General features: G+C 62.0%; 39 protein-coding genes, 2 tRNA genes and 1 pseudogene (2 of these 42 running past the window's edge). 17 read left to right on the top strand and 25 right to left on the bottom strand.

The features are described 5' to 3' along the window. On the top strand, positions 1-546 hold the final stretch of the coding sequence (locus tag ACQ4WM_RS16850) for a maltoporin (RefSeq protein ID WP_436547823.1). Its footprint begins 732 nt before the window's first position; only the last 546 of its 1,278 coding nucleotides appear in the window; the start codon falls outside the window, past its left edge; it ends in the stop codon at positions 544-546. A 56-nt stretch (positions 547-602) separates the two neighbouring features. On the opposite strand, the gene ACQ4WM_RS16845 is transcribed toward ACQ4WM_RS16850, so the two are convergent. From ACQ4WM_RS16845 to ACQ4WM_RS16785, 13 genes and pseudogenes are all read right to left on the bottom strand, one after another. Further along, positions 603-1,433, bottom strand: a complete 831-nt coding sequence (locus ACQ4WM_RS16845; RefSeq protein ID WP_436547822.1) for a sulfotransferase family protein — start codon at positions 1,431-1,433, stop codon at positions 603-605. A 121-nt stretch (positions 1,434-1,554) separates the two neighbouring features. After that, positions 1,555-12,912, bottom strand: coding sequence for a YDG domain-containing protein (locus ACQ4WM_RS16840; RefSeq protein ID WP_436547821.1), 11,358 nt, complete (start codon positions 12,910-12,912; stop codon positions 1,555-1,557). Positions 12,913-12,960: 48 nt separating this feature from the next. Continuing rightward, the gene (locus ACQ4WM_RS16835; protein ID WP_436547820.1) at positions 12,961-14,619 is read right to left on the bottom strand and encodes a ShlB/FhaC/HecB family hemolysin secretion/activation protein; all 1,659 of its coding nucleotides are present in this window, start codon (positions 14,617-14,619) and stop codon (positions 12,961-12,963) included. A gap of 619 nt (positions 14,620-15,238) precedes the next feature. Beyond that, positions 15,239-15,946, bottom strand: a pseudogene (locus tag ACQ4WM_RS16830) (metal-dependent phosphohydrolase); the annotation flags it as partial. Positions 15,947-16,350: 404 nt separating this feature from the next. Further along, positions 16,351-17,220, bottom strand: a complete 870-nt coding sequence (locus tag ACQ4WM_RS16825) for an NAD(P)-dependent oxidoreductase (RefSeq protein ID WP_436547819.1) — start codon at positions 17,218-17,220, stop codon at positions 16,351-16,353. A gap of 79 nt (positions 17,221-17,299) precedes the next feature. Next, entirely contained in the window at positions 17,300-18,355 is a 1,056-nt protein-coding gene (gene hisC / locus ACQ4WM_RS16820) for a histidinol-phosphate transaminase (RefSeq protein ID WP_436547818.1), read from the bottom strand. A gap of 267 nt (positions 18,356-18,622) precedes the next feature. After that, positions 18,623-18,712 (bottom strand) — tRNA-Ser (locus ACQ4WM_RS16815). 290 nt (positions 18,713-19,002) lie between these two features. Next, a tRNA-Ser gene (locus tag ACQ4WM_RS16810) sits at positions 19,003-19,092 on the bottom strand. 87 nt (positions 19,093-19,179) lie between these two features. Continuing rightward, positions 19,180-20,469, bottom strand: coding sequence for a serine--tRNA ligase (gene serS, locus ACQ4WM_RS16805; protein ID WP_436547817.1), 1,290 nt, complete (start codon positions 20,467-20,469; stop codon positions 19,180-19,182). Between the two features lie 99 nt (positions 20,470-20,568). Continuing rightward, positions 20,569-20,772, bottom strand: a complete 204-nt coding sequence (locus tag ACQ4WM_RS16800) for a hypothetical protein (RefSeq protein ID WP_436547816.1) — start codon at positions 20,770-20,772, stop codon at positions 20,569-20,571. A gap of 152 nt (positions 20,773-20,924) precedes the next feature. Then, positions 20,925-22,232 carry a replication-associated recombination protein A gene (locus ACQ4WM_RS16795; RefSeq protein ID WP_436547815.1) on the bottom strand — a complete coding sequence of 436 codons (1,308 nt, stop codon included), beginning with the start codon at positions 22,230-22,232 and terminating at the stop codon, positions 20,925-20,927. Positions 22,233-22,313: 81 nt separating this feature from the next. After that, the gene (gene lolA, locus ACQ4WM_RS16790) at positions 22,314-22,970 is read right to left on the bottom strand and encodes an outer membrane lipoprotein chaperone LolA (protein ID WP_436547814.1); all 657 of its coding nucleotides are present in this window, start codon (positions 22,968-22,970) and stop codon (positions 22,314-22,316) included. 5 nt (positions 22,971-22,975) lie between these two features. Further along, a complete protein-coding gene (locus tag ACQ4WM_RS16785) occupies positions 22,976-25,342 on the bottom strand; it encodes a DNA translocase FtsK (protein WP_436547813.1) in 2,367 nt (788 codons plus the stop codon). Between the two features lie 228 nt (positions 25,343-25,570). Here ACQ4WM_RS16785 and trxB point away from each other — a divergent pair, with 228 nt between their 5' ends. The 3 genes from trxB (at position 25,571) to ACQ4WM_RS16770 (ending at position 27,953) form a co-directional block, all read left to right on the top strand. Further along, a complete protein-coding gene (trxB, locus tag ACQ4WM_RS16780) occupies positions 25,571-26,524 on the top strand; it encodes a thioredoxin-disulfide reductase (RefSeq protein WP_436547812.1) in 954 nt (317 codons plus the stop codon). Between the two features lie 13 nt (positions 26,525-26,537). After that, the gene (locus ACQ4WM_RS16775; protein WP_436547939.1) at positions 26,538-27,203 is read left to right on the top strand and encodes a Smr/MutS family protein; all 666 of its coding nucleotides are present in this window, start codon (positions 26,538-26,540) and stop codon (positions 27,201-27,203) included. Positions 27,204-27,323: 120 nt separating this feature from the next. Beyond that, positions 27,324-27,953, top strand: coding sequence for a trimeric intracellular cation channel family protein (locus tag ACQ4WM_RS16770; RefSeq protein WP_436547811.1), 630 nt, complete (start codon positions 27,324-27,326; stop codon positions 27,951-27,953). A gap of 25 nt (positions 27,954-27,978) precedes the next feature. On the opposite strand, the gene ACQ4WM_RS16765 is transcribed toward ACQ4WM_RS16770, so the two are convergent. Beyond that, complete coding sequence (locus ACQ4WM_RS16765; RefSeq protein ID WP_065307165.1) at positions 27,979-28,317, bottom strand: P-II family nitrogen regulator; 339 nt, start codon at positions 28,315-28,317, stop codon at positions 27,979-27,981. A gap of 155 nt (positions 28,318-28,472) precedes the next feature. Next, positions 28,473-30,092, bottom strand: a complete 1,620-nt coding sequence (locus ACQ4WM_RS16760) for an NAD+ synthase (protein ID WP_436547810.1) — start codon at positions 30,090-30,092, stop codon at positions 28,473-28,475. Between the two features lie 99 nt (positions 30,093-30,191). On the opposite strand from ACQ4WM_RS16760, the gene ACQ4WM_RS16755 reads away from it, so the two are divergent. Continuing rightward, on the top strand, positions 30,192-31,325 hold the full coding sequence (locus tag ACQ4WM_RS16755) for a GNAT family N-acetyltransferase (RefSeq protein ID WP_436547938.1): 1,134 nt from the start codon (positions 30,192-30,194) through the stop codon (positions 31,323-31,325). A gap of 181 nt (positions 31,326-31,506) precedes the next feature. After that, on the top strand, positions 31,507-32,355 hold the full coding sequence (locus ACQ4WM_RS16750; protein WP_436547809.1) for an undecaprenyl-diphosphate phosphatase: 849 nt from the start codon (positions 31,507-31,509) through the stop codon (positions 32,353-32,355). A 71-nt stretch (positions 32,356-32,426) separates the two neighbouring features. Here the strand turns inward: ACQ4WM_RS16750 and ppa are convergent, their stop codons facing one another. Then, positions 32,427-32,975, bottom strand: a complete 549-nt coding sequence (gene ppa, locus ACQ4WM_RS16745; RefSeq protein ID WP_436547808.1) for an inorganic diphosphatase — start codon at positions 32,973-32,975, stop codon at positions 32,427-32,429. Between the two features lie 179 nt (positions 32,976-33,154). Here ppa and ACQ4WM_RS16740 point away from each other — a divergent pair, with 179 nt between their 5' ends. From ACQ4WM_RS16740 to ACQ4WM_RS16730, 3 genes are all read left to right on the top strand, one after another. Then, on the top strand, positions 33,155-33,673 hold the full coding sequence (locus ACQ4WM_RS16740; RefSeq protein WP_436547807.1) for a sigma-70 family RNA polymerase sigma factor: 519 nt from the start codon (positions 33,155-33,157) through the stop codon (positions 33,671-33,673). Then, the gene (locus ACQ4WM_RS16735; RefSeq protein WP_436547806.1) at positions 33,670-34,689 is read left to right on the top strand and encodes a FecR domain-containing protein; all 1,020 of its coding nucleotides are present in this window, start codon (positions 33,670-33,672) and stop codon (positions 34,687-34,689) included. The genes ACQ4WM_RS16740 and ACQ4WM_RS16735 overlap by 4 nt, the downstream gene beginning before the upstream one ends. Positions 34,690-34,785: 96 nt before the next feature. Next, positions 34,786-37,215, top strand: coding sequence for a TonB-dependent siderophore receptor (locus ACQ4WM_RS16730; RefSeq protein WP_436547805.1), 2,430 nt, complete (start codon positions 34,786-34,788; stop codon positions 37,213-37,215). A gap of 60 nt (positions 37,216-37,275) precedes the next feature. Here ACQ4WM_RS16730 and ACQ4WM_RS16725 read toward each other — a convergent pair whose 3' ends face one another. From ACQ4WM_RS16725 to hemC, 4 genes are read right to left on the bottom strand one after another with little or no spacing between them, the layout of a single operon-like run. Further along, the gene (locus tag ACQ4WM_RS16725; protein WP_436547804.1) at positions 37,276-38,472 is read right to left on the bottom strand and encodes a heme biosynthesis protein HemY; all 1,197 of its coding nucleotides are present in this window, start codon (positions 38,470-38,472) and stop codon (positions 37,276-37,278) included. A 4-nt stretch (positions 38,473-38,476) separates the two neighbouring features. Then, the gene (locus tag ACQ4WM_RS16720; protein ID WP_436547803.1) at positions 38,477-39,643 is read right to left on the bottom strand and encodes a uroporphyrinogen-III C-methyltransferase; all 1,167 of its coding nucleotides are present in this window, start codon (positions 39,641-39,643) and stop codon (positions 38,477-38,479) included. After that, complete coding sequence (locus tag ACQ4WM_RS16715) at positions 39,640-40,440, bottom strand: uroporphyrinogen-III synthase (RefSeq protein ID WP_436547802.1); 801 nt, start codon at positions 40,438-40,440, stop codon at positions 39,640-39,642. The genes ACQ4WM_RS16720 and ACQ4WM_RS16715 overlap by 4 nt, the downstream gene beginning before the upstream one ends. Beyond that, positions 40,433-41,419, bottom strand: a complete 987-nt coding sequence (gene hemC, locus ACQ4WM_RS16710; RefSeq protein ID WP_436547801.1) for a hydroxymethylbilane synthase — start codon at positions 41,417-41,419, stop codon at positions 40,433-40,435. The genes ACQ4WM_RS16715 and hemC overlap by 8 nt, the downstream gene beginning before the upstream one ends. A gap of 242 nt (positions 41,420-41,661) precedes the next feature. Here hemC and ppc point away from each other — a divergent pair, with 242 nt between their 5' ends. Continuing rightward, a complete protein-coding gene (gene ppc, locus ACQ4WM_RS16705; protein ID WP_436547800.1) occupies positions 41,662-44,496 on the top strand; it encodes a phosphoenolpyruvate carboxylase in 2,835 nt (944 codons plus the stop codon). Here the strand turns inward: ppc and ACQ4WM_RS16700 are convergent. Continuing rightward, entirely contained in the window at positions 44,493-46,148 is a 1,656-nt protein-coding gene (locus ACQ4WM_RS16700) for a hypothetical protein (RefSeq protein ID WP_436547799.1), read from the bottom strand. The genes ppc and ACQ4WM_RS16700 overlap by 4 nt on opposite strands. A gap of 257 nt (positions 46,149-46,405) precedes the next feature. Between ACQ4WM_RS16700 and ACQ4WM_RS16695 the strand changes: the two genes are divergently transcribed. Together ACQ4WM_RS16695 and ACQ4WM_RS16690 are read left to right on the top strand one after the other, a co-directional pair. Then, positions 46,406-48,046, top strand: coding sequence for a PAS domain-containing sensor histidine kinase (locus ACQ4WM_RS16695; protein WP_436547798.1), 1,641 nt, complete (start codon positions 46,406-46,408; stop codon positions 48,044-48,046). A gap of 188 nt (positions 48,047-48,234) precedes the next feature. Next, on the top strand, positions 48,235-48,666 hold the full coding sequence (locus ACQ4WM_RS16690) for a chorismate mutase (protein WP_436547797.1): 432 nt from the start codon (positions 48,235-48,237) through the stop codon (positions 48,664-48,666). A 75-nt stretch (positions 48,667-48,741) separates the two neighbouring features. Here ACQ4WM_RS16690 and rpoD read toward each other — a convergent pair whose 3' ends face one another. After that, positions 48,742-51,288 carry an RNA polymerase sigma factor RpoD gene (gene rpoD / locus ACQ4WM_RS16685; protein WP_436547796.1) on the bottom strand — a complete coding sequence of 849 codons (2,547 nt, stop codon included), beginning with the start codon at positions 51,286-51,288 and terminating at the stop codon, positions 48,742-48,744. A gap of 576 nt (positions 51,289-51,864) precedes the next feature. Here rpoD and ACQ4WM_RS16680 point away from each other — a divergent pair. Beyond that, positions 51,865-52,383: a ProQ/FINO family protein gene (locus ACQ4WM_RS16680; protein WP_436547795.1), complete on the top strand. Its 519-nt coding sequence runs from the start codon at positions 51,865-51,867 to the stop codon at positions 52,381-52,383. Positions 52,384-52,392: 9 nt separating this feature from the next. After that, positions 52,393-53,052, top strand: coding sequence for a 3'-5' exonuclease (locus ACQ4WM_RS16675; protein WP_436547794.1), 660 nt, complete (start codon positions 52,393-52,395; stop codon positions 53,050-53,052). On the opposite strand, the gene ACQ4WM_RS16670 is transcribed toward ACQ4WM_RS16675, so the two are convergent. Beyond that, positions 53,045-53,392 carry a DUF4870 domain-containing protein gene (locus tag ACQ4WM_RS16670; RefSeq protein ID WP_436547793.1) on the bottom strand — a complete coding sequence of 116 codons (348 nt, stop codon included), beginning with the start codon at positions 53,390-53,392 and terminating at the stop codon, positions 53,045-53,047. The two genes, ACQ4WM_RS16675 and ACQ4WM_RS16670, sit on opposite strands and share 8 nt — an antisense overlap. A 250-nt stretch (positions 53,393-53,642) precedes the next feature. Here ACQ4WM_RS16670 and ACQ4WM_RS16665 point away from each other — a divergent pair, with 250 nt between their 5' ends. Further along, a complete protein-coding gene (locus tag ACQ4WM_RS16665; RefSeq protein WP_436547792.1) occupies positions 53,643-54,332 on the top strand; it encodes a c-type cytochrome in 690 nt (229 codons plus the stop codon). After that, on the top strand, positions 54,329-55,603 hold the full coding sequence (locus tag ACQ4WM_RS16660) for a c-type cytochrome (protein WP_436547791.1): 1,275 nt from the start codon (positions 54,329-54,331) through the stop codon (positions 55,601-55,603). Before ACQ4WM_RS16665 ends, ACQ4WM_RS16660 begins: the two co-directional genes overlap by 4 nt. Positions 55,604-55,656: 53 nt before the next feature. Here the strand turns inward: ACQ4WM_RS16660 and ACQ4WM_RS16655 are convergent, their stop codons facing one another. Next, positions 55,657-56,292, bottom strand: a complete 636-nt coding sequence (locus ACQ4WM_RS16655; RefSeq protein WP_436547790.1) for a class I SAM-dependent rRNA methyltransferase — start codon at positions 56,290-56,292, stop codon at positions 55,657-55,659. Positions 56,293-56,458: 166 nt separating this feature from the next. On the opposite strand from ACQ4WM_RS16655, the gene ACQ4WM_RS16650 reads away from it, so the two are divergent. After that, a complete protein-coding gene (locus ACQ4WM_RS16650; RefSeq protein ID WP_436547789.1) occupies positions 56,459-57,244 on the top strand; it encodes a head GIN domain-containing protein in 786 nt (261 codons plus the stop codon). Between the two features lie 4 nt (positions 57,245-57,248). Here ACQ4WM_RS16650 and ACQ4WM_RS16645 read toward each other — a convergent pair whose 3' ends face one another. Then, positions 57,249-57,671: the 3' portion of a YaeQ family protein gene (locus tag ACQ4WM_RS16645; RefSeq protein WP_436547788.1), read on the bottom strand. 120 nt of this gene lie beyond the right edge of the window; only the last 423 of its 543 coding nucleotides appear in the window; the start codon falls outside the window, past its right edge; its stop codon occupies positions 57,249-57,251.

The following is a 57,671-nucleotide window of genomic DNA, read 5'->3' as shown; positions in this document are numbered from 1 at the left end:
TTCCACCGTCAAGGTAAAGTCCTGGGCGGCGCCAATACCTTCGGCGTGCAGTACGGCGTCGGTCCTGGCGTTGGCAAGGGTGCCCAGTTCGGCGCCGCAGGCGACACCTCGTTCGGTTCGGACGTCAAGCGCACGCGCGTATTCAATGATCTGGCGATCCAGCCGATGACCAACTTCGGCATGGAATTCGTCGCCCTGTGGCAAAAAGACGAGTCGAACGCTGCCGGTTCGTCGACCTGGACTTCGGCCGGCGTACGCCCTGTGTACGCATTCACCAACAACTTCAAGCTGATTGGCGAACTGGGCACGGACCGCGTGACGCAATCGAATGGCCCGACCAAGCGCCTGACGAAAATCACCATCGCACCGGCGATTTCGGCAGGTCCTGGCCTGTGGTCGCGTCCGGAACTGCGCGCCTTTGTCAGCTACGGCAAATGGAACAATGCGGCCACGGCATCGGTCAACGCAGCCAACAATGGCGGCCCGATCTACAACAACAATACCAGCGGCACCTCGTACGGCTTCCAGGTTGAAGCCTGGTTCTAAGCTTTAATTGAGGGCACAAGGGCGGAACTTCGGTTCCGCCTTTTTTTTGCCTGATGTCAGCCTTTTGCGGTGGCGCGCGGATAATACATCTCGTAAAACCAGCCACAGGCGCTTTCGATATGCTGCTGGATACGCGGCGGTATCGCATGCTGCTGCGGCGCGCGGATGCTGGCAAACTGCCGGTGCGTATATTTCATGCGGTAATGACTGTCGCTTTCGCGCAGGCCCATGCGCAGATTGTCCGGATCGATCTTGAACGGCGCCAATCCCAGCCAGGCATACAGATGCGACATGCATTCGACTGGCCGCGCCATCAAATCCTCGAAGCGCACCACATACAGCTTTTGCTGCACCGCCAAAGGCAAATCCAGCACCGCCTGCAAGGCACTCAGGGGCGAACCGATGGTGCGGTCTTTGGCGAACAGTATGTCGGCGCGGCCCAGCCGGTCGTAATCGGCCAGGTGATCGATGAAGTCAAGCAGAATGGTACGCTGGTGCTGGGCTTCGACCGAACCATACACCTGCCCCAGTTCGCGCACGCAGACGATCAGCTTCGCTTCCGGCGCCAGTTGCAACAACATTTCCACCGCATGCAGCCAGGCGCGGTTCTTGTCGACCACGCCCAGCTTGCCGCAATCCTGGTACCAGCCACGCAAGAAGCCTTGCATCGCCGTCTTCAGATGGGCATAACTGGCGTCGAAACCGGTATCGAGCTGGGACAGGAAAAATGGATCATCGCTGATCTGGCGCCGCATATTCTGCAGCGCAGTGCAGACAGGGGAACTGTTGCCTTCGCTGTGCAAATCCGGATGCTGCGCCAGCAACTGGCACATCAAGGTGGAACCCGCGCGCGGCAAGCCGGTCACGCCGATAAAATTGGGGATCATTGCAGTCCTGCCGAGTGGGATGACCTGTCGATTATAGAGGAATGCAGCAGCGCAATGCAGCAAAAAAAGCCGCTTCGGCTGCAGCCCGAAGCGGCTTTACTACAGCCAGATTGCCTCGGGGTTACTGGCTTTCCAGGCTGGTGTCGCCGCCCTGCACTGGCAAGCGCAGGCCCGTATCGACCACGCTCAGGCGCAAACCTGGCAAGACGTTGGTGGTAACAGTTGACGTCACCTGCGCCACCGGCGTATTGACCACATCGCTGCCGGTGCTGGTGCCGGTGCCAGTGTTCTGCTCCGGCTCGCCTTTTGCCACAGCCACAGCCTCCACCTTGCTGTCCACCTTCTGCCCTGTCGCGACCATATCGGCCTGCACCATATTGCCCTGCGACGGCGCCACATTGACCGCCCCGATCACGCTGGCCACCGCGCTGGCAAGCGCTTCGGTCGGCTTGACCGTCAGCACACCGGGCGTATAGGTCAACACATAATTGGTCGAGGACTGGCCGTCGGCCGACACCAGATAGCTGCCCGATGGCGAACCGGTGGTGGCCGGCGTGCTGAACGCCAGGTTGCCGCTGACCTCGTTTGCCAGCGTATCGCTGCCGATAAAACCCGTATAGCTGGCGGTAAAGGCCGGATTGGCAAGACCCTGGTCTTTCTCGGCATTGTTCACTCTGACACCCAACGCCGCCTGCGTGATGCTGGCGGTAGTGGTCGCCGTGGTGTTGACCGTGTAGTTGCCTGCGTCCGTACCGCTGAGGGCAATACCGTTCACCGTCACCGTCTTGTTGGCGCCAGCGTTCTTGTCGGCAAAGCTGGCGCCGCTATTGCTGATGGTCAGCACGTCGCCGGCAATACGATTGTCGCCAAGGGTCACGCTGGCGTTGGTCGTGGTGTCATACACGCGCGATGCAGCGCCCGTGGCGCGCACCAGCAGGCTGGCAGGGGTAATGCTGGCCGTCAAGCCGGTCGGATTGCTGACCGTGTAGTTGCTGGCCAGTCCGGTGCTGGTATCGACCAGGGTCGTACCCGTCACCGTCACCGCCTTGGCAGTAGCCGCGTTCTTGTCGGCAAAGGTCGCCACCTGGCCGACCAGGCCGAGGCTTTCGCCCGCCACCAGGCCCACCAGCACGCCGCCCGACAACTGCGCCGCCGTATTGCCGTCGTAGACCTTGTTGCCAGCCAGTTGGCCGGCCACCGTCAGGGCTTTGGGCGTAATGCTGGCCGTCAGGCCGGTCGGATTGCTGACCGTGTAGTTGCTGGCCAGGCCAGTGCTGGTGTCGATCAGGGTGGTACCCGTAACCGTCACCGCTTTGGCGGTGGCCGCGTTCTTGTCGCTGAACACTGCCGTCTGGCCACCAAAGCCCAAGGTCTCGCTGCCGACCAGGCCACTCAGGGCGCCGCCGGACAGGCTGGCGACGGTATTGCCATCGTAGACCTTATTGCCCGCCAACTGGCCGGTGACCGTCAAGGCCTTGGCCGTGATGCTGGCCGTCAGGCCGGTCGGATTGCTGACCGTGTAGTTGCTGGCCAGGCCAGTGCTGGTATCGACCAAGGTGGTGCCGCTCACCGTCACGGTTTTGCCATTGGCAGCGTTCTTGTCGCTGAACACGGCGCTCTGGCCGCCAAAGCCCAGCGTTTCACCCGCCACCAGGCCACTCAAGGCGCCGCCTGACAGGCTGGCTGCCGTATTGCCGTCGTAGACCTTGTTACCAGCCAGCTGACCTGCCACGGTCAGGGCTTTTGGCGTAATGCTGGCCGTCAACCCGGTCGGATTGCTGACAGTGTAGTTGCTGGCCAGGCCAGTGCTGGTATCGATCAGGGTGGTACCGCTCACCGTCACGCTTTTGCCGTTGGCCGCGTTCTTGTCGCTGAACACGGCGCTCTGGCCGCCAAAGCCCAAGGTTTCACCAGCCACCAGGCCACTCAGGGCGCCACCGGACAGGCTGGCTTGTGCATTGCCGTCATAGACTTTATTGCCGGCAAGTTGCCCCGTGACTGTCAAGGCCTTGGCCGTGATGCTGGCCGTCACGCCGGTCGGATTGCTGACCGTATAGTTGCTGGCCAGGCCGCTGGCGGTGTCAACCAGGGTGGTACCCGTTACGGTCACCGCCTTGGCGGTGGCCGCGTTCTTGTCGCTGAACACGGCGCTCTGGCCGCCAAAGCCCAGCGTTTCACCCGCCACCAGGCCACTCAAGGCGCCGCCTGACAGGCTGGCTGCCGTATTGCCGTCATAGACCTTGTTACTGGCCAGCTGGCCTGCCACCGTCAGGGCTTTTGGCGTAATGCTGGCCGTCAACCCGGTCGGATTGCTGACAGTGTAGTTGCTGGCCAGGCCAGTGCTGGTATCGATCAGGGTGGTACCGCTCACCGTCACGCTTTTGCCGTTGGCCGCGTTCTTGTCGCTGAACACGGCGCTCTGGCCGCCAAAGCCCAGCGTTTCACCCGCCACCAGGCCACTCAAGGCGCCGCCTGACAGGCTGGCTGCCGTATTGCCGTCATAGACCTTGTTACTGGCCAGCTGGCCTGACACCGTCAGGGCCTTGGCCGTAATGCTGGCCGTCAAGCCGGTCGGGTTGCTGACCGTGTAGTTGCTGGCCAGGCCCGCCGTGGCGCCCGAGCCCGCATCGCCCAAAGTGGCGCCGCTGACCGTCACGTCCTTGTTGCTACCCGCATTCTTGTCGCTGAAGACGCCGCTCTGGCCCGACAGGCTCAAGGTTTCCGTGCCGACCAGGCCATTCAAGACACCACCGGTCAAGGTTGCCTTGTCGCTACCGTCATAGGTCTTGTTGCCTGCCGTGACACCCGTCACCGTCAGCGCTTTTTGATCGATATTTGCCGTCAGCCCGCTTGGATTGCCAAGTGCGTAATTGTTCGCCAGGCCACTGCCATCGTTGAGACTGACCGTCACGGCCTTACCAAACGCCGCGTCCTTGTCGACAAATGCCGCCGCCAAGGTCAGGCTTTCACCAATCACCAGGCCGTCCAGCGTGCCGCCCGACAAGGTCGCCTTGGTGTTGCCATCGTATTCCTTGTTGCCCGCCGTGGCGCCACTGACCGTCAATACTCTCTGCGCGATATTGGCCGTCACGCCGGTCGCATTGCTGGCCGTGTAGTTGCTGGCCAGGCCAGCAGTGCTACCCGAACCCGCATTGCCAAGGATTGCGCCACTGACCGTTACCGTCTTGCCATTGCCCGCGTTCTTGTCGCTGAACGTGCCGCTCTGGCCCGACAGGCTCAGGGTTTCATCGTTCACCAGGCCATTCAAGGTACCGCCAGACAAGATTGCCGTGGCGTCACCGTCATAGGTCTTGTTACCCGCCGTTACACCGGTCACCGTCAATGCTTTCGGCGTGATGCTGGCGGTGACATTGGGCGGGTTGGTCACGCTGTAATTGCTGGCTAGGCCAGTGCCATCAAGCAGGCCTACGCCATTAACCGTCACCACCTTGCCATTGCCCGCATTCTTGTCGGCGAACACGCCCGTGCCGCCGCTGACGACCAGCGTTTCACCGCTGACCAGGCCGCTCAGCGTGCCGCCAGCCAGGGTTGCCGTCGTATTGCCGTCATACACCTTGTTGCCAGCCGTCACGCCCGATACCGTCAACGCTTTCGGCGTGATATTGGCGACCAGGCCAGTCGGATTGCTGATCGTGTAGTTGGCCGCCAGGCCGCCGTTGCCGCCATTGACCAAGGTCGAACCGGTCGCCGTCACCGTCTTGCCGGTACCGGCGTTCTTGTCGTCAAAAGAGGCGCTCAAGCCAGTCACGCCCAGCGTTTCCGAACCGACCAGGCCGCTGATCGAGCCACCCGACAAGGTCGCCTTGGTATTGCCGTCGTAGACTTTATTGACGGCCGACATGCCGGTAATCGTCAGCGCCTTCGGCATGATAGCGCCGGTACCGGTGCCGCTGCTAGCGGTCAGGTTGTAGTTGCCGGCGTCCGTGCCGCCAAGGATCAGGCCGCTGGCAGTGACCGTCTTGCCGCTGCCGGCGTTCTTGTCGGCAAACGTGGCCGAGGTGGCGCTGACGCTCAAGGTGTCGCCACTGAACAGGCCGGCAAAGGTGGCGCCGGCGTTGGTGACGGTCGCCTTGGTGTTGGCGTCATACACCTTGCTGTCGGCCACGATATTGCTGACTGTATTGATGGTGGCCTGGTTGATATTGGCCGTCACGGTGGTCGGGTTGCTGACTGTGTAGTTGCTGGCCAGGCCAGTGCCGTCGGCCAGTTGTGCGCCGCTGACCGTCACGGCCTTGCCGGTGCCGGCGTTCTTGTCGCCGAAGACGCCCGACAGGCCGGACAGGCCCAGGGTTTCCGAGCCGACCAGGCCGTTCAGGGTGCCGCCGGTGACGGTTGCCTTGGTGGTACTGTCATAGACCTTGTTGGCGGCCGCCACGCCGATGATGCTCAAGGCTTTTTGCGTGATGCTGGCGGTCGTGCTACCGCCGACGCTGACCGAATAATTGCTGGCCAAGCCGCCATTGGTGCCGTTGGCCAGGGCGCCGCCGCTGACCGTTACGGTCTTGCCGCTACCGGCGTTCTTGTCCGAGAACGTCCCGGACAGGCCGGACAGGTCCACCGTTTCGGTGCCGACAAAGCCACTCAGTGTTCCGCCCGAGATGCTGGCGGTGGTGTTGCCGTCATAGGTTTTGTCCGATGCCAGCAGGGTGCCCGATACCGTCAGCGCTTTTTGCGTAATGCTGCCCGTCACGCCGGTCGGATTGCTGACCGTGTAATTGGACGCCAGGCCGTTCGTGCCGTCGGCCAGACCGATGCCGGAGACCGTCACCGCCTTGCCATTGCCGACGTTCTTGTCGCCGAACACGCCCGAGCCGCCCGCGACCACCAGCGCTTCGCCGCTGACCAGGCCGCTCAAGCTGCCACCGGCCAGGGTTGCTGCCGTGGTGCCGTCATAAACGCGTGTACCGGCCGTCACGCCCGATACCGTCAGCGCTTTCGGCGTGATATTGGCGACCAGGCCGGTCGGATTGCTGATCGTGTAGTTGGCCGCCAGGCCGCCGTTGCCGCCGTTGACCAGGGTCGAACCGGTCGCCGTCACCGTCTTGCCGGTGCCGGCGTTCTTGTCGTCAAAAGAGGCGCTCAAACCCGTCACGCCCAGGGTTTCCGAGCCCACCAGGCCGCTGATCGAGCCACCCGACAAGGTCGCCTTGGTGTTGCCGTCATAGACTTTATTCACGGCCGACATGCCGGTAATCGTCAGCGCTTTGGGCGTGATGGCGCCGGTGCCGCTGCCGGTGGTGCTGGTCAGGTTGTAGTTGGCCGCGTCAAGGCCGCCCAGAGAGATGCCGCTGACGGCCACCGTCTTGCCGGTGCCGGCATTCTTGTCGGCAAACGTGGCGCTGGTGGCGCTGATCGACAGGCTGTCGCCACCGACCATGCCGTTGAAGGTGGCGCCGGTGGCGCTGACGGTGGCCTTGGTGTTGCCATCATAGACCTTGCTGTCGGCCACGATATTGGTCACGCTGCTGATCGCCGCCTGGGTGATATCGGCCGTCACGCCAGTCGGATTGCTGACCGTATAGTTGCCGACCACGCCGCCATTGGCGCCGTTGCCGAGGGTCGCGCCGCTGATGGTGACGGCCTTGCCGGTACCGGCATTCTTGTCCGCAAAGACGCCGCTCATGCCCGTCACGTCAAAGGTTTCCGAACCAACCAGGCCGCCCAGCACGGCCGAGCCACCGAGGGTCGCATTGACGCCGCCGTTATAGACCCGGTTGCTGGCCGACACGCCGCTGATCGTCAGCGCCTTGGGCGTGATGTCTGCCGTGATGCCGGTCGGATTGCTGACGGAGTAATTGCTGGCCAGGTTGGCGCCATCTACCAGCGTGATGCCGCTGACGGTCACGCTCTTGCCGGTACCGGCATTCTTGTCGGCAAACGCGCCGGCCTGGCCCTGGAAGCCCACGGCTTCGCCGACCACCAGCCCGCTCAGGCTGCCGCCCGTCAGGTTGACCGTGGTATTGCCGTCATAGACCTTATTGCCGGCGGTCATGCCGGTCACTGTCAGCGCTTTGGGCGTGATGCTGGCGGTGCCCGCCGACGACACGCCGACCGTGTAATTACTGGCCAGGCCGCCGCCCGTGCCATCGCTGAGCGGGGCCGCCACGATCGTCACGGCCTTGCCACTACCCACATTCCTGCTGCCGAAGATGCCGGCCAGGCTGCCCAAACCCAGCGTTTCCCCGGTGACCAGCCCGGACAAGGCGCCGCCGCTGACGGTGGCTCCCGTGCTGCCATCGTAGACCTTGTCGCTTGTTGTCGCGCCGGTCACCGTCAGTGTCTTGCGCGTGATATTGCCGGTCGCGCCGGTGGCGTTGCTGACCGTGTAATTGCTGGCCAGGCCGGAGGCATCGCCCAGAGTGGCGCCGGTCACCGTCACGGCCTTGCCGTTGCCCGCGTTCTTGTCGTTGAAGGTACCGCTCTGGCCGGACAGGTTCAGGGTTTCGCCGGTCACCAGGCCATTCAGGGTACCGCCCGAAATGGTGGCTTTGGTGTTGCCGTCATAGCTTTTGCTGGCGACGCTGACGCCGCTGATCGTCAGGGCTTTTTGCGTAATGTTGGCGGAAAGTCCTGTCACGCTGCCCACCGTGTAATTGCTGGCCAGCCCATTGGCGCCGTCGGATAGAGCACCGCCGGTTACCGTCACGGCCTTGGCGTTGCCGGCGTTCTGGTCGGCAAAAGTGCCCGACAGCGCGCCCAGGTTGACGGATTCGCCGCTGATCAAGCCGCTTAACGTACCGCCGGTGACCGCCGCCGCAGTAGTCCCGTCATAGGTTTTATTGCCAGCCACGGCGCCGGACACTGTCAATGCCTTGGGCGTGATGGCGCCGCTGCCGCTGCCGCTGCCAGCGGTCAGGTTGTAGTTGGCCGCGTCTGTGCCGCCCAGCGTGAGGCCGCTGGCGGTGACGGTCTTGCCGTTGCCGACGTTCTTGTCGGCAAACGCGGCCGAAGTGGCGCTGACGCTCAAGACGTCGCCATTGACCATACCGGCAAAGGTGGCGCCGACGTTGCTGACGGTGGCGGAGGTTGAACCGTCATACACTTTGCTGTCGGCCACGATGTTGCTTACCGTATTGATGGTGGCCTGGGTGATATTGGCCGTTACGCCACTCGGGTTGCTGACCGTATAGTTGCTGGCCAGGCCGGTGCCGTCGGCCAGCGTGGCGCCGCTGACCGTGACCACCTTGCCGATAGCGGCGTTCTTGTCGGCGAACACGCCCGACAGGCCGGACAGCGCCAGGGTTTCCGAGCCGACCAAGCCGCTCAGTGCGCCGCCGCTGACCGTGGCCTTGGTGTTGCCGTCATAGACTTTGTCGCCAGCCGTCGCGCTCGTGACTGTCAGCGCCTTGGGCGTGATGTTGCCCGTGATGCCAGTCGGATTGCTTACCGAATAATTACTGGCCAGGTTAGCACCGTCGACCAGCGTGATGCCGCTGACGGTCACGCTCTTGCCGGTGCCAGCGTTCTGGTCGGCAAATGCGCCGGCCTGGCCGGAGAAGCTCACAGTTTCCCCGACCACCAGGCCATTCAAGGTACCGCCCGTCAAGCTGGCCGTGGTATTGCCGTCATAGATCTTGGCGCTGGCCATCATGCCGCTCACGGTCACCGTCCTCTTGTCGATGGTCACATTGCCTGCGCCGTAACTGATGATATAACCGCGCTGGCCCGAGTACAGGCCGCCAGCCGTGATGGCGTAGGTGCCGGCATTGACGGCGTTGCCCGCCGTACCGGCACTCAAGGTCCCCAACAGCGATGCATAGGCGCCAGGTCTGCTGGCGGTAACGCCAGAGGCCGTAAAGGTGCTCGTGCCATCATAGGTCTTGCTGTTGTTCGCGGCAAAGTTGACCTGCAGCGGCGTCATGAAGGCGCGCAGCAGTGGGTACGTATTGGTGTCGTAGACGATCCACGCGCCAGCCAGATCCCACGACGCCCCGCTGTAGGTCGCCAGCAGCTTCATTTGCGCGGTGTTCAAGCCGGTGCCGGTGGCGCTGGTGGCCTGGCCCGTCGTAGTGGTATCCCAGAAGTTGCCGGTGGCGGTGCCGCCACTATTTGCGCCCACCAGGCCGCCCGCGCTGGCGCTGCCGGAGACGGCGCCGGTGGCGTAATTATTGCTCAAGGTACCGGAGTTCAGGCCAACCAGGCCACCCACATCAGTCCCGCCGCTCACCGCGCCGGAGGCATAGCTGTTGCTGATAGTGCCGCTATTGCTGCCGACCAAGCCGCCGACGTCGGTCAAGCCGGTCACGCTCGCGGTGCTGTAATTGCCGCTGACAATGCCGGCATTGTTGCCGACCAGCGCGCCGGTAGCATCCTTGCCGGTGATGCTGCCGCCTTCCAGGCCGACATTGCGCACGATCGCGGTGCCTGACGTCGCGCCGAACAGGCCGCCGTAACTGTCGCTGGGACGGTTGATGACCAGGCCGGAAATGACATGGCCGGCGCCGTCCAGGGTACCGGTGAACGGCGCCGCCGTGCTGGTGCCGACCGGAATGAAGGTGCCGCCGTTCCACACATCGCTGCCGGTGCCGGTGCCGGCCGCGTTGACATCCATGCCCAGCGTGTAGTTGCCGGCCAGGTTCATCGCCATCAATTGCAATTGATGCGGCGTTTTGATCGTGAGGTTGTACTCGGCCGCCGCCATCGGCCCGGTGGCGCCCAGCACGTTACCCGCGTTGTTGAGCGTGCCATCGATATCGACCATGACCCAGTTATTGCCGGTTGCACCAGGCGTGGTCGTGAAATTGAAGCCGCCAAAACTCGATCCGGTTTGCATTTGCGTCGACGTCAGGCCCCCGCCCCCGTTGACCGTCCCGCCGATGGTATTGGTGCCGACAACATTTGCCACCGCCGGATTCAGGGTCGTATTGTAATACCCGTCGGTGACCGAACCGGTATTGACGCTGATCAGGCCGACCACGCCGCCCACGGTGCCGGTAGCGCCGGACTTCAGGCCCACCAAGCCGGACGAATACACCCTGGTGAGACTGCCGCCTGCGCCGATCACGCCCGCCACGCCACCCACCCCGCTGAGCGTTCCTGGCTGCGCCCCGTTGGCGCCGCTGACCGCGCCGGTCACGTAACTGTCAGCGATCTGGCCCTTGTTCATGCCGACCAGGCCACCGGTGCCGGTATTGGTCGAGGAAACAACGCCCAGGCCCAGGGCCGAGACTGTCCCCGTCGAATAACTGTTGGTGATCAGGGAAGCGGGTGTGGCGCCGCTAATGGTGTAAGTGATCGCCGCCAGGCCGCCCACGAATGCACCGCCCGACACGGCGCCGGTGTTGTAGCTGCTGCTGATGACACCGCCTGCGCGATTGTGGACGACCAGGCCGCCAACATCGTTTTTGCCTGATACCACGCCGGAATTGAAACTGTTGGTGATGCTGCCAAAGTTGTTGGCAACCAGCCCCGCCGCCAGCATCAGCCCGGTCACGCTGCCGCTGTTATAGCTGTTGATAATATTGCTGCTGGCATTGGTATAGCCCACCAGGCCGCCCAGCCAGCCACTGTAACTGTTCGTGTTCAGGTTCACCGAGCCGTTGTTGTAGCTGTCGGCAATGGTGCCTTGATTGAGTGCCACCAGGCCGCCGGCATGCGTCCTGCTTACGGCCGATACCGTACCGCTGCTGACAAAAACATTGCTGACGATGCCATTATTGGTGCCGACCAGTGCCGCTGCCTGGCCATAACTACCAGTGGCAACATTGCTGGTGATGGCACCATTCGACAAGCCCAGATTGCGCAAGCTTGCCGTCGTGCTGGTCGTGCCGAACAGTGCGGCAACGCCAGAACTTGCGGTGTTGGTGATGTTCAAGCCGTTGATGACATGGCCCAGGCCGTCGAACTGGCCTGAAAATTGTGACACGGCAGTGCCGATGGGCGTAAAGCCCAGGCCGCCATTCCAGGCCGAGGTAGCGCTGGCATCGATATTCGAACCGAGCACATAGTTGATCGTCCGGTCGCCATTAATGCCTTGCAAGTCAGTGGCGGTAATGCTGCCGGCCGCGCCCAGACTGTTGATCACCGTGTAGTTGGTCAGCGTGCCATCGCTGCCCAATTTGGTGCTGAAATTCTGTCCCGACGGCAGGTCGATCTCGGCCTTGACGTTGTACTTGCTCGTGTTGCCGGATGCCACGTTAGCCTGGCCATATTCCAGTGCCAGGCTGGCCGTGCCGGAGCCGCGCAGCGGCTGGTTGATGTTGATATTGTTTTGCGCCGTCATCTTCAGCTGGTTGGCCGACCATGAAATCGTGTCGTTGACGTTGATGTTGCCCAGTGTGCCGTTGCCGCCCGCGACGCTCTGAATCTGGACGCTGGTGCTCTTGAGCGCATTGGTATAAAACGCGCCAGTCTGGTCGCCGCCGGTGGCCGCGATGGTGTAGTCGGTCGGGTCGATCAGCCAGGTGCCGGTCAGGCCGTTGCTTGAGGCCGTCGTGACCTTCAACGCGTCATCGAGTTTCACATGCGCGGCCGAGGTGTCGACAAAGCCGCCGTTGCCGCCAACTGGCGCGCTGGCGTCCAGCGTGCCGGCGGCGTTCACGGTGCCGCTCTGCATGTCGCCCAGCAATTTGATGGTGCCGCTGCGCGTATCGATGGTGTGCGCTTCGATCACGCCAGTGTTGTTGACCACGGTTTTAAGCAGGTTGCCGGCGGCCTGGGCCGTCAACACCACGCTGCCGCCATCGGCCTGGATCAGCCCGCCGTTCTGCACCAGCGCGCCCACCGCACCGCGGTCCACCGCCACATTCAGCAAGCCGTCGCCGGCCACGTCCAAGGTAATCGCCTGGCCGGCCGCCAGGGCAACCGAACCCAGGCGCGCATTGATGGTGCCTTCGTTCGACACATTGGCACCCAGCAAGGCCACATAGCCGCCCGGCGCGCTGATCGAACCCTGGTTCAACACACGGCCGGAGCCGTTGCCGGCAAATTTGTAATTGCCGGCCATAAAGTCGGCGTTATTGATATCGAGCGTGGAGGCCACCAGGCCGGCCGTATTGACCGACGCGCCCTGGCCAAACAGGATGCCGTTCGGGTTGACGATAAACACCTTGCCATTGGCCGACAGATTGCCGAGGATGGTCGTGCCATCATTGCCCAGCACCCGGTTCAGTGCCACCGCGTTGCTGTTGGGCTGCACGAATTGCACCGATTCGCCCTTGCCGATATTGAACTGGGCCCAGTTAATCACCGCATTCTGGCTGCCCTGATTGATCACCGTCGCACCCGGCGCGCCGCCGATGTTCGCCTGGCCCGCCACCACCGTGCCGCCCGTGGGTCCGGCCAGCGCCAGGCTGCCGTAGCCCAGCATCAGCGCCGCCGCCATGCTCTTCAAGGCAAAATGCGCGCCGCCGCCGGCGCTGCCGGGCATCGAGCGCTTGCCGGCCGATTTGACGTTTTCGGAAACGGCTGCGTAGGCGCCGGTGGCCTGGTTCCAGATGGAGCGGTAGATGCGGTTCATGGCGGGTCCTGATGGGTGATCGTTCGGGTGATCGTTATTTGTTATTGCTTAGAAGTACTTTACGGCTTGCAACCAGAAGCGGCCGGCGGAATCGGGGGCCGACGTGGCCCTGGCATTGCCCAGCTTGTGCGCGTAATACGCCTTGATCAGCAAGGCGTTGGCGCCGGTCCAGGAGAGGCCAACGCCGGCGCCACTCAGGGTGCGGCGGTTCTCGCCGGCACTCCATTGATTGCGATTGAGCTTGACGGTACCCGTGTCGGCAAAACCGACCAGTTGCAGCTGGCCCGCCACGGCGGTGAAGGCCGGCAGGTTGTGCCGCAGTTCCAGGCTCAAGACATAGCCCTGGTCGCCATACGCCTCGCCGCCCGGATAGGCGCGCACGCCGCCGACGCCGCCCAGGCCCATTTTTTCCGATACATCGAGGTTTTTCGACGACGTCTGCGCGTTGACGATCGCGAAGAAACTAGTTTCCTCGCCCAGGCTTTGCAGGCGCGATGCAGTCAGGCCCAGCTTGTGAAAGCTGCCGTTCGATTGCACCGTCAGTGCATCAATCAGCCGCGCCACCGGCGTTTCGATATCGATCTTGCCGGTGGTATAAGTCAGCGAATAATTGTTGGCGCCGCCGCCACCCACGCTGTCTTTGCTGTCACCATTCAGATTGAGCATCCAGACCTTGGCAGTCTTGTCGTTGACGGTGCCGGTCGACTCGGTCTTGTCCTGGAAATCCTTGCTGTCGTAGTTCACTTGCGCATACAGGTTGCCGGCGCGTGTGCGTATCAAGGGATAGCTGCCGTACACACTGGTGATGTTTGCCGTACCCTTGGCCTCCAGCACGGCGAACTCCTTGCCCAGCTTGTAATCCATATAGGTATAGGCCGCGCCCAGGCGCAGCAGGCCGGCCTGGCCCTGGTAGGCTGCGCGAACATAGTTCAGGCCGTCAGTCGAGGTGAAGGCGCGCACGGTGGCGACGTCGCCGATGCCGGCCAGTTCATTGATGTTGAGCGTCCCGCCAATGCGGTTGCGGCCCGTGTAGCGGTTGCCCTGGTTGTCGATATCAACACTGCCGTTAAAGCGCGAGCCCGGCACCACGTCGACAATCAGGTCGGAAGCGCCCAGGGAGGCGCCCGGCGCCAGGGTCGAGCTGACCTGCACGCCCGGCAGGTCGGACAGCAGCAGCAAACGGCGCTCGAGCGGCGTGGTGGCGATCACTTCACCGTCCAGGCCAGCGAGGATGCTGCTGGCCAGGCGGTCGGACAGATTGCTCTTGTTACGCAGCTGTACTTTCCCGTACTGGCCCGGCAACACGCCAATCTGCACCACGCCATCCTTGATGTCCTGCGCCGGCAAAAACGCCTGCGCCAGGAAGTAGCCACGCGTCTGGTAATAGCTGGCAATCTTGTTGGCCATGCCGCGCAGTTCGGCCAGGGTCAGCTCGCTGCCCGGCACGAAGCCGCTGGCGGCGACCAGTTCGCGTTCCGCGAATACCGGCGGCGCGGCGATCTGCAAACGCTCTACCTTGATGCGGGTGCTGTCACCGACGCTGGCGGCCGGCACATCGCCGCGCTGCACGCGGATGGCGGGCGCCGCTTTCGGCAACTGCGGGGCGACCGGGATCTGCTGCAACTGACTGCCAGCGCTGGGCGGATCGACGGCGTACGCATTCTGGATCAACAGCAACAAGGTCAGGGGTAGAAGTTTGGAGCGCAAAAGAATCCTCTCGATCACATAATCACATAATCACTTAAACAACGGGGCAGCAATATTGCCATATAATAATTTTATAATTTATATAGCTTTAAATTTTCAATTTAAAAATGGACTATCCATATTTACTTCAAGCAAAGATTTTCATAAATGAATCATTTTCAAGTGCATGAGATCTGGTACAGTTAGCTTACACATTTTCCATAAAGAATTAATCTCAAATAATCACCATCCTGCTTCGCACAGGGTCACAGCATGGCAATCTGCCAGTTTCAGCATCAAAAAATCCGGTTTTGAAATATTTATAAATAAACCTTAAAACACCGTTTTATATTATCTATCGCGTATTGAATTTTTTTTCATCCTATTTAAAATATTAATCCGATCATTATTTAACAATTAATGGAAAAGACTGCGGGGAAAGATACAATTACATCGCCTTGCAGGCAATGCACCTGACAATCCGGCCATGGCATGCAAGATCGTTGCCGGCGCGCGCTGGAAGTCAATTGCCATTCAGGCCAGGTTTCACTGAAAAAAATTCACCGCAGAATGTTCCAGAAAATCCTGAAACCGTTGCTGCCTTACGACATCAACGCACGCAACACCGCCTCAAGCCACTTCATGGGCGGACCAGGTGTGCCTGCTGCGGCAGTGGAATTTCCCAGTTCCACAACATCGCTTGCAGCTTCTTGCTACTCAGGGACGTATCGCGCTGGCCATTGCGGCGCAGCAGTTCGCGCGCGCTCTTGGGCATAATCGCCCACTTGCCTTTCGTTCTTGCCGTGGCGCAGGCCCAGCGCCTGGCGCCCATCGTCGAACGACACCACCGGCAGTTGCGGATGGTGCTTCGCCACCCAGGTATTCTTGCCCGACGGCGGCAGGCCCGACATCACGATCACCCGCGAGCCCGGCTGCTGGAACAGCGGATAGTCCAGTGGGCCTGGGCGCCGCGAAAGTACTTCACGCGCGTATGGTCGTCGGCAAAGGCGCGCGGCCGGTCATAACAGCCCTCTTCGCGCGACAGCTCGCGAAACAGTTCGATCGCGTCCAGCACACGCTGCGGGTCGGGACAGATGCGGCCGCGGATATCGGCCCCGGCCAGCATCGCCAGCAAGCCGATATCGACCTGCCACGACAGTTCGCGCACGGTAAATTCGGGCGTCGCGCCACGGCGCGAGGTTTCCAGCGCGAAAAACGGTACCTGGTGCACCTGGATCAGGCGACAGATGGCTTCGCGCACGGCAAACGGCACCGCGTAATCCCACAGCGCGATGCGAGCGTCGAGCGCGCCCTTGCGCGAATGGCCGGGCTGGCCGTTGGCGCCATCGATTTTTTCTTCGATGACGACGTACTTGCCGGCCAGACGCTTCAACGGCATCTGGTCGGAAGCATCGTCGCCCGGCTGCGGGCGCGAGCCTTCCCGATGCGGCGTGCGCGGGTATTTCAATAACGGTAAGGATTGCAGGTACATGGCGTCACACGCCGTGTTCACGAGAGCGTGTCCTTTGCAGGGTCAGGGGTGCTGACGACGGGGGCGGGCGTGGAGTATGTTCAGCGCAAAAAGTGTCGCGGCAATCGGGAGCGTCAACGCGCCAACCGATGCTGCAAAGGGCAGTTCGTCAGCGTTAGCAGGTAAGGGCGAATTGGCGAGGCACTTTTGGCTCCAGCAAGGATGAGATTTGGGAAAGAAGCTGCAATATAACGGCAGCGCCGCCATATTGCTAGGAATGCCTACTTCCTGCCCAGGCGCGTGATCAGGCTGGACGTATCAAAGCGGTTGCCGCCAGCCTGCTGTACTTCTGCATAGAACTGGTCGGTGAGCGTGGTCACGGGCAGGTCGCTGCCGTTGCGCTTGGCTTCGGCCAGACAGATGCCCAGGTCCTTGCGCATCAGGTCAACGGCAAAGCCGAAGTCGAATTTGCGCTCGATCATGGTCTTGCCGCGGTTTTCCATCTGCCAGGACTGCGCTGCACCCTTGGAAATCACGTCCACCACCAGCGCCGCGTCGAGGCCCGCGTTCTCGGCAAAGGCAATGCCTTCGCTGAGCGCTTGCACCAGGCCGGCGATGCAGATCTGGTTGACCATCTTGGTCAACTGGCCCGAACCCGATGGCCCCATGTAAGTCACGGCACGCGAGAACAAGCCAATCACCGCTTCGGCACGCGCATACGCTTCCATATCGCCACCCGCCATCACCGTCAGCTTGCCGTTTTCAGCGCCCGCCTGGCCGCCCGAGACGGGGGCGTCGAGGAAGAACACGCCCTTCTCTTTTGCTGCCGCATGGAGGGTGCGCGCCGCTTCGGCAGACGCCGTCGTATGGTCGACCAGGATGCTTCCTGGCGCCATGCCGGACAGCAAGCCGCTCTCTTCCAGGATCACCTGGTACAGATCGTTGTCATTGCCGATGCAGGTGAAGACGAACTCGGCGCCTGCGGCCGCTTCGGCCGGCGTCGGTGCGCTGCTGCCCCGGTGCTGTTCCAGCCAGGCTTGCGCTCGCGCCGGGTTGCGGTTGTAGACAGTAACGTCATGCCCGCCCGCCGCCAGATGGCCAGCCATGGGAAAACCCATCACGCCCAGGCCGATGAATGCCACTTTTGCCATATTGTCCGTCCCCTTGTTATCGATTGTTATGGATGAAAGAATTCATCGATTGTGGCACAACTTCCATTCTTTGAACCTGTCACACCAGGCTGCGCAAGGCGCCCAGCAAGGCCGCGCACTCTTGCCGATTGCCGATGCTGATGCGCAGGTACTGGCTGATGCGCGGCGCATTGAAATGGCGCACGATCACCGAGCGCGCGCGCAGGCCGGCCGCCAGCTGCGCCGCATCGTGCTGCGGGTGGCGGGCAAACACGAAGTTGGCCACCGAAGGCAGCACCTCGAAGCCCAGTGCAGTCAACTCCTGGGTCAGCTGGGTACGGCTGTCGATCACGGCAGTGCGCGTCTGCTGGAAATACGCTTCGTCGCGGAACGAAGCGACGGCGCCAGCCAGCGCCAGCCGGTCCAGCGGATAGGAATTGAAGCTGTTCTTGACGCGCTCGAGCGCCTCGATCAGGTCCGGGTGGCCGATGGCGAAACCGACGCGCAGGCCGGCCAGCGAACGCGATTTCGACAGCGTCTGCACCACCAGCAGATTCGGGTAATGCTGCACCAGCTTGATGGCGCTCTCGCCGCCGAAATCCACATACGCTTCGTCGACCACCACCACCGCATCAGGATGCGCGAGCAGCATCGACTCGACGCCGGCCAGCGGCAGGTCAACGCCGGTAGGCGCATTCGGGTTCGGGAAGATAATGGCGCCGCACGGTCCGCTGTAATCTTCCGGGCGGATGCGCATGGTGTTGTCCAGCGGCACGGTGCGGTAGTCGATGCCGTACAGCTTGCAATACACGGGATAAAAACTGTAGCTGATGTCCGGAAACAGCAGCGGCGCGTCGTGTTTGAGCAGGGCCATGAAGGCCAGCGCCAGCACTTCGTCGGAGCCATTGCCGACGAACACTTCGGCGCTGGTCACGCCGTGGTAGCCGGCCAAAGTCTGCTTCAGTTCGCTGGCGGTAGGGTCGGGATACAGGCGCAGGCTGTCAGTGGCCGCTTCTTTCAAGGCGGCGATCACTTGTGGCGACGGACCGTAGGGGTTTTCGTTGGTGTTCAGTTTGATCAGGCCGGGGAGTTTGGGCTGCTCGCCGGGGACGTAAGGGGTCAGCTGGGTGACGATGGGGCTCCAGAATTGGCTCATTGCTTTTGCTTGTGGGTCGGGGATGGGAGAAGGAAACCGGGAGTAGATTACCATAGCGGGGGTGGCTTGGTTGCAGTGGATGCTGGAGTAGGAACCGCCTTGCGCTGCGCGCTTTGGGCGGTTTTTAAAACCTGAATGGGCGATTCGAAGGGCTGGGCGAGTACGCCCAGCCCTTCGAATCCCACGCGCACGCCCCGCCGGGGGCGTGCTCCTCTTCGCCAGAACAAATAAAAAAAGCTCCCTTGCGGGAGCTTCTTTTATTTGTTCTGGCGGAGAGGGTGGGATTCGAACCCACGGTACGATTTAACGTACGCTTGATTTCGAGTCAAGTACATTCGACCACTCTGCCACCTCTCCAGGTATTGCTTGCGCTGCGGTCTTTTCAAGCATTGCTGCGAGAAGGCAAGATTATATAGAGGGTGGGAGGGAAATGGAAGGGGGGAGTGGAGGATATTTGTTTTACTACTAAAAATCCCTTTACGCTGGCGCGCTTTGGGGATTTTTTAAACCTGAATGGACGATTCGGAGAGCCTTGCGCGAGTACGCGCAAGGCTTCGAATCCCACGCGCACGCCCCGCAGGGGGCGTGCTCCTCTGCGCCGGCACAAATAAAAAAAGCTCCCTTGCGGGAGCTTCTTTTATTTGTTCTGGCGGAGAGGGTGGGATTCGAACCCACGGTACGATTTAACGTACGCTTGATTTCGAGTCAAGTACATTCGACCACTCTGCCACCTCTCCAGGTACTGCGCATTGCTTGCGGTCTTTTCTTGCATTGCTGCGAGAAGGCAAGATTATAGCAGCCGGCACAGAAAAGGGAAGGACTTTTTAGGCCTTCAGGTGGGTCAGGCCGCCCATGTACGGGCGCAGCACCGGCGGGATCTCGACGCTGCCGTCGGCTTGCTGGTAGTTTTCCAGTATCGCGACCAGGGTGCGGCCGACTGCCAGGCCGGAGCCGTTCAGGGTGTGGGCCAGTTCGGGTTTGCCGGCTGCGTTGCGGAAACGCGCCTGCATGCGACGCGCCTGGAAGGCTTCGCAGTTCGACAGCGAGGAAATTTCGCGGTAGGTATTCTGCGCCGGCAGCCATACTTCCAGGTCGAAGGTCTTGGCGGCGGTAAAGCCCATGTCGCCGGTGCACAGCGACATCACGCGGTATGGCAGGCCCAGGCGCTGCAAGATGGTTTCGGCGTGGCCGACCATTTCGTCCAGCACGTCATACGAGGTATCGGGATGGACCACCTGCACCATTTCCACCTTGTCGAACTGGTGCTGGCGGATCATGCCGCGCGTGTCGCGGCCGTAGCTGCCCGCTTCCGAGCGGAAGCATGGCGTGTGCGCCGTCATTTTCAAGGGCAGCTGGTCCAGCGGCAAGATCTCGTCGCGGGCGATATTGGTCAAGGTCACTTCCGAAGTCGGGATCAGGTAGAAGGTCTCACCCTCGCCTTCCACGCCGCCTTTTTTCACCGAGAACAGATCGGCTTCGAATTTAGGCAACTGGCCGGTGCCGCGCAGCGAGTCGGCGTTGACCATGTACGGGGTATAGCATTCGGTGTAGCCATGCTCGTCGACGTGGGTATTGAGCATGAACTGCGCCAGCGCGCGGTGCAAACGGGCGATGCCGCCTTTCATGACGGAGAAGCGCGAGCCGGTCAACTTGGTCGCCACTTCGAAGTCGAGGCCCAGCGCGGCGCCGACGTCGACATGGTCTTTCACTTCAAAGTCGAACGTGCGTGGCGTGCCGAGCTTGCGCACTTCCACGTTGCCCGCTTCGTCTTCGCCGAGCGGCGCCGATTCGTGCGGCAGGTTAGGCACGGCCATAATGAATTCGCTCAGCCTGGCTTGCACCTGCGCCAGCGCCGTTTCATCGGCTTTCAATTCGTCGCCCAGGCCAGCCACTTGCGCCATCACGGCCGAGGTGTCTTCGCCCTTGCCCTTCAACATGCCGATCTGCTTGGACAGCGCATTGCGCTTGCCCTGCAACTCTTCGGTACGTGTCTGTATCGCCTTGCGCTCGGCTTCGAGGGCGGTAAAACCTGCCACGTCGAGCTGGAACTTGCGCGTCGCCAGGCGGGCGGCAACGTTGGCGATGTCTTTACGGAGTAATTGGATATCTATCATGGGGTGCGTGGCGGTGCTGATATAAGGAAGCACACATTGTACCAAGACCCGTTCGTTTGATTGCGAGTTTTGCACTGGCCGGCCTGCCGGCCACCAGCATCAGATAAAGGCGGCTTTCTCGGCGGCGCTCAGGCGGCGGGCGCTGACGGTCACTACCGGCATCGACGTGTCGACCGCATGGGCCACTACGGCCGAGTCGGCGCTGACGCTGACCGAACGTGCATCGGCGGTGGCGAAGCTGGCACCGATAGCCAGGACGGCGGCGGCGACAAAGGCGATTTCCATGTTTTTCAGTGCGTTCATGATGTGGCTCCTGGTGGTGTGGGTTGTTGTCAAGTGCTGCTGGTATGGTGGTACTTTAGCCAGCGAACACCTGCAACACCACCGGATTGCGACCAGCGGCGAAAAACGCGGCGCGAACGGTAAAAATGCAGGATTGAAGCGTGGAACGACGCTCAGAGCTTGCCGGCTTTGCGGTCCAGCTCGCGCAGCCATGCCAGCTTGTCGGCGATCTTGCTTTCCATGCCGCGCGGCACGGGCTTGTACCAGCCCGGCTCCATCATGCCGTCCGGAAAATAGGTTTCGCCGGCTGCATACGCGTCGGGCTCGTCATGTGCGTAGCGATAAGCGTGGCCGTAGCCCAGCTCCTTCATCAGCTTGGTGGGTGCATTGCGCAAATGCACCGGCACCTCTTTCGACTTGTCTTTCTTGACAAAGGCCATGGCCTGGTTGAAAGCGTTGTAGCCGGCATTGCTTTTCGCGGCAATCGCCAGGTAGATCACCGCCTGCCCCAACGCCAGCTCGCCTTCGGGCGAACCGAGCCGTTCATAGGTTTCGGCTGCGTCGTTGACCATGGTCAGCGCACGCGGGTCGGCCAGGCCAATATCTTCCCAGGCCATGCGCACGATGCGGCGTGACAGATAGCGTGGATCGGCACCACCGTCGATCATGCGGCAGAACCAGTACAGGGCAGCATCCGGGTTCGAACCGCGCACCGACTTGTGCAGGGCCGAGATCTGGTCGTAGAAATTGTCGCCGCCCTTGTCGAAGCGGCGCGAGTTCAACGTCAATGCATTGTCGACAAAAGCCGCATCGATTGTCGTGGTACCGGTCGAACTGGCGGCAGTGTCGGCCTGCTCCAGCAAATTCAAAAAGCGGCGCGCATCACCGTCGGCATAGCCGATCAGCGTGTCGACGGCCGCGTCCTCGAACACCAGGTGCGACAGCGCGCTCGCCTGCGCCTTGGCCAACAGCAGCTTGAGCTCGTCTTCCGTCAGCGATTTCAACACATACACTTGTGCGCGCGACAGCAGCGCCGAGTTGACCTCGAAACTGGGGTTTTCGGTGGTGGCGCCGATAAACGTCACCAGGCCCGATTCCACGAAAGGCAGCAAGGCGTCCTGCTGCGACTTGTTGAAGCGATGAATCTCGTCAACAAACAGCAAGGTATGCTTGCCGAACTGGTCCAGGCTGTTGCGGGCCTGGTCCATCGCCGCGCGGATATCCTTGACGCCGGCAAACACGGCCGACAGGGCAATGAATTCGCTGTCGAAAGCGTTTGCCATCAGCCGCGCCAGGGTGGTCTTGCCCACGCCAGGTGGGCCCCACAGTATCATCGAATGGGCCTTGCCCGCTTCGAAAGCCAGGCGCAGCGGTTTGCCCACGCCCAGCAGATGGGTCTGGCCGATGACTTCGGTCAGGATTTTCGGGCGCAGCGCTTCGGCCAGCGGCTGGCGTGGTTCGGTGGAAAACAGATCCGCCATGATGATGTCCAGTAAAAAATGCAAAAGCCCCGCATCGCTGCGAGGCCGGTCGACAAGCAAGCGCGACTAACGCAAACGAGCTTAATTGTTAATCACGTCCGCCCCCTTGGGCATGACAAATTTAAAGTGATTGGCGGCCAGCAACGGATTCTTCTGGAAGTTCTTGAACGACAGGATAGAGGTCTGGCCGAACGAGTCGCGCAGTTCCATCGCTTCGGGCACGCCGTTGCGCAGACCGATATTGATTTCGTCAAACGTCGTGTCCTTGGCTTTCGGCGTCGCCTTCAGCCACTCCAGGCCGTCGCGCGTGCCCGCTTCGGCCAGCGTGAAATTCTTTTCCAGGTCGTTGCTGCCGAACAGGATGGCGGCCGGCGAGGAACCGAGCGCGTCACCCAGTTTCTTGATGGTGACCTGGCTCAGGTCCTTGTCGTAGATATACAGTTGCTCGCCATCGGCTTGCAGCAGTTGCTCGTACGGTTTCAGATAGGTCCAGATAAACTTGCCCGGACGGGCGAATTCAAAGGTGCCGCTGGCCGGGGTGGAGACTTTCGCCTTGCCGCCCGCGTCCGCTTTTTTTACTTGCCGCTGCACGAACTCGCCCTTGGCCGACTTGGTGCCGGCAGCGAAGCTCTTGAACTGCTCCAGCGCGCTGGCCGAGGCGCTGGCCGCGAACAGCAAGCCGCAGGCAAGGCTGGTGGCACCAATAAGAAATTTTGTTGCGATAGTGTGTTTGGTCATTCTTTTTATCCTGGTTCGGCACTTGCCGCCGGCACCAGGATTTCCCGGTTGCCATTGGACTGCATGGTTGAGACAACACCGCTTTGCTCCATCTGCTCGAGCAAACGGGCCGCGCGATTGTAGCCGATGCGCAAATGGCGCTGCACCAGCGAAATCGAGGCGCGGCGGTTCTTCAATACGACTTGCACCGCCTGGTCGTACAGGGCATCGGCCTCGCCGCCGCCCTCGCCCGGCGCGGCGCCGGCCTCGCCGCCTTCGCCTTCCAGGGTGCCGCCTTCAAGGATGCCCTCGACATAGTTCGGCTCGCCCTGCAACTTCAAATGGCTGACCACGCGGTGCACCTCTTCATCGGACACAAACGCGCCGTGCACGCGCATCGGCAAACCGGTGCCGGGCGGCATGTACAGCATGTCGCCCATGCCCAGCAGCGCTTCCGCGCCCATCTGGTCGAGAATGGTGCGCGAGTCGATCTTGGACGACACCTGGAACGCGATACGGGTCGGTATATTCGCCTTGATCAGGCCCGTGATGACATCTACAGATGGGCGCTGCGTCGCCAGAATCAAGTGCAGGCCGGCCGCGCGCGCCTTTTGCGCGATACGGGCGATCAATTCCTCGACTTTTTTACCGACCACCATCATCAGGTCGGCCAGCTCGTCGATGATAATGACAATGGTCGGCAGTTTTTCCAGAGGTTCCGGCGAATCGGGCGTCAGGCTGAACGGATTCGGAATATGTTCTTCGCGCTTGGCGGCGTCGGCAATCTTGGTATTGTAGCCGGCCAGGTTACGCACCCCCATCTTGCTCATCAGCTTGTAGCGGCGTTCCATCTCGTTGACGGCCCAGTTCAGCGCGTGGCCGGCCTGGCGCATATCGGTGACCACCGGCGCCAGCAGATGGGGAATGCCTTCGTAGACCGACATTTCCAGCATCTTCGGGTCGATCAGGATCAAGCGCACGTCGTGCGGATCGGACTTGTACAACAAGGACAGAATGGTGGCATTGATGCCCACCGATTTACCGGAACCGGTAGTACCGGCCACCAGCAAGTGCGGCATCTTGGCCAGATCGGCCACCACCGGCTTGCCGGCGATATCCTTGCCCAGCGCAATCGTCAGGCTCGACACGCCATCGTTGTAGACCTTGGAGCCGAGAATTTCCGTCAGGCGCACGATCTGGCGCTTGCTGTTCGGCAGTTCCAGCGCCATGTAGTTTTTGCCGGGAATGGTTTCCACCACCCGGATCGAAGTCAGCGACAGCGAACGGGCCAGGTCGCGCGCCAGGCCGACGATCTGACTGCCCTTCACGCCAGTGGCCGGTTCGATCTCGTAGCGCGTGACGACCGGGCCGGGGTAAGCGGCCACTACTTTGGCGTCGACGCCAAAATCGGACAATTTCTTTTCGATCAGGCGGCTGGTAAATTCCAGCGTTTCCACCGACACGGTTTCCACCACCGCCGGCGCTTCGTCGAGCAGTGACAAGGGCGGCAGCTTGCCGTCGCCCAAACCCTCGAACAGATAGGCCTGGCGTTCTTTTTCCACGCGTTCGGATTTCACCACGGCCACCACCTGCGGCTCGATTTTCACCGGCGGCGCAGCGACGTGTTTTTCCACGTGCTTGGCCCGTTCGATCACCACTACTTCGTCGCGGCGCACGGCGGCCACTTCGCCCTGGCGACGATCTTCGCGGTCGCGGTAGCGCAGCACGAACCAGTTGAAACTGTCTTCGATGGCAGCGCCTATGCGCTCGGCCACCTGCAACCAGGAAACATGGAAGAACAGGCTGAAGCCGAGGGCAAACAGCAGCAGCAACAGCAAGGTCGCGCCGGTGAATCCAAAGGCGACATGGCTGGAGTGGCCCACCAGCTGGCCCAGCACGCCGCCGGGTTCGCGCGGCAGCTGCACGTGCAGGCTTTTCGCCATGCGCAGGTATTCCAGGCCCATGCTGCCGATCAGCATGATGGAAAAGCCGACGATGCGTATCAGCATCTCGACATGGTGTTCGCGCTCGACGTCATCTTCCTGTTCGAGCAGAAAGCGGCGGCTCAGGCGGTGATAACCGTTCCACACCGTGCGCAGCAGCCACACGCACCACCACCAGGCGGAAAAACCGAAGATATATAACAGCAGGTCGGACAGGGTCGCGCCCAGCTTGCCACCGAGATTGGCCACCTTGTCGACCGAAGTGGCGTGCGACCAGCCCGGATCGAGCTTGTTGAAGCTGGCCAGTATCAGCACGAAATACAGGGCGAAGGCGGCAAACGCGAACCAGCGCGCCTCGGACAGCAGCCGTACCAGCCGGTTGGGCAACGGGCGGCGCTCGACCGGCTTGCGGGTATAACTGTTCTGGTTGGCCTGGGCTGGTTTAGTCATTCTGGGAAGCGCTGCAAGGTGATATGTGTTCTATAAGTGTTTCTTTAATGGAATACCCCATCATAGGCTGTATTCTAAGCCATATGCGTGCGAGACGACCCCACGATTCGTCTGTGTGGACGGCTTGGTCTATAATCCGGCGATAGCTTGCGCAAGCACAACACTGCCTTGTTCTTGACGTGAATGCCCCCAATTCGGATAGATCCCATACAGAGAGAAGCCCCCATCATGACCACTACCAAACACGCCCGCGTTCTGATCCTTGGCTCCGGCCCTGCCGGCTACAGCGCCGCCGTCTATGCCGCGCGTGCCAACCTGAAACCGATGCTGGTCACCGGCGTGGAACAGGGCGGCCAGTTGATGACCACTACCGACGTGGAAAACTGGCCCGGTGACCCGATGGGCGTGCAAGGCCCGGACCTGATGCAGCGCTTGCTGCAGCACGCCGAGCGCTTCAACACGGAAATCGTGTTTGACCATATCCATACGACGTTCCTGAATGAAAAGCCGATCCGCCTGAAAGGCGACAGCCACGAATACACCTGCGACACCCTGATTATTGCCACCGGCGCGTCGGCGCAATACCTGGGCCTGCCTTCGGAAGCGGCCTTTATGGGCAAAGGCGTGTCGGCCTGCGCCACCTGTGACGGTTTCTTCTACCGCAACCAGGAAGTGGCAGTCGTCGGCGGCGGCAATACGGCCGTCGAAGAAGCGCTGTACCTGTCGAATATAGCCGATAAAGTCACGCTGATCCACCGCCGCGACAAGTTCCGCGCCGAGGCGATCCTGATCGACCGCCTGAACGCCAAGGTTGCCGAAGGCAAGATCGTGCTGAAGTACAACCATACGCTGGACGAAGTAACCGGCAACGAAGGCGGCGTGACAGGCCTGAACATCAAGTCGACCATCGATGGCAAGGTCGAAGCGTTGAATGTGCACGGCGTGTTTATCGCCATTGGCCACAAGCCGAACACCAGCATCTTCGAAGGCCAGCTCGACATGCACAACGGCTACATCAAGACGAAAACCGGCCTGGAAGGCATGGCCACCGCCACCAGCGCGCCGGGCGTGTTTGCCGCTGGCGATGTGCAGGACCATATCTACCGCCAGGCCATCACCAGCGCCGGCACCGGTTGCATGGCGGCACTGGACGCGCAGCGCTACCTGGAAGGCCAGGAGTAAGCTGGTGGCGTCGATGAAAGACTTTGCCGACCTGAAAGCTGTCAGCAAGCAGCTCAAGGAGCAGGCCGAAGCGCGCGCGGCGGAACTAGCCGAGCGGGCAAAAAAGGCGCAAGTGCAGGCGGTGGAAGGCAATCTGTTCAAGGCCAGCATCGGCGGCGTCAAGCGTCTGCCTGAGTCGGACCGCTACGTGCCGGCGCTGCCGAAAACGCCAGCCATGACGTCAGCCCAGCCGGCGCGCAAACTGAGCCGCGAGGAAGACGATGCGGCCGTGCTGCGCGAGTCGCTGTCGGACCTGTTCGAAGTCGATCATTACCTGGAAAACGATCCGGCCGTCAATTATGCGGCGCCTGGCGTGGGACCGGACGTGGTGAAAAAAATGCGCAAGGGCCATTGGCCTGTCCAGGATGAACTGGACTTGCATGGCTTGCGCCGCGATGACGCGCGCGACGCCATCGGCGCTTTCCTGGCCCATGCGACACGGCGCAAGCTGCGCTGCGTGCGCGTGATCCACGGCAAGGGTTTCGGTTCGAAAGGACAGGAACCCGTACTCAAGTCGATGGTGCACAGCTGGCTGGTGCAAAAGCCGGAAGTAATCGCCTTTTGCCAGTCGCGCCGCTCGGAAGGCGGCGACGGCGCGCTGACGGTGCTGCTGGCCGCGGCGCTGCAGGTGGTGCGCTAGCGCTACCCTCCTTCGTCAATAGTTGCTTTAAAACACGGCCCCGTTTGTCACCACTCGGGGCCGTGTCATGTTAACCTGTGGCTATTATTTTTTGCCGGGCAATAGTCCGGCCGCCGCCCAATGATGCCACCCCAACTGCCGCCCGGATCACTGATCAAACTGATCGAAGTGATCGCCATTCTGGTAGGTGCGTTTTCCGGCTTTATCGAGGCGCGCCGCAAGCGCATGGATTTGGTCGGGGTGTTCGTGGTGGCCTTTATTACGGCGTTTGGCGGCGGCACGCTGCGCGATATCCTGCTCGACAAGCGGCCACTGTTCTGGGTTTCGCACCAGGAATACGCGATCCTGATCTTCGTGCTGGCGCTCACCGCTGCACCGCTGATCCAGCATCTGCGGCAAATCGTCTCCGAACGGCTGATCGTGGTGGCCGACGCAATTGGCCTGGGCATGTTTGCGGTTGCCGGCGTGGCCGAAGCCATGCGCGCGGGCATGCCACTGTTTATTGCCTCGATGATGGGGGTGATTACGGGGATTTTTGGCGGCGTGATGCGCGATATCGTGTGCAATGAAGTGCCGATGGTGTTTCGTGATGGCAAACCGTATGCGATCTGCGCCTTTATCGGCTGCTGGGCCTATCTGCTGCAGAAGCATTTTGGCGTCGCGCACGACTTTGCGCTGTGGACCAGCGCCAGCGGCATTACGATCATGCGGCTGATCAGCTGGAAATTTGACATGCGGTTGGGGCGCTGACACCAGCACCCCATGCAAGGCAAGCTTATACCGCTTCCGGGCCCGTTTCTCCGGTGCGGATACGGATGACCTGTTCGATATTGCGCACGAAAATCTTGCCATCGCCGATCTTGCCGGTGCGGGCGGCCTTGATAATGGCGTCGACCACCTGCTCGGTCACGCTGTCGTCAACCACCACTTCCACCTTGACCTTGGGCAGGAAGTCGACCACGTACTCGGCGCCACGGTACAACTCGGTGTGACCCTTCTGGCGGCCAAAGCCTTTTACTTCCGTCACGGTCAAACCCGTCACATTCACATCGGCCAGGGCTTCGCGTACTTCGTCGAGCTTGAATGGTTTGATGATGGCGGTAATCTGTTTCATGTCTTTCTCCGGTTCTTAAACATAATGATGCGACAATTTGTTGATTGAGCAGCTATTCATTCGCGGACGCTCATGTGAACGCAGCGGAAATCTGGGGTCAGACCCGCCGGGTCTGACCCCGGCCTTTCAGCAGTTGGGTGAAAGCAAGCTCCATCTTATTCAAAGAATTTCGAGGTAATCGGATAGCGCCAGTCGCGGCCAAAGCCACGGTGCGTGACGCGGATGCCGACCGGCGACTGGCGCCGCTTGTATTCATTGATCTTGATCAGGCGCGTGATGCGGGTCACGTCGGCCGGTGGATAACCGGCTTCGATAATCTCGGCGATCGGCCGGTTCTCTTCCATGTACAGTTGCATGATGCCGTCGAGTATGTCGTATGGCGGCAGCGAGTCCTGGTCCAGCTGGTCGGCGCGCAGTTCGGCCGACGGCCCGCGCGTCAGGATGCGCTCGGGAATCACGTCTGACACACCGTTGCGCCAGGCGCACAGGCGATAAACCAGGGTCTTGGCAATATCCTTGATCACCGCAAAGCCGCCCGCCATGTCACCATATAACGTGCAATAGCCTACCGCCATCTCGCTCTTGTTACCGGTCGTCAACACGATACTGCCATGCTTGTTCGACAGCGCCATCAGCAGGGTGCCGCGGATGCGCGCCTGGATGTTCTCTTCCGTCGCGTCTTCGGCCAAGCCGGCGAATTCTTCAGCCAGGGTAGCGCGGAAGGCGTCGAAGGTTTGCTTGATCGGAATTTCATCGTAGCGCACATTGAGGCGTTTTACCATGTCGCGCGAATCGATCCACGAAATATCGGCCGTAAACTGCGACGGCATCATGACGGCGCGCACTTTGTCGGCGCCCAGCGCATCGACGGCAATCGCCAGGGTCAGCGCCGAATCGACACCGCCCGACATGCCGATCAGCACGCCGGGAAAGCCGTTCTTGACTATATAGTCGCGCACGCCCAGCACCAGCGCCTGATACACCTGGGCTTCGGTCGACAGGGGTGCAGCGACCGGCTGCGGCACGGGGCTGGCGCCATCGAATTCGACGATCTGCAGGTCTTCCTCGAAGTGGCGCAATTGGGCGCAAATCACGCCATCGGCGTCCATTACAAACGAATCGCCGTCGAAGATCAGCTCGTCCTGGCCGCCGACCAGATTCGCGTAGACCAGCGACATGCCTTGCGCACACACATACTGGCGCATGGTTTCATAGCGCAGATGCTGCTTGTTCATATGGTAGGGCGAGCCGTTCGGCACCAGCAGCACCTGGGCACCCGCCGCGCGCGCACGCTCGGGGGCGTGGGCGAACCAAGTGTCTTCACAGATATTAATGCCGAAGCGCACGCCCTTGACGGCAAACACAAAAGCCTGGTCGCTCGATGAAAAATAACGCTTTTCGTCAAACACGGTGGTGTTCGGTAAATCGTGCTTGCAGTAGGTGCCCAGCACCTGGCCGTTGACCAGCACCGAAGCGGCGTTATGGCGCACCAGGCTGCCGTCATCTTGCAGCGGCAAGCCGACGACCACATGCAGGTCGGGGAACTGCGCCAGGTCTTGCGCCAGCGCCGCAAACGTTTGTCGGGTTTTTGCGTAGAATGCATTGCGCAGCAACAAATCTTCCGGTGGATAGCCGACCAGCGACAGTTCGGGCGTCAAGACGATATCGGCGCCAGCAGCATGGGCGCGGCGGGCCAGGTCGACGATTTTGGCGCGGTTGCCGGCCAGGTCGCCGACCGTACTATTCATTTGAGCAATTGCGACTTTGACTGTCATGATATTGGATATTTCGTTTTATTAACAAAGACGGGGCCAGCCCCGGGGGTATGCAGGTCGATGCCAGCAACCCGAGAGTGATGAATGCAAACCACAACAATGAATTATCGCACGGCTATCGTCTCTACCCTGGCTGAAATTGGCGAGCCGGCATGGTCCTCGCTCTTGGCCCTGCAAGCCGAAGCCAATCCTTTCCTGTCGTACGCTTTTTTGCATGCCATGCACGAATCGGGCTGTGCCAGTGCCGAATCCGGCTGGCAGCCGCAGTTCCTGGTGCTGTGGCAGGGCGAGACCCTGGCCGCCGCCCTGCCGCTGTATGTCAAGCTGCATTCCTACGGCGAGTATGTGTTCGACTGGGCCTGGGCCGATGCCTACCAGCAGCACGGCCTCGAATACTATCCGAAACTGCTGTCGGCCATCCCCTTTACACCCGTCAGCGGCACGCGTCTGCTGGCGCGCGACAGCGAGGCGCGCGCGGCCCTGCTGGCCTTTCTGCAGGCCCAGCAGCAAGCCAGCCAGGTCTCGTCCACGCATATCCTGTTTCCACCCGAAGCCGAAGCGCGCCAGCTCGAAGAGGCCGGTTTTCTGCTGCGCAGCGGCGTGCAGTTTCACTGGCTCAATCCCGGCTATGCGAATTTCGAGCAGTTCCTGGCCACCCTCGAGCACAAGAAACGCAAGAATATCCGTGCCGAACGGCGCAAGGTGGCGGAAGCGGGCGTGACCATGCGCCAGGTGCGCGGCAGCGACATCACGCCGGCCCTGTGGCAATTCTTTCACCGCTGCTACAGCAATACCTATGCCGAACACCGGTCCTCACCGTACCTGAGCCTGGAATTCTTTGAGCGCATCGGCGCGGCCATGCCGGAAAATATATTGCTGGTGGTGGCCGAACGCGAGGGCCGGGCGATTGCCGCCTCGCTGGTCATCCACACCAGCGATACTTTATATGGCCGCTACTGGGGCGCACTGGAACACGTGCCTTGCCTGCATTTCGAGACGGCCTATTACCAGCCGCTGGAATTTTGCATCGCACAGGGCATCGCCACCTTCGAAGGCGGCGCCCAAGGCGAACACAAGATGGCGCGCGGCTTCCTGCCGCAAAAGACCTGGTCGGCCCACTGGCTGGCCCACCCGGCATTCGCTGACGCCGTACAGCGCTTCCTGGAGCGGGAACGGGGCGGCATCGATGCCTACCTGGACGAGTTGAACGAGCACAGCCCGTTCCGCGGCTGAAACCGCCTGTTTTACAAGTAATACGGCTGTGGTAAGCTGGAAAAAGTCACGCCTGCAACTGGCGTGCACTGTCCGCCCTGCAGGTCCTTGTTGGCCGCTCCGCTCAACTTTCTTTTTGGTGAATGCAATTGCAAATTTTTAATTTGACCGGCCGCCGCAACGCGCGCCGTGGAGTTTCAGCATGATCGGCTGGTGGGAGGCTGCCCTGCTGGGCCTGATCCAGGGGCTGACCGAATTCCTGCCCGTGTCGTCCAGCGCCCATCTGCGCATTATCGGCCCGTTTTTACCATCCGGCGCCGACCCGGGTGCGGCGTTTACCGCGATTACCCAGATCGGCACCGAACTGGCCGTGCTGATTTACTTCCGCAAGGATATCCTGCGCATCGCCCTGGCCTGGTTCGGCGCCCTGCCCTTCAGCGGCGCCAGTGCGACGGCGAAAAGCCATCCTGACGTGCGCCTGGGCTGGCTGGTGATTATCGGCTCGCTGCCGATCGCCATCCTGGGACTGGCCTTCCAGCACGCCATCGAAACCTATCTGCGCAACCTCTACCTGACGGCCATCATGCTGATCGTGTTCGGCCTGATACTGGGCGCGGCAGACCGATATGGCCGCCAAGAGCTGCCGCTGTCGCGCATGCGCTGGCGCGACGGCATCATCTTCGGCTTCGCCCAGGCGATGGCGCTGATCCCGGGCGTATCGCGCTCGGGCGGCACGATTACGGCCGGCCTGATGATGGGCTACACGCGCGAAGCTGCGGCCCGCTATTCTTTTCTGCTGGCCATCCCTGCCGTGCTGGCGTCGGGCTTTTACCAGCTGTATAAAAGCTGGCATTCGGCACTGGCCGGCCCGGTCGCGCCCGGCCCGACCCTGCTGGCCACGATCATTGCATTTTTTGTCGGCTATGGCGTGATCGTGGTGTTTTTGCGCATCGTCAGCAGCCGCGGCTACTGGCCTTTTGTTGCCTACCGCATCGTGCTGGGCGTGTTTGTGCTGGCGCTGCTGCAAATGGGCGTGATCGCCGCGCACTGAGCGCCCTGCACCAATAAAAATGCCCCCGTGCCAAAGCTGGCACGGGGGCATTTTTTATTGCATGGCGACGCTTACGAAGCGCTGCCTTCCGTTTCTTTCTTGTAAGCAGCAACGCCGTTCAGGATCTCAGCGCGGGCTTCGTCGGCGCCGTACCAGCCGTCGATCTTGACCCATTTGCCTTTTTCCAGGTCTTTGTAGTGCTCGAAGAAATGCTGGATCTGGCGCAGGCGCAGTTCGTTCAAGTCTTCCGGCTTCTGCCAGTGGCTGTAGATCGACAGGACCTTGTCGACTGGCACGGCCAGCACTTTGGCATCTTCGCCCGACTCGTCGGTCATTTTCAGCACGCCGATAGGACGGCAGCGCACAACCACGCCAGGGAACAGCGGGAACGGGGTGATGACCAGCACGTCGACCGGATCGCCGTCCGGCGACAGGGTGTTCGGCACATAGCCGTAGTTGCACGGGTAGTGCATGGCGGTACCCATGAAACGGTCGACGAAAATCGCGCCCGATTCCTTGTCCACTTCATATTTGATCGGATCGGCGTTCATCGGGATTTCGATGATCACGTTGAAGTCGTTCGGCAAATCGCGGCCCGAAGGCACTTTATTCAAGCTCATGGGGTTTCCTCGTGTGTGCTGACAGTGTTTTAACCGCGCAATTATAGCGAAGTACACGCTCCTTGTGCGATGCAGCAGCCTCCAAATGGCTATTTTGTCAAGCGACTTTGCAACAGTGGCGCCGATAGCCCGACAATGCTATGATTTGTAAATGAGAACCATTATTATCTAAAATCACCGTGTCTTCCGTTCCTGTTCTTCCACAAGTGGACGTCACCGCCCTGTACAACGACCATCACAGCTGGCTGCAAGGCTGGCTGCGCCGCAAGATGGGCAATGCCCTTGACGCCGCTGACCTGGCACACGACACATTCCTGCGCGTGCTGGCACGCCGCGACACCCCGAGGCTGCTGGCGCCGCGTGCCTACTTGGGCACCATCGCGCGTGGCCTGATGGCCGACTTTTTCCGCCACAAGGATATCGAACGCGCTTATCTCGACGCCCTGGCCGCCCTGCCGCAAGCGCATGCGCCGTCGCTTGAGGCGCGCGCCATCGTGCTCGAGGCGCTGGTTGCCATCGACACCATGCTCGATGGCCTGAAGCCGGTCGTGCGGCAAGCATTTTTGCTGTCGCAGCTCGACGGCCTGACCTACGAGCAGATCGCGCAGCAATTGGGCGTGACCAAACGCACGGTCAGCAATTACATGTGCACCGCCATTGAGCACTGCGTCGAACACTGCGATCCGCTGGCGCCATGAGTGAGCTCAGTGAACTGATAACGGCGCCGCCGCGCGACGACGCGGCCGTGCGCAAACAAGCCGTGGCCTGGTATGCGCGCCTGTGTTCGGGCAGCGCGGGCGAGGCCGAGCAGCAGGCATGGCTGCGCTGGCATGCAGCGCATCCGGCACACCAGCACGCCTGGCAGCGCATCGAAGCGATGCGCGCCACCTTGCAGCAGGCGCCGGCCGGCATCGCTTCCCCGGTGCTGCGCGCCAGGCTGGCTTCCGGCGGCCAGGCACGCCGCCAAGTGCTGCGCAGCGTGCTGCTGCTGGCAGGCAGCGGCACGCTCGGCTACCTGTCCTGGCAGAAGGCAGAGCAACATGGCCTGGTGCAGCCCCTGCTGGCCGACTACAGCACCGGCATCGGACAACAAAGGCCGATAGCGCTGGCCGATGGCTCGCTTTTGACCTTGAATACCGGCAGTGCGATCGACGTGCGCTTCGATCTCCAGACGCGGCGCGTGCGGCTGCTGGCCGGTGAAATCTTGGTCGAGACGGCCCGCCATCGGCAAGGCCACGCCGCGCCGGTCGACACGCGCCCATTTATCATCGAGACCAGGCACGGAGCTGCGCGCGCCCTGGGCACCCGCTTTACCGTGCGCCAGTTCGACGATCACACGCAAGTGGCCGTACTGGACGACGCCGTCGAGCTGCGCGCCGCGCAGTCGCCAGGCAAGGCCGTGATTGTGCGCACCGGACAGCAGGCGCGCCTGACGGCCAGCGCCATCGCGGCCCCGGAACAGGCCGACGAAAGCGCCGGCCTGTGGCACACCGGCAACCTGCTGGTCAACGACCGCAGCCTGGCCGAAGTAGTGGCCGAACTGGGCCGCTACCGCCGTGGCCACCTGATGTGCGATGCAACAGTGGCACAGCTGCGTGTTTCCGGCGTATTTCCGCTGGCGGACACCGACCGCGCGCTGCTGTTGCTGGTTCAATCGTTCCCACTGCGTCTGCGCAGCCTGACGCGCTACTGGGTAACCCTGGAAGCGGCCTGAAAAAAAATCAGAAAAATTTTCATCTTTTTATTTTTCGTGCGGCCTACAAGACAGAAGCAACACCAACCACCTGTCATTCAATCACCTGGGCCCATCATGCTTGATCACCGCTGCACTCTTCTTCCCCTTGCCATCGCCATGCGTGGCGCCTTGATGGCGATGACGCTGTCGCTGCCGGCCGTCGCCATCGCCGCCCCGGCGGCGGACACTGCCAGGCCCTACCGGATCGCAGCCGGCCCGCTGGTCTCGGCGCTGAACCTGTTCGCTACCTCGGCGGGCGTGGCATTGACGTATGACCCGGCGCTGGTCAGCGGGCGCACCTCGCCGGGCTTGCAAGGCACGCATACGCCAGGCTCCGGCTTTGCCGCACTGTTGGCCGGCAGCGGTCTGGAAGTGGTTGACCAGGGCAATCGCGGCTATACACTGCGCCGCGTGGCGGGCGGCGAACAGACGCTGGCGCCGGTCAGCGTCACCGCGCGTGCCGATGTCCCCAACGTTACAGAAAACAGTGGCAGCTACACCACCCCGGTGATGGCCACGGCCACCCGCATGGGCCTGTCGATGCGCGAGACGCCGCAGTCGGTCAGTATCGTCACGCGCCAGCAGATGGACGACCAGGCCCTGAACAGCGTTCCCGACATCCTGGAAAAGGTCGTTGGCGTCACCGTCGGGCGCAACGACAGCGAGCGCGCCACTTTTTATGCGCGCGGCTACACCATTGAAAACTTCCAGTTCGATGGCATGCCCAATACCCTCGATAGCTCGAACCAGTACACCACCGCTATCGGCGACAGCGCAGTCTATGACCGGGTCGAAGTGGTGAAAGGCGCGACCGGCCTGCTGACGGGTGCCGGCAACCCGTCGGCCACCATCAACCTGGTACGCAAGCGCCCGACCGATGAATTTGCGGCCTCGGCAAATGGCAGCATCGGTTCGTGGAACAAATACCGCGGCGTGGCCGATGTGTCCGGCCCCTTGAACGCCAGTGGCAGCCTGCGTGGCCGCGTGGTGGCCGCCGCGCAAAATGCTGGCTCGTATATCGACTACTACCAGCGCGACACGCGCAGCCTGTACGCCATCGTCGAGGCCGACCTGGCGCCGCGCACCACCGTGAGCCTGGGCGTCGACTACATGCAGAGCCGTGCCGACGGCGCCACCTTCGGCCATTTGCCGCTGTTCTACAGCGACGGCTCGCAGACGCACTTTCGCCGCTCGCTGAACCCGGCCGCGCGCTGGTCGTACTGGGACAACGACAGCACCAACACCTTTGCCACCGTCAAGCACGCGTTCGACAATGGCTGGCAGCTGGACGCCGCCGCCAGCCACCTGAAACAATCGAAGGACGTCTTGTACGGCTCGGCCTACAACGGCTACATGAACCAGCAAACCGGCGCCGGCATACGCCTTCTCGGTGGCCCGCTGCCAACCCAGGCGAGCACTGACAGCGCCAATCTGGCCGCCACCGGCCCGTTCACCCTGTTCGGCCGCCAGCATGAGCTGATGCTGGGCGCCGGCTATTCGCGCCAGAACAAGGATGCCCAGCTGTACACCAGCAGCCTGGTGGCGGTGCCCGACTACCGGCTGTGGGATGGCGTGCTGAGCCTGCCAGCGCAAACCAGACGTGCCGACCGCGACACCACGATCACCGAAAAAGGCGTGTCGGGGGCCGTGCGCCTGCGCCCTGGCGATGATTTGTCGGTGATCCTGGGCGCGCGCACCAGCTGGTACAAGCTGTACGACTACCAGGTATCGGTGGCCGGCGTGCGGTCCGTCTCGGACAACCTGAACGAAAGCGCGAAAGTGGTGCCGTATGCGGGCGTAGTGTATGACTTGAACAGCACCTGGTCACTGTATGCCAGCTACACCGACATCTTCAAGCCGCAAACCTATTACAAGGACGCCAGCGACAGCTCCCTCGATCCGCTGACGGGAAAGAGCATGGAAGCAGGCGTGAAAGGCGAATGGCTCGATGGCAAAATCAACGCCAGCGCGGCTATCTTCAAGATCGAGCAGGACAATGCACCACAGTACCAGGGCATCAACAGCATCACCGGCGGCGAAATCTACAGGCCCATCGCCGGCGTCACCAGCAAAGGCTTGGAACTGGAAATGTCGGGCCAGGTCACGCCGGCGTGGAATCTGGCCGGCGGCTATACACTGCGCACCTCGCATATTCCGCCGCAGCCCAACCTGACACTGAGCGCAGTCAATACCAACCAGCCGAAGCATCTGTTCAAGCTGAGCACCGCCTGGACCCTGACCGCCGGCTGGACCGTCGGCGGCTCCATGACCTGGCAAAGCGAGACGTACTACCAGCTGTCAACGGCCGCCCGCTGGCGCGCCACGCAGCCGAGCTACGCGGTGGTGGGCCTGATGGCGCGCTACCAGGTGGGTCCGCGCCTGTCATTGGCGCTAAACGTCAACAACGTGCTCGACAAAACCTACATGCCGGGCATGGGTTCGTATGGCACGGGCGTGTATGGCGACCCGCGCAATGCGCTGCTGACGGCCAATTTCAAATTCTGATCCGGTCCGCAAGACCAAAAAAAACCCGTCGCAACACGGGTTTTTTGTTGGCGCACTGGTTTACAAAATGGTTGCCAGTGCACACTGCCGATAATGCGCGGCCGCCTGCTCATTCTGCTGCAGGGCTTCATGCATCTGCGCCAGTTTGAGGTGGGCGTCGCGCACCATGCGCGAATCGCTGGCGTCGGACAGGGCCTGCTCCAGATGGCGCTGGGCCTTGCCCCATAGTTTCTGTTTCAGGCACAGCGAACCGAGGGTCAGCGCCAGCTCGGCGTCCAGCGGACGCTGTTTCAGCCACTGTTCGCAGTGCTCGATCTGCAGCATCAGGGCCGGCGTGCCGTAAGGCGCGGCCGCTTCGCGATAGATGCGCACCACGCGGTCGTCCCAGTCGGCGCCCAGGGACTCTTCGCACACCAGGCGCGCTTCGTCGTGCAGGCCGCGCGCGTTCAGGGCGGTGGCGGCACGGCAGGCGATATAGGGCTTGACCCTGTCACTGGTCGGCACAGTCGACCAGACCCGCATCAAGGACTCGGCGTCATGCGTACGGTCAGACAGCAAGTGCTCATACGCCAGTTCGCGCAGGCGCGACGACAGCGCCGGATGCAGTGCACGGTGCTTGTCAAGCGAGCGCACGAGGCGCAGCACTTCGGGCCAGTTCTTCGCCTGCTGCTCGGCTTTCAGGGACCATTGCAGCGCGTGGATATGGCGCGTGCCGCTGGCGTTCAGTTCGCGCACGGCAGCCAGCGCGGCTTCCGGCTGGTGGTCGTCGACCAGTAATTCGGTGACCGTCATCAGGCGCGCGGTTTTGAGGGTAGCGTCACCTTCGACCCGGGCCAGCCAGCTGTCGCGGCGCTCGGACTGGCGCATGCGGTGCGCGGCGCGTGCGCCGATCAGCGCCGCCAGGCCGGCGTTTTCTTCCAGTTCGGCGGCGCGCAGGGCGGCTTTTTCGGCATGGCCGAAGCGGCCTTCGAACAGTGCTTTCAAGGCTTCGCGCAAGCCCTTGTTGCCGTCGCGTTCACGCTTGCGCAAACGGTAGGCTGCCACTTCGGCCGGCATGCGCACGGTGGCGCGCAAAGCCCTCAGCAGGAAGTACAGCACAGCGAACAGGGTCACCTGCGCCAGCACGAAAAAGTTCAGCGACAAATCGATGCGGTAAGGCGGGTAGAACAACACCACATTGCCTGGGTTGAAACGGGCCGTCACGGCGATACCGATCGCCGCGGCCATCAGGGCGAGTAACCAGAGAAATAGACGCATGGGCTCAGGACTTCGCTTTGTAGTTGCGTACAGCGGTCAGGCTGTCGGACAAGGTCGGCATTTCGATGGTCAGGTTGCTGGCCTGCACCTGGCGCAGCAAGCTTTGCGCCGTCTGCGTGGCGCGCGCACGCGTGTCAAAATACTTGGCCAGGCCATCCTGTGCCGCGATCAGATCGTTCCTGAACGCCGTCTCGTTGCGCGACAGCAGCGCCATGCGCGCGTTCAGCAAGCGCAGCTTGATGTTTTCGCGCAAAAAGTACGATTGCGTCGGCGACAGCATCAACGCTTCCGGCGTATCGACGCGGCGGATGCGGATCAACTGGCGCACGTCGTTCCACATGTCGCCGCTCCAGGTATTCCAGCCATTGCGCACTTGCTGCAGCAGCGGTTCGGGCGCCGGTGGCCCCACCAGCTTGCCGGCCGCATTACGCACCTGTGCCTGCGCTGGCTTGCCGGGCTTTTCCGGCGCGGCAGGCAGCGCCGGCGTTTCGTCGGACAGCATCGGCAAGGCGTCGATCTGCGCGATCACGGTATCGAGGCGTAGCGCCACGCCGGTCGAATCGACACTCGGCAAGGCCTTCAGTTTTTCCATGTCGCGGCCGATGGCACGGCGGATGGTGATGAATTGCGGCTTGTCCGAGCGCGACAGGCTGCGGTCGGCATTTTGCAGCGCGATCAGCGCGCCCGGCACGTTGCCGGCCAGCTGAAGCTGCTGGCTGGCGGTCGACAGCACTTGCTCGATTTCCGTCAGGGCCCATTCGTCACGGTTCTTCGACAGGTCGTTATACAGCTGCTCCAGCGCCAGTTGCTGGCTTTGCGTTTCACTCTGGCGGTTTTCCAGCGCGCCGACCTTGATTTCCAGTTCCTTGTTGCTTTCCTGCACATTACGCGCGATCACGCCCGTTTCGGCGTTGCTGATGTCGCCCTTTTGCAGGCGCTTGGCCACTTCTTCGCGCAGGTTGCGGATCTGCTTGCTGCTCGACCAGCTTTGTGCCGCGAGCAGCACGGCCAGCACGATGACGGCGATGCTCATCGGCTTTTGCAGCTGCTCCAGCAGAGTCGGTGCGCGGCCATAAGGAGCGGCCCCCGGTTGATCGGCCGCCAGAGGCGTCGTCAAGACGGCGCTGCCAGGCGTTGGAGTCGGTTCAGAGTGTGTAGGCATTTCGTTCATGGTCGTGATTGTAACGCGGCGAGCACGCCTGCGTCGCCAGATCCTGTCAAGGTCACACGGGCAAAGCCCAGCTCGGCCGCAGACTGCGCAATACGGGCATGCGGCACGATCAAATGCTGCTGTTTCATTTTTACAACAAACGCCGTTTCTCTATCAATTCCCTGGTCCATTTCAGCCAGCAAGGACAGCAAGCCGCGCAGCGCTTCCGAGCTGGTGATGATCCAGTCATTATTATGCTGCAACAGCTGTTCCAGGGTCGCCCGCAAGCCTGGCGTGAGCCTGGGCACGGCGCGCCGGTAAGCGGTCAGGAAGTCAACCTCGGCACCGGCCGCGCGCAAGCCATCGGCCAGGAAATCGCGGCCGCCGTCGCCGCGCACGATCAGCACGCGCTTGCCGCGCAGGGCCGGCAAATCGAGTGCCAGCAGCAAGTGTTCGGAATCGCTGCGCGCATGCACGCCCGGGCTGGTGATCGTGGCATTGGCGTCATGCACACCATGCGCCGCCAGTGCCGTTCGGCTGCCCTCGCCCACCACCGCCAGCGCCACGCCGGCAGGCCAGGCGGGCAAGTGGGCAAACACGCAGTCGATGGCATTCGGCGAGACAAAGGCCACCAGGTCGTAGTCGGCGAGGCGCGCCAGTACGCGCTTCAGGTGCGCGCATTCTGCCTGCCCGTCGAGCGCGTGGATTTCCAGCAAGGGCAGCAACTGCACAGGCAGCCCGAGTGCGGCAATGCTGGCGGCCAGCGGCGCGGCTTGTTGCGCGGGCCGCGTGATCACCACCGTTGCAGGGTCAGGCATGCGGCGCCAGGCCTTCGTGCTGGTCGGGAGTCACCGCGCACGAGGCGAGAATGGCGGCCGCGTCCTGCGCGTGCAGCAATTCTGCCACGGCCTGGCCCAGTTGCTCGGGTGCGTCAGCCGGGCCATTCACGTCGGCGCTGGCCATGCGTGCGCCGTCTGGCGTGGCGACCATGGCGCGCAGGCGCATCTGGCCGCCATCGACGGTGGCAAACGCGGCCAGTGGAATCTGGCAGCTGCCGCCAAAAATTTTTGACACCTTGCGCTCGGCCGTGACGGCCTGGAAGGTAGCCTGATGGTTCAATGGCGCCAGCAAGGCGAACAGGTCGACGCCGTCCGTGCGCTCGCTCCTGATCTCGATCGCCATCGCGCCCTGGCCGGCGGCCGGCAGGCTGTATTCGGGGTCGAGCACGGCGCGGATGCGCTCTTCCAGGCCCAGGCGCTTCAGGCCGGCGGCGGCCAGGATAATTGCAGCGTAGTCGCCGCGATCAAGCTTGCCCAGGCGCGTGTCGAGATTGCCGCGCAGCGGCAGGATGGTCAGGTGCGGATAGCGCGCCGCGATCAGTGCCTGGCGGCGCAGGCTGCTGGTGCCGACCACGGCGCCGTGCGGCAGCGCGTCCAGGCTGGCGTAGTCGTTCGACACAAACGCGTCGCGCGGATCTTCGCGCTCGAGGATGGCGGCCAGGCTGTAGCCTTCGGGCAGTTCCATCGGCACATCCTTCAATGAATGCACGGCCAGGTCGGCGCGGCCTTCGTCCATCGCCACTTCCAGTTCCTTGACGAACAGGCCCTTGCCGCCGACCTTGGACAGCGCCCGGTCCAGGATCTGGTCGCCGCGCGTGGTCATGCCGAGGATTTCGACGCTACACTGCGGATACAGCGCGGCCAGGCGCGAACGCACATGCTCGGCTTGCCACATGGCGAGGCGGCTTTCGCGCGAGGCGATGATCAGCCTGGCCGGAACATTTGATTCAGGGGACATTTCGGATGATTTCAACACAAGTTCTTTCGCTGTCGTTGTTGTTTCGCCGCTGGCAATGCCACTGTTTTGTCGGGATCGCGCGCGGCATCGCTATAATTATTATTGCTTTGCCTATACGGCAAAACCAGTCACACGCCATGTTCAAGATCATAAATTTTATCATGCGCCCCCCTCCCCGCTGTGGCTGAACGCCCGGCGCAGTTGCCGTTTCTTTTCTTTGACACCTACTTTGGTACTTAAATATGCTCAATGAAGCCAGTGCAGCAGAAACCGACACCGCCTCCAGCCCGGACAAGGACGCGCCACTGAAAGAAGACATACGCCTGCTGGGCCGCCTGCTGGGCGACGTGCTGCGCGAACAGGAAGGCGACGCCGTCTTCAACGTGGTGGAAACCATCCGCCAGACCTCGGTGCGCTTTCGCCGCGAAGAAGACGCCGAGGCCGCCCTGGAACTGGACGCCATGCTCAAGCAGCTGACGCGCGAACAGACCAATTCCGTGGTGCGTGCGTTTTCCTATTTTTCGCACCTGGCCAATATCGCCGAGGACCAGCACCGTATCCGCCGCCGCCGCGCCCACCTGCTGGCCGGTTCGCCAGCGCAAAAGGGCAGCATCGGCTTTGCGCTGAAAAAACTGCATGCCGCCGGCGTGCCGCGTGCCACCGTCGACAGGTTTTTCCAGGATGCCCTGATCGCCCCCGTGCTGACGGCCCACCCGACCGAAGTACAGCGCAAGAGCATACTCGACGCCGAGCACGACATCGCGCGCCTGCTGGCCGAACGCGACACGCCGCAAACGCCAAAAGAACGCCTGGCCAACATGCAGCTGCTGCGTTCGCGCGTGGCGACCTTGTGGCAAACGCGCATGCTGCGCTACTCCAAGCTGACGGTGGCCGACGAGATCGAAAACGCCCTGTCCTACTATCGCATCACCTTCCTGCGCGAACTGCCGGCCCTGTACGACGATATCGAGGACGATATCGCCGCCGAATACCCGAGTCCTGACGGCGCCGTCACGCCGATCGACGCGGCCTACGTGCAGATGGGCAGCTGGATCGGCGGCGACCGCGACGGCAATCCGAACGTCAACGCCGGCACCATGCAGCACGCGCTGGCGCGCCATGCCACCACCATCCTCGATTTCTATCTCGACGAAGTGCACGCGCTGGGCGCCGAACTGTCGGTGTCGACCCTGATGGTGGGCGTGAGCACGCAACTGCAGGCGCTGGCAGAGCAATCACCCGACGCTTCGCCGCACCGCAGCGACGAGCCGTACCGACGCGCCCTGATCGGCATCTATGCGCGGCTGGCCGCCACCGCCCGTTCGCTGGGCGCGACCAATATCCTGCGCAAGGAAGTGGGCGCCGCCGCACCCTACGCCGACGCTGGCGCTTTCGTGGCCGACCTGCGGGTGATCATCGACTCGCTGGAAGCGAATCACGGCGCGGCATTGGCCCGCCCGCGCCTGGCCACCCTGGCGCGCGCGGCCGACATCTTCGGCTTCCACCTCGCCTCGCTCGATATGCGGCAAACCTCGGACGTGCACGAAAAAGTGCTGGCCGACCTGTTTGCCAAAAGCGGCTTGGAAAGCGATTACTGCGCGCTGGACGAGGACGCCAGGGAAGCGCTGCTGCTGGGTGAACTGGCCCAGCCGCGCCTGCTGTATTCGCCATTCATCAGCTACAGCGAAGTGACTGATTCGGAGCTGGCGATTTTGCGCGCGGCGCGCGATATCCGTGCGCGCTACGGCGCACGGGCGATCCGCAACTACATCATTTCGCATACGGAAACCGTGTCCGACCTGCTCGAAGTGATGCTGCTGCAGAAGGAAACCGGGCTGCTGAAAATCGATGCCAGCGGCGGCGCCAGCAGCGAGCTGATGGTCATCCCGCTGTTTGAAACCATTCCCGACCTGCAGCGCGCAGCCGGCATCATGAGCCGCGCCATGGCGCTGCCGCTGGTCAGGCAATTGATCGAAAAGCAGGGGAAATTGCAGGAAGTCATGCTCGGCTATTCCGACTCGAACAAGGACGGCGGCTTCCTGACCTCAAACTGGGAGCTGTACAAGGCCGAACTGGCGCTGGTGGCCAACTTCAGGCAGGCGGGAGTCAAGCTGCGCCTGTTCCACGGCCGGGGCGGCACGGTGGGCCGTGGCGGCGGACCCAGCTACGAAGCCATCCTGGCCCAGCCACCGGGCACCGTCAACGGCCAGATCAGGCTGACGGAACAGGGCGAGATTATCGCCTCGAAGTTTTCGAATGCGGAAATCGGCCGGCGCAACCTGGAGTTGCTGGTCGCCGCCACGCTGGAAGCGAGCCTGGCGCCGCAGGCAGAAAACCCGCAGCAGACCAGGCAGCTGGCGCGCTTTGAAACCGTGATGGCGGAACTGTCGAACCTGGCCTACAAGGCGTATCGCCAGCTGGTGTACGAGACGCCGGGCTTTACCGAGTATTTCTTTGCCGCCACGCCTATCGCCGAAATCGCCGAACTGAACCTCGGTTCGCGGCCGGCCTCGCGCAAGGCCAACCAGCGCATCGAAGACCTGCGCGCGATTCCCTGGGGTTTTTCATGGGGCCAGTGTCGCTTGCTGCTGCCGGGCTGGTTCGGCTTCGGCAGCGCGATTGGCGCCTGGATCAACCAGGCAGAAGGTTCGAAAGACGAGCGAATCACTACCTTGCGCAGCATGTACGCCGAATGGCCCTTCTTTGCCACCCTGCTGTCGAACATGGACATGGTGCTGGCCAAGACCGACCTGGCGATCGCCTCGCGCTATGCGGAACTGGTGGCCGACCATGCATTGCGCGAACGTATCTACAAGCGCATTACGGAAGAGCATGGCAACACCTTGCAATGCCTGGAACTGATCACCGGCAACACGGAACGCCTGGCCGGCAATCCGCTGCTGGCGCGCTCGATCCAGAACCGCTTCGCCTACCTCGATCCGCTGAACCACTTGCAAGTGGAACTGATCAAGCGCCACCGCGCCTTGTCAAACGAGAACAAGGTCGACGAGCGCGTGCACCGTGGCATCCAGTTGTCGATCAACGGCGTGGCGGCGGGCCTGCGCAATACGGGCTAGACAGTCGCCTGTGAGCGCCGGCCTGAGCGCCGGCGCATCAGCCGCCGCACCAGCAGAACCGTGCCGCAAAGCGCCGCCAGCAGCGTGACACCAGCCAGCGCCACCGGCCAAGGCATCAGGCTGCGCTGTACCGGCTCGCTGGCCAGGCCATCGCGCAAGGCAGCTGGAAAAGGCCGCGGCTGCACCGGCACGATCTTCCAGTCGGCCGGGTCGGCCGGTGTGTGCGCCATGTATTCATCATAGGAAAACACCGGCGCCGAGCCGAAGGCGCGGCTGGACGGGAACTGCGGTATGCGCACCAGTATCAGCGCCTCCACATCGCTGCGCAGTTGCTGCTCGAACGGCGTCAGGGCACGCTTGGTCGTGCCGCTGACCAGCTGCAACAGGTCCTGCCCGGCAGCGTCAAACGCCACCGCCGGATACAAGCGCGTCTGCTCCTCGCTCAGGTAATCATAGGCCTTGCGGCCCTCCTTCAAGCTCAGTTTGCTGATTGCCTTGTAGGGATAGCCTGCCAGCGCCATCAGGGCGTGGGTCGGGCCGCGCGCAGGAATCTTCCAGCCGAGCGCATCGAACACATCCATGCTCAGGCCGGCGCAGTTACTGAGCGCGCCGTCGTAAATGATATCGTGACGGTAATATTGGTTGTACAGGCGCTGCACGCCGCCCTGGTAGGCCACGGCCGTGCGCGCATTGTTCAGCACGGCGACCAGCATGTAGGAAGGCCGGTAATACGATTGCCCGCTGTTCAGGTCGGCCAGGTAATTATCCATCGGTACCGAAGCGGCCAGGATGCCCTTTTCGCCATAGGCGTCGAGGCCATAGAAATTGTTCACGATCCAGTCGGCAAATTCGCCGCGCGGTCCCATGGTGCCGGTAGCAATCGCAAAATGGCCGCCGTAAGCCTCGTCATCATCGCCCTGGGCGCCGTTGAGCATCACGGCAAGCACTGGCTTGCCCTGCCACTGGCTGGCCGCGCCCTGCTCGCGCTGCCACACGAGCTGGTTCGAATAGGCGCTTTTCGCGCCACCATCATGCGCCCGCACATAGTCGACCAAGCCGTCATTGCCGTTCAGCGCTTCGACCTTTGTCGCGTTGATCACGAAGTCGTTCGGCCAGATGGTGCGCGCCGTGTACGTGGCGCGCTGCTGGCCTTGGGCCGGTTCCAGGCTGCCGCGCACGCGCACCGATTTGCCGTCGAAAAAAGCGCGTGAACTGGCGTCGAAATACGACAGGTTGGTGGGAATTTTCGGCGCCAGCCGCGATGGCAGCACGGCGCCGCCAGGCAACTGCAGGCTGGCACCATCGGGCGAGAAAGTCGCTTGCGGCAACAACTGCGGCGCACCCAGCCAGACCACGCCGGGATAAGCCAGCCGCCCTGCCTCATTGCTGGCGGCCCAGGCGCGCACATCTTCCTTGCCGCGCAACACAGTCGAGTGGCCGGAAACGGTTTTTCCCGGCCGGGGCACGGCGATGACCTGATCGCGGAAATAGAACAGCGCTTGAGGAATGGTCGGGCAATCGGTGCACTGGCCGTTGGCAAGGCGAAAATCCTGGCCAGGCAGCAGGCCCAGTGGCTGATCCAGCGCATCGTGCACGCCAGCTTGCGGCGCCGCATGGCCAGCGCCGGCCAGGCCGGAAAGTATTGTCAGCATTGTAATCGCGCGGGGTTGCGCCTTCCATATCTTCATGACCAGTATGCTCCAAAGGATAGCAGTGATACAGCAGTGCTGTCGATTGTATGCGAAAGCGAGCCCGGCATTATTGCGGCGTGGCAATTACCGACACTACCGGTGCAACATGGAAATTATTCTTATAGCAATGCAAGTAAAGCATTACAATATGTTTCAACAATTCAGTCTGCCGAGTCGCAGCAGCAAGCGGGCCTGGCAACAGACACCCAAAGGCACCGATGGCATATCCGTCGTTTCACCTGTTGCAGGCAGCATGCATCGCGATCCTTGCCATGGCCGGCCTGGTGCTGGCCGCAGGCGTGTACATTGTTCTGTTGCGCCGCCAGTCAAGGGCGAGCAGCGCGCGCCACCGCGAACTGAGCGAATCGATACAGGATGGCGCCTGGGAAACCGACGCCAGCGGTCGCATCGTTGCCGCCAACCGGCGCATGGGCGAGATGCTGGGACTGACCGAAGCGCAACTGGTGGGACGCCATGTCAGCGATTTTTTCAATGTGCCGACCTTGCAACGGCTGTGCCCCATGCTGCGCACCGACCTGCCAGGACCGGCGCGCCTGCTTCAATATCAGCGAGCCGATGGCGCCACGGCCTGGGCCATGGTCGGCGGCAAGCGCCTGCTGGACGCACATGGCAGGCTGTGCGGTTCGCTGACGATAGCGACCGATGTGACCGCCCATCACCTGGCCCAGCAGGCACTGGTGGCGGCGCATGCGGGGCTGGAACAGCGCATTGCGCTGCGCACGGCGCAGTTGCAGGAGGCCAACGCGCAACTGGCCGGGGAGGTTGCGGTGCGCCGGCAGGCAGAGCAAGCCTTGCTGTGCAGCGAAACACGCTTGCGGGAGATTATCGCCATGCTGCCGCTGGCCCTGTTCCTGAAAACGGCCGAGTCGAAGGTGATACTGATGAACGAAGCTTGCGAACAGCAATGGGGCATCGCACTGGACGAACTGACGGCGCGCACGGAAGAGTGCTATTACACGCCGGAACAGTTGCAGGGCTTTCGCGAAGACGACCGCCAGGCATTTGCGCAGCGTCGCGTGGTGGTGCGCGAAGACATGCTGTGGAATTCCCACCTGCAGCAATACCGGCAGGTACAGACGCACAAAAAGGCTCTCTTCGACGAACACGGACAGCCGCAAATGATCATCGGCATGGGCATCGACATCACCGAACACCGGCGCAATGAAGAGGCGCTGCGCCTGTCGCTGCTGCAGCTGCGCGAACTGTCGGACCACCAGGAAAGCATCAAGGAAGCCGAACGGCGCCGTATCGCGCTCGACATCCACGACGACCTGGGGCAAAGCCTGATGGTGCTGAAGATCGATGCCAGCCTGCTGCATGCACGCACCGGTGAAAAACATGCGCGACTGCGGCGCCACACGCAGCGTGCGCTCGCCGCCATCGACGCCAGCATTGCCGCCGTGCGCGAAATCATCAACGACCTGTACCCAAGCACCCTGGAACTGGGACTGGTACCGGCCGTCGAATGGCTGGTACGGCAAATGCACACCCTCGGTGACGGGTGCTACCACCTGACGCTGGACAATCCCGATACCGGTCAAGGACTGGACCGGCGCAAGACTGCGGCGCTGTTTCGCGTGATCGAGGAATCCCTGTTGAACAGCCTGCGCCATGCACGCGCCCGTACTGTCGAAGTAACGCTGGGGCAATGCGCCAGCCAGGTGGCGGTGTGCATCAGCGATGACGGCATCGGCATGCAGCCGGGCGACGACGGCAAGCGCGCCGCGTTCGGCCTGAAAAACATGCGTGAAAGAATGCATGCGCTGGGTGGCACGATTGCCATCACCAGCGGCCCCGGCCAGGGTACGACCCTGGAGATCCGCTTGCCTTATCCGTGATTGCATGCCACAAGTTGTTGGCGCCACACGCAATCCGGACCCACTTGTTGGTTGGCAGTAAAGTCCTGGCATAGTTGCCGATTACGGTCCTGCGTTTATTACATCTTCAGGACCAGGGCTACCTGGAAAAGCCGGTAGACTCGCCCCACCGATGAAGGCAACCGCCCTCATCCCAACCGGAGCGACGCATGCGATTACCCCTTGTGACTGTTTTCCTTCTGCTGACCAATTCAAGCTACTCCCAGGAGCCCGCAGCGGCCCCGTCGGCGCCGCCTGCGCCATGGGGCAGCCCCACGGTCAACAACGGCGCCTGCTGCCAGAGCCTGGACGAAGTGCGCGCCAATATCGACCGCATCGATCACGACATCGTGCGCCTGATGGCAGAGCGTGGCCGCTATGTGCACGAGGCGGCGCGCTTCAAACCAGACCCCACCCACGTCGAAGTGCCGGCACGCGCCGAAGCCGTGGTGCACAAGGCGATGGCATTGGCGCAGCAGAACGGCCTGTCGCCGCAAATTGCCGAAGCGACCTACCGCCCCATGCTGCACGCCTACCTCGACTACGAACAGCAGGTGTTCGCAAAAGCCAGCGCCGCCGGCCAGACACCGTGGAAGAAATAGTGGCCTGACTTTGGCGAGGCGAAAAAAAGGAGGCCAGATTGTGAACTGACCTCCTTTTACTGAATTGCCTGATGCTTAGTTCTGCGTCAGGAACGTTTTCAACTTGTCCGAACGCGAAGGCTGGCGCAGCTTGCTCATGGCTTTCGCTTCGATCTGGCGGATACGCTCGCGCGTGACGTCGAACTGCTTGCCCACTTCTTCCAGCGTGTGGTCGTTCGACATTTCCACGCCATAACGCATGCGCAACACTTTCGCTTCGCGCGGGGTCAGGGAGTCCAGCACTTCCTTGATCACGTTGCGCATCGAGGCGTGCAGCGCGGCGTCCAGCGGGGCCAGCGTCGTGTTGTCTTCGATAAAGTCGCCCAGCTGCGAATCGCCATCTTCACCCATCGGCGTTTCCATGGAAATAGGCTCTTTGGCAATCTTCATGATTTCGCGCACCTTGTTTTCCGGCATTTCCATCTTGACGGCCAGGGTCGCCAGGTCCGGCTCGCTGCCGGTTTCCTGCATGATCTGGCGCGAGATACGGTTCATCTTGTTGATCGTTTCGATCATGTGCACGGGCACGCGGATGGTGCGGGCCATGTCGGCGATCGAACGCGTGATGGCCTGGCGTATCCACCAGGTGGCATAGGTCGAGAACTTGTAGCCGCGACGGTATTCGAACTTGTCGACCGCTTTCAGCAGGCCTATATTGCCTTCCTGGATCAGGTCGAGGAACTGCAGGCCGCGGTTGATGTATTTCTTGGCGATCGAAATCACCAGGCGCAAGTTGGCGACCGTCATTTCACGTTTTGCGTGACGCGCACGTTTTTCGCCGGCGGCCATCTGCTTGTTGATCTTGCGCAGGTCGGCCAGCGGCAAGGCCACGCGGGCTTGCAGGTCGATCATTTTCTTTTGCAGCTCTTTCACGGCCGGCACGTTACGGCTCAGGATGGCGCTGTACGGATACTTGCAATCGACTTCGCGGTCGACCCATTCCAAGTCCGTCTCGTTGCCCGGGAACACCTTGATGAAGTGGGCGCGCGGCATGCCGCATTTGTTCACGCACAGCTCCAGCACGGCGCGCTCGATATGGCGCACTTCTTCCATCTGGCCGCGCAGGGTGTCGCACAGCTTTTCAACCACCTTGGCGGTAAAGCGGATACCCAGCAGTTCCTGCGAAATCGCTTCCTGCGCCTTGACGTAAACTTTCGAGTTGTAGCCTTCGGGCGCCTTGCGCATCTTCTCGTACTGGGCCGAGATGACGTTGAATTTCTCCAGCGCATTCTTTTTCAGCTGCGCCAGCTGTTCGCTCGAGAAACCGGCCGCGCCGCCATTGGCGTCGCCGTCTTCTTCTTCCGCTTCTTCTTCCTCTTCCTCGTCGTCGCCAGTGGCGGCGGCAGGCACCACCACGGCGGCCGGCGCCGGGGCATTGCTTTCGTTCAGGTCGACAAAGCCGTCGACCACCTCATCGACCTTGATCTCGTCACGCGCGATTTTCTGCGACAGGGCGACAATTTCGCCGATGGTGGTCGGGCAGGCGGAAATCGCCTGGATCATGTCTTTCAGGCCGCCTTCGATGCGCTTGGCAATCTCGATCTCGCCTTCGCGCGTCAGCAGCGCCACGGCGCCCATTTCACGCATGTACATGCGCACCGGGTCGGTGGTGCGACCGAAGTCGGAATCGACCGTCGACAGCGCGGTAGCAGCAGCAGCCTCGACTTCGTCGTCGCTGGTGACGGTGGCGACGTTGTCGGTCAACAACAGGCTTTCCGCGTCAGGGGCGCGCTCGTAGACGGCGATGCCCATGTCGTTGAAGGTGGCGATAATGCCCTCGATCGCTTCCGGATCGATGATGTTTTCCGGCAGTTGGTCATTGATCTCGGCATAGGTCAGGAAACCGCGTTCCTTGCCCATGTTGATGAGGCCGGTGATCTGCTTGCGGCGCCGCTCCAGGTCGGCAGCCGACGCTTCCGGATCGCCCAGCGCGTCGGCAACGCCACCCTTGGCCTTGCGGTCGCGCGCTTTCGAGACGGCTTTCAGTTCGGCGCGCTCGACCGCGTTCAGTGCTGCCACTTCGTCGTTTTCCGGCGTAAATTCGCTCGGTTTGCGGCCACGGCGGCCCGGTACCTTGACCGTCGGCAGGAAGTAGTTCGAGGTATCGATGGCGGCCAGGGCGTCGGCGTCGGTGGTCTTGCTGACCACCTGCGTGCCGCTGATGATGGTGACGGGTGCCGGTTCAACCTTGGCGCGCACGACTTTCGAGCGGGCGGCCGTCACCACCTTGTTGGTGGCGGCGCTTTCGCTGACCTTGCGCGGCGCGGCAGCCGCTTTCACGGCCGGCGCGATTTTTTCGCCCGGCACTTTGGCCGGCGCAACGTCGGCGGTAGCGCTCACTTGCGCTGGCAGCTCGGCAGCCAGTGGTGTTTCCGCAGCAACATCAAGAGGCGGCACGGCGGCCAGGCGCGAACGGCTCTTCTTGACGACCGTCACCACGGTCGGCGTGACCACGGTCGCTTCCGGATTCGCTTGCGCATTATCGATGAAGTAAGATAGAGTCGTTTTTGGAACGGCTAGTTGCGCGGAGGCCGGGCGTGGCGCCTTGACAGACAACGTTAAAGTTTTTGGCGTATTCTTCATGAGATATCTCTTAATGCGAGACCAGATGGTGTCGGCGCGAAGTGAATGATTCCACCTAAGCCTGCGAAACCGGACTCGATGGAGCGTATTGTTGCGGCTGCCGTCTAGCGGCAGCGGCGCCTGGGTATCGGAACGTTCAAAGCCCGCGCGTCCTGCAACAGCGGCGGGACGGACGGCGAGGCCGAAGCCAGGTCAGATAAACAAGCGATGTACATTGCGGAATGAAAAAAAGCCCGTACCAGAACGGGCTTGTTGTTGTTCAGTGAAGACACAGCGGAGAGCAAGATCATGGATGAATGCCGATAAGCCGGATATGACAAGCACACTATCTGCTGCCAACCGGCCAGATATCAAGGCCACCATGGACTGCTCTTATCCTCTGTGCATCTGATTTGCTCCGTAAAAAACCCGGCGCAGTCATCAGCGCAAGCCGACATTATACACATTTAACCATTTTTGCGCTTGTCTTCATTACGAGGATGCATGTCAAATGCGTCCCAAGTTGCCAAAAAAGACAATGCACTCGCCTGTGGCGCGTGCTATGCTCCCCTTTTATAGCCTAACCCCACGATGTCGATGACCAGCTCCACGCCAGACCAGCAAGCCACCACTCCTGACACGCAAGCGGACGCAGCAGCACCTGCGCCTGTACCGGAGGCTGTAACAGCAGCCCCGACAGCCGCACCGGCGCCGGCCGCCCTGACGGCGCGTGCGCTGCTCAAGCAGTTCCAGGAACAATTCCCGCCGTTCCGCGATTGCCTGCCCTTGTCGATCGGTATCGACAAACAGATCCTGGCCCGCCTGCCGGACCTGGACCGCAAGCTGATGCGTACGGCGCTCGGTATCCACACCGGTTCGCTGCGCTACCTGCGCGTGATGGAAAAAGCCAAGGTGCGCTACGACCTCGACGGCAAGGCCGGCGCGGAAGTCACCGCCACCCACCGCGAACACGCCACGCAAGTATTGCAGCAGCGCTTCAAGAAAGAAGCCGATCGCAAGAAGGCCGAGCGCGAAGCGGCTGCAGCCGAAGAAGCCAATCGCCTGCGTCTGGAAAAGCTCAATTTGCTGACCGCGAAGTTCTCGCGCAAAGGTTGATCCGGCTTCATGGATAACGCCTGCGCGCCACTGCAGCCGCCAGCTCCCGCCTTGCCGCCCTACCAGGGCATCCGCCTCGAAGACGTGCGCCTGGTGCGCACCGCCGACGAAGCGCAGGCTGCCATGGCGGCCTTGCTGGCGACCGACGCGATCGGTTTCGACACCGAATCGAAGCCGACCTTCGTCAAGGGCGAATCGTCGACCGGGCCGCACCTGATCCAGCTGGCCACCGACGACATCGCATATCTGTTCCAAGTGGGGTCGCAGGCAACGCCGGCCCTGGCGGAGCTGAAAGCCATCCTTGAATCGACCAGCACCTTGAAAGTCGGTTTCGGCCTGTCCGACGACGTCAAGCGCTTGCGCAACAAGCTGGGCATTGCGCCAGCCGGCGTGCTCGACCTGTCAGTGGCCCTGCGTGGCGGCCAGCGCAACGACCTGGGCGCCAAGACGGCGGTGGCGAAGTTCTTCGGCCTGCATCTGCAAAAGTCGAAAAAAATCTCCACCACCAACTGGGCTTCGGCCCGCCTGTCAGACAAGCAGATCCTGTACGCGGCCGACGACGCGCAGGTGGCCCTGCGCGTGTACCGCCGCTGGATTGCCACCGGTGGCAAGGTGACGCCGCAAAAAATGCCGCGCGCCACGCTGCCGCCGGCAGAAGCTGTCAGTTGATCAGGCGGATGGTCAGCGGGTAACGGTAGACGGTGCCTTCGCTGGCCTTGACAGCGGCAACAATCGACAACACCAGGTTACCCAGTGCAACCAGCCAGAACATGAACAGGCCGATCAGCACGAAGGACAGGATAAAACACACGAAATACCACAGCAGCAAGGTGATCTGAAAGTTCAGCGCCTCGCGCGCATTGTCGGTCGAAAATTTATCCCCGTTGCCCTTTTTGATCAGGAAAATGATCAGCGGTCCGACCCAACTGGTAAACAAACCGGCGATATGCGACAGGATGCCCATCGTCGTATCCTGCTTGTGAAGTACGTCACCTTGCGAGCTGTCCATTGCCATTCCCATTCATAGTTATAGATCCATCAATATAGCAGCAATATTGCTTTTTGGAACAACCAAGAGCCGCTTTTGCCCCCTGTTTCCGGCATTATTTCCAGCCAGCCGAAACAGCATGGTCGAGTCATCCGCTCGCCATGCACTTGCGGCACACTTGATACTATCGCAATCAACGCGCCCGGTATATGCTGGGCAACTCAATCAAGAGCGAGTGGATAATATGCGGCGACCTTTTTCAAGGCTGTGCATGGCGATGGCCAGCCTGGCGAGCACGCTGGCGGTGGCTGCCCCGACGTCGGTGCCCGACACCCTGGCCCAGCGCATCAAGGCCTGCACCGCCTGCCATGCGCAGGAGGAACGCCACGACGCTTTCTTTCCCCGCATCGCCGGCAAGCCGGCCGGCTATCTGTATAACCAGCTGGTCAACTTCCGTGACGGCCGGCGCCGCTACCCGATGATGACCTATATGGTCGAGCACCTGCCGGACGCCTACCTCAAGGAAATCGCCGACTATTTTTCGCAGCAACACCCCGCGCCGCCGCCAAGCCAGGCCAGCACGGCAGGCGCCAGCGCTCTTGCGCGCGGCAGGCAACTGGTGCTTGCCGGCGACAGCGTGAAAAAAATCCCGGCCTGCATCAGTTGCCACGGCCAGCAACTGGCCGGCGTGGCGCCCGCCATCCCGGGTTTGCCGGGCTTGCCGCGCGACTATGTCAACGCCCAGTTTGGCGCCTGGAAGAACGGCGTGCGCCGCGCCCATGCACCCGACTGCATGGCGCTGGTCGCCGCTCGCCTGTCCGACGCCGACGTCGGCGCGGTATCGGCCTGGCTGGGCACGCAGGCGGCCGACGCGAATGCGCGCCCGGCAACCACCATCACCCTGCCCTTGCCACTGCACTGCGGCAGCGTGCCAGGTTCCACCGCCGGGGTAGCATCATGAGAAAGTCGCTGATGGCACTGGCTGTGCTGTTGATCGCGGGCGTGGGCGCAAAAATGCTGCTGTGGCCGGCCGACGATATGGGACCTCCGGCAAAACCGGGCAAGCTCAGCCAGGAGCAGCTGGTCGCGCGTGGCGCCTACCTGGCCAGGGCCGGCGACTGCATGGCCTGCCACACTACCCGTGGCGGGGTGCAATATGCGGGTGGTCGGGCGCTGTCCACGCCGTTCGGCAATGTGATCTCGCCCAATATCACGCCAGACCAGGCGACCGGCATCGGCGCCTGGAGTGCAGATGATTTCTGGCGCGCCATGCACAACGGCAAATCGAAAGATGGCCGCCTGCTGTATCCGGCTTTTCCTTATACCAATTACACCAGGGTAAGGCGCGAAGACAGCGACGCCCTGTACACCTATTTGCAAAGCGTAACGCCGCAGCGGCAGGCCAATCTGCCGCACACGCTGCGCTTTCCCTACAACCAGCAGATCGCGCTGGCGGCCTGGCGCGCGTTGTATTTCAAGCCGGCCGTGTACCAGGATGAGCAGGCGCAAAGCGTGGAGTGGAACCGTGGCGCCTACCTGGTGCAGGGCCTGGGCCACTGCAGCGCCTGCCATAGCAGCCGCACCACCCTCGGCGGCAGCGAAGAAGGCTTATCGGGCGGCCTGATCCCCATGCTGGGCTGGTACGCGCCCTCGCTGACTTCGAACGCGGAAGCGGGCCTGGGCGACTGGGAAACAGAGCATATCGTGGAACTGCTGCACACGGGCGTGTCGCCGCGCGCCACCGTCTTTGGCCCGATGGCCGAGGTGGTGCGGCAAAGCCTGCAACATCTGGAGGTGGCGGACGTGCGGGCCATGGCGGTGTACCTGAAAAGCCTGCCCGATACCCGGCCGCGCGTGCAAGCGGCGCCGCGCGACACCTCGGACGCGGCAACCAGGCAACTGGCGCAAGGCGCCAGGCTGTATGAAACCCACTGCGCCAGTTGCCACCAGGCAGACGGCAAAGGCCTGCCACCCGGCTATCCGCCGCTGGCCGGCAACCGGGCCTTGCTGACGGACTCGCCCGTGAATGCGATTCGCATCGTGCTGAACGGCGGTTTCGCGCCGGGCACGGCCGGCAATCCCCGCCCCTGGGGCATGCCGCCGTACGGCCCGGTATTGAATGATGGGGAAGTGGCGGCCGTGGTCAGCCATCTGCGCGCCAGCTGGGGCAATCATGCGCCGGCGGTGACGGCGCGGGAGGTCAACCGGTATCGCAGCGTGCCATTGGAGTGACAGAGTACGCAACGCAAATCTGGGGTCAGACCCGTCGGGTCTGACCCCGGCCATCAGCGAAACTTGCTTTTGTGGCCAGTCTTCAGGTCCAGCGCATAGCGCACGCCGTTGTCGGTCAGCATGACTTCATCGGGTGGTTCTTCGCCGGCCAGGGCGCCGTCGATCAACAGCAAGCCTTCGCCCTTGCGCAGCAGCTCGTCGCAGCGCTCGTACACATTCGGGCAGCCGGTCGAGGCCATCAGCGATTGCACGATGGCCACTTTCCACGCATCGACGCCACCGGCGTTGAATTCGCAGATCAGATAGCCCTGCGCGCCGCCAAACAACTGCACCACCAGGCCAGGCAGGCCCTCGTCCTCGCCCTTAATCAGTGTCAGGAGCTGGTTCTCGCCTGCTTTCCTGATAGCCGGCAAGCGCTTTTCGATGGCAGCCTTGACCCTGCGCTTGATCAGCGCGTGATCGACCGGCTCGTCTTCCTTGAAACTCCAGATGCGCGCGCGGATCTGCGACTTCGAATTGTAGGCGGCGCGGGCAATGAACTGGCGCGATGAACTTTGCACGATGGCGGTCGAGCCCGGCTTCATTTTTTCCTGCGGCTTGCCTTCGACCTTGTCGATCGCGGAGGCGTAGATCCACGATTGGCCCAGCAGGCTTTTTTCCTTGCCTTGTTTGATGGTAATAATCAACATGTCATTCCAGTGCTCGTTCTATATGCAATACCGGCATGATACCTCATGCCCTCCTGTCGCCACAGCCTGCATTCTGTGCCTTTCAAGGTGCAGTCTGTCGCAGCTTGCTGGGCCAGGTGCGCATGCTGCCTTACCATGCAGCCATATCTTTGAACAAGGAACAGCCATGACACCGATCCTCTTTCCGGCGCGCCGCGCTACCACCGCCGTACTGCTGGCCGCCAGCGTCTTCGCCCTGGCAACGCCTGCCGCGCCAGCCCTGGCGTCACCGATGGACTGGATTGCCGGCAACAGCGTCAAGGGCAGTGGCAAGCTGCAAAAGCAGGTACGCGAAGTGGCCAGTTTCAATGGCGTGGCATTGAACGTGCCGGGTACGGTGGAACTGCGCATCGGCAATACCGACAGCATCACCATTGAAGCGGACGACAATATCCTGCCGCTGATCGAAACGGCGGTGGAAAACGGCACGCTGCGCATCCGCCCGGCCAGGCGCAGCAGCAATCTGCACCCGACCGCCCTGACCATCGTGGTGCATGCGCGCCAGGTCGAGCGGCTCAGCGTGGGTGGCTCGGGCACCATCAACGCCAGCGGCCTGCGCGGCGAAAAACTGCGTTTCGACGTGGGCGGCTCCGGCTCAATCAATGCGAGCCAGCTCGATGCGCGCAACGTGTCGATCGCCATCGGCGGCAGCGGCGACTTCAAGGCCAGCGGCAAGACGGAACAACTGACGGCATCAATCGGCGGCTCCGGCAATATCGATGCTGGCCATCTGGACGCCAAAGACGTACAAGTAAGCATAGGCGGCTCGGGCGAAGCGGAAGTGTGGGCAAAAGAAAACCTGACCATCAGCATCGGCGGCTCGGGCGAGGTCAGCTATTACGGCGACCCGCAGATCAGCCGCAGCATGCGGCGCTCGGGCAGCATCAAGCGCCTCGGCAGCGCCCCCAACTGAACGATCAACGTGCCGGCTTCACCGCTTCGCGCTCGATCAGTACCGTGTTCACGCTGTCGGTAAGCCAGATCTGTCCATCCTGTATCGTGCACTGCAGCTGCATGTTGCGCTGGGCCAGCTTGCTCATGTCCTGCGCCGCATCGGACGGCAGGTTGATGACGGTCAGGTTTTTTGCCCGTTCCAGCTTGTTGGCGATCTGCTTCCACCAGATATGGCTGGTCGCGCCATAGCTGTAGACGATCACCTGCTCGGAGCGCCCGCATGCCTTCAGGATGCGCTTTTCGTCAGGCTGGCCCACTTCAATCCACAATTGGATGGCGCCTGTCAGGTCCTTCTGCCACAAGTCCGGCTCCTCCGTATCAAACAGACCCTTGGTAAAGGTCAGCGCCTCGTCGGCATGGATGGCGAACGCCAGCAGGCGCACCAT

The organism is Janthinobacterium longum, from assembly GCF_051380735.1.
In the GTDB taxonomy this organism is placed as follows: Bacteria; Pseudomonadota; Gammaproteobacteria; order Burkholderiales; family Burkholderiaceae_D; genus Janthinobacterium.
This window is presented reverse-complemented; position numbering and strand designations above follow the sequence as displayed.

Coding starts and splice junctions, on each gene's coding strand:
- ACQ4WM_RS16735 (WP_436547806.1), top strand. CDS start 33,670: ATGAGTGAGCTCAGTGAACTGATAACGGCGCCGCCGCGCGACGACGCG.
- ACQ4WM_RS16650 (WP_436547789.1), top strand. CDS start 56,459: ATGACACCGATCCTCTTTCCGGCGCGCCGCGCTACCACCGCCGTACTG.
- ACQ4WM_RS16655 (WP_436547790.1), bottom strand. CDS start 56,292: ATGTTGATTATTACCATCAAACAAGGCAAGGAAAAAAGCCTGCTGGGC.
- ACQ4WM_RS16660 (WP_436547791.1), top strand. CDS start 54,329: ATGAGAAAGTCGCTGATGGCACTGGCTGTGCTGTTGATCGCGGGCGTG.
- ppc (WP_436547800.1), top strand. CDS start 41,662: ATGCTCAATGAAGCCAGTGCAGCAGAAACCGACACCGCCTCCAGCCCG.
- ACQ4WM_RS16845 (WP_436547822.1), bottom strand. CDS start 1,433: ATGATCCCCAATTTTATCGGCGTGACCGGCTTGCCGCGCGCGGGTTCC.
- ACQ4WM_RS16770 (WP_436547811.1), top strand. CDS start 27,324: ATGATGCCACCCCAACTGCCGCCCGGATCACTGATCAAACTGATCGAA.
- ppa (WP_436547808.1), bottom strand. CDS start 32,975: ATGAGCTTGAATAAAGTGCCTTCGGGCCGCGATTTGCCGAACGACTTC.
- hisC (WP_436547818.1), bottom strand. CDS start 18,355: ATGAGCCAATTCTGGAGCCCCATCGTCACCCAGCTGACCCCTTACGTC.
- ACQ4WM_RS16750 (WP_436547809.1), top strand. CDS start 31,507: ATGATCGGCTGGTGGGAGGCTGCCCTGCTGGGCCTGATCCAGGGGCTG.
- ACQ4WM_RS16730 (WP_436547805.1), top strand. CDS start 34,786: ATGCTTGATCACCGCTGCACTCTTCTTCCCCTTGCCATCGCCATGCGT.
- ACQ4WM_RS16765 (WP_065307165.1), bottom strand. CDS start 28,317: ATGAAACAGATTACCGCCATCATCAAACCATTCAAGCTCGACGAAGTA.
- lolA (WP_436547814.1), bottom strand. CDS start 22,970: ATGACCAAACACACTATCGCAACAAAATTTCTTATTGGTGCCACCAGC.
- serS (WP_436547817.1), bottom strand. CDS start 20,469: ATGATAGATATCCAATTACTCCGTAAAGACATCGCCAACGTTGCCGCC.
- ACQ4WM_RS16675 (WP_436547794.1), top strand. CDS start 52,393: ATGGATAACGCCTGCGCGCCACTGCAGCCGCCAGCTCCCGCCTTGCCG.
- ACQ4WM_RS16755 (WP_436547938.1), top strand. CDS start 30,192: ATGAATTATCGCACGGCTATCGTCTCTACCCTGGCTGAAATTGGCGAG.
- ACQ4WM_RS16680 (WP_436547795.1), top strand. CDS start 51,865: ATGACCAGCTCCACGCCAGACCAGCAAGCCACCACTCCTGACACGCAA.
- ACQ4WM_RS16715 (WP_436547802.1), bottom strand. CDS start 40,440: ATGCCTGACCCTGCAACGGTGGTGATCACGCGGCCCGCGCAACAAGCC.
- ACQ4WM_RS16795 (WP_436547815.1), bottom strand. CDS start 22,232: ATGGCGGATCTGTTTTCCACCGAACCACGCCAGCCGCTGGCCGAAGCG.
- ACQ4WM_RS16690 (WP_436547797.1), top strand. CDS start 48,235: ATGCGATTACCCCTTGTGACTGTTTTCCTTCTGCTGACCAATTCAAGC.
- ACQ4WM_RS16725 (WP_436547804.1), bottom strand. CDS start 38,472: ATGCGTCTATTTCTCTGGTTACTCGCCCTGATGGCCGCGGCGATCGGT.
- ACQ4WM_RS16825 (WP_436547819.1), bottom strand. CDS start 17,220: ATGGCAAAAGTGGCATTCATCGGCCTGGGCGTGATGGGTTTTCCCATG.
- trxB (WP_436547812.1), top strand. CDS start 25,571: ATGACCACTACCAAACACGCCCGCGTTCTGATCCTTGGCTCCGGCCCT.
- ACQ4WM_RS16760 (WP_436547810.1), bottom strand. CDS start 30,092: ATGACAGTCAAAGTCGCAATTGCTCAAATGAATAGTACGGTCGGCGAC.
- ACQ4WM_RS16700 (WP_436547799.1), bottom strand. CDS start 46,148: ATGCTGACAATACTTTCCGGCCTGGCCGGCGCTGGCCATGCGGCGCCG.
- ACQ4WM_RS16695 (WP_436547798.1), top strand. CDS start 46,406: ATGGCATATCCGTCGTTTCACCTGTTGCAGGCAGCATGCATCGCGATC.
- ACQ4WM_RS16670 (WP_436547793.1), bottom strand. CDS start 53,392: ATGGACAGCTCGCAAGGTGACGTACTTCACAAGCAGGATACGACGATG.
- ACQ4WM_RS16720 (WP_436547803.1), bottom strand. CDS start 39,643: ATGAACGAAATGCCTACACACTCTGAACCGACTCCAACGCCTGGCAGC.
- ACQ4WM_RS16665 (WP_436547792.1), top strand. CDS start 53,643: ATGGCGATGGCCAGCCTGGCGAGCACGCTGGCGGTGGCTGCCCCGACG.
- rpoD (WP_436547796.1), bottom strand. CDS start 51,288: ATGAAGAATACGCCAAAAACTTTAACGTTGTCTGTCAAGGCGCCACGC.
- hemC (WP_436547801.1), bottom strand. CDS start 41,419: ATGTCCCCTGAATCAAATGTTCCGGCCAGGCTGATCATCGCCTCGCGC.
- ACQ4WM_RS16785 (WP_436547813.1), bottom strand. CDS start 25,342: ATGACTAAACCAGCCCAGGCCAACCAGAACAGTTATACCCGCAAGCCG.
- ACQ4WM_RS16840 (WP_436547821.1), bottom strand. CDS start 12,912: ATGAACCGCATCTACCGCTCCATCTGGAACCAGGCCACCGGCGCCTAC.
- ACQ4WM_RS16775 (WP_436547939.1), top strand. CDS start 26,538: ATGAAAGACTTTGCCGACCTGAAAGCTGTCAGCAAGCAGCTCAAGGAG.
- ACQ4WM_RS16800 (WP_436547816.1), bottom strand. CDS start 20,772: ATGAACGCACTGAAAAACATGGAAATCGCCTTTGTCGCCGCCGCCGTC.